Below are 57,531 nucleotides of genomic sequence, written 5' to 3' on the forward strand. Positions count from 1 at the left end.
AAGACCCGCTATCGAGGGATCGCCAAGAACGAGGCGCAATTGTTCTCACTGTTCGGCCTCGCCAACCTCGTGCTCGCGCATAAAAGGTTGATGGCGCTCGACAGGCAAGGTGCGTCCTGAAACGGGGCAAAGGCGATGAAATCGTGCGAATCCGGCCTTCCAGAGTGCCAATTCCGTATTCCGCGATTCAATTGCGAGCGATTCCACGCGATTGCGAACGATGATCTGCCTCCCGTTGCCGAAAATCGGATTTGTTCAGTACTTCCTTAGCGGATAAACGATATCCAACTCGGCGATCGAGTGTGGCGATGTCATGTCTGTGACGCCCAACGCCGCACAGCACGCGCGGCTTTGTAATGGAGGCGCAGCCGCAGTGGAAAGGCCGTCGCCGTGCCTGTGATTGTTAGGCTTGTAACTCAAATCTCGACTTTTCCGCTTGCTCAACATGGCTAGAAGTTCCCAGGCAACGACGCGTCGGCGCCCCACTGATACAGGTCTTTTCCTAAGATGCTTTCGAGAAAGCGGATGGTCGTGTGATATTTGATTGCCGCCGGACTTGTGAAGTCGTTCTTTGCTGCGTAGTCCATCGCTTGCTCGCGCAGAAACTTGAAACCCAGAATATCGTTGGGGAACTCTGGTGCGTTCCAATTGGAATAGGGCTTATCTACCTCTCCCATCAGATGAGACGAATACCAGCTACGCAACTTGATAAACGGGTTTAGAAGTAAAACCCCGTCCTCTCGTTTTGACCAAACTTTATCCATGGCGAATGAGTCAATGACGCCGGGCTGTTCTGCTTCATAGGGTTCCCATGCAGAAGGGAGGACGGTAATGCCAATCCACTTTTCATGCTGCTCGGCTCGATAAGCATCAATTAGAGCCTTACCGAAATAAACAGAGTGGCGGCCTGTTGAATCGAGCTGAACTTCGAACTCCCCGAACGAAATTGCTCCACGAGCAGGTATGCCAGCGGCTAGAAGTGCGGATAGCACCATGCCCCCAATAGCATAAACGTCCAAAAATGCCCAACTGCCATAACCTTTTGGTTCTTGGTAGAAAAGAAAGGTGTCGGAGAAGTAAATTGTTTTGAATAAACCATTCAGCTCCTCCCACCTACCAAATGCCTTCAGGGCACCATCGATGACCGCGTAAATCTCTTCTGTTCCTTTGGTCTCAACAAGTTCACTGAAACCTAGGATATCGAGGAACAGAAGGTAACGCCCTTGGCGGATATCTATGTTTTTCATCATTGAGCCTAACAGTTGTAGTAGACGGAATGGGGAGTAGACGGAATCGGCCTATTGTGATTCCACGGACTCCATGAATAGCACTCTGGCATACGCCTTCACCCGCATGAACTCGTCATTCGCGACGACATTAGCTCATGCCGTAATCGCTGTCAAAGGACTCTGCAACGGCTGCCCGTTTCTGGCTCAACTACCAGAATTTGCTGAAAAATATGGCGTCGAGGCGTCAGCGCGAAGGTGGTGCGTGCGCCATGCCGAGGCTTACGTGGACGCGTCTTCGGGGCGCAAGCTGTGTCGACGCAGGATGCGCGTGACATCGAAACCTAGCTGGATGAGCCGGCAGGATAGGCCGACTGCAGGCAGGGCAAATCAAGCATCTCAACACATGCCAGCCAACACCGCCCACCACGCACACTCCAAGAAAAACCCGCCACTAAGGCGGGTCGAATGATGCTCCGTCAGGGCGACAGCGAACCGTCGGAAACCACCTCCCCCTACCGCCTCGCATACCCCTCGCCATCTCCTCCATCGGCACCACCCGGATCCGGCTTGCATGCCCAGCCGTACCGAAGGCTTCGAAGCAAGCGCAGCCCGGAAAAGGCCCGCAGGGCCGCCTCCGGGATTCATCGGTTGATCGACCACTGGCCCCGGATTTCGCTTCGCTCTGTCCGGGCTACGAATCCAACGGCTACTGTTCGATAGCGCCACGGGCAGCTCCGGGTCGATCGCTGGAGTTCGGTCTCCACGCATCGAACGACAACTGGGGCCGAGTTGCTTAAGCAGATCATGCGGCACCTGTCAGCGCAATGCAGCCTCTCAGGTGTCCGTTTCGTAGCGAAGATGACTGGCCGCAAGTGGCCGATAGCGAAGACGAGCCTTCAATCGGCGCGAAAGCCTCACCCTGGGTGGCACGCTTTTCGGATCGACTCACCTTGGACGTCATTCGGCGCTGGACTCAGCGCCACAGCGGTTGAGAAAACCCCGGCGTCGCGCGCAGCCTGGTCGTATCTTTTGCGACATCCGACCATGTGGCCCGCGGCGCGCTGCGCAAGCGCACCCGCCGGGCCTCAGGTACGGAACGCGCCCACGGCGTCGGTCAATTGCTTCGACAGGTCCACCAGGGACTCGGAGGTGGCCTGGATCTGCTGGGCCATCTTGCCTACTTCGATGGTGTCACTATCGACAGCGGCCACGTGCTGGCTGATTTCTTCGGCCACGTGGCGCTGTTCCTCCGTCGCGGTGGCAATGTGCAGATTCATCTCCCGCACACTGTCGACCGATACCAGTACCTTCTCGAACGCGTCGCGCACCAGGGCGATGCTGGCGACCGTGCTCTGGGTGGCCGTGCTGCTGGCGGTGAGCCGCGCGCTGACGTCCTGGGTGCGGCTGTCCAGCTGCCTGAGCACGTCGGTGATTTCGGTGGTCGAGTCGGCGGTACGCTGGGCCAGCTTGCGTACCTCGTCCGCAACGACGGCAAAGCCGCGCCCTTGCTCGCCCGCTCGCGCCGCTTCGATCGCGGCGTTCAGGGCCAGCAGATTCGTCTGCTCGGCGATGGCGATGATGTTGGCGAGAATCTTGTCGATGTCTTTGGAGTCGGCTTCGAGTTGCCCCATGGCGGTCACGGAGTGCTGGATTTCGGTATCCAAGGCATTGACCGCCACCACCGCCTGATCGACCTTCACCTTGCCATCCTGCGCTTCGGCATACCCGCGGTCGGCCGCGTCGGCCGCCCGGCTGCACGAGTTGGCCACGTCGTTGGCGGCCGTCGCCATCTCGTTGAATGCGGACGACACCATGGACACCGCATGGCCCTGACGGGTCGATACCTCGTTCATCTTGTTGGCCAGGGCGGTTGCGTTGCCGCTGGACGATATCACCCCGGTGGCGGCAGATTTGATCTGCCCGACCAGCCCACGAATGGACGACAGGAACTGGTTGAACCAGGACGACAGGTCGGCCAGTTCGTCCTTCCCCTTGACCGGCAAGGTCGAGGTCAGGTCGCCGCCGCCCTCGGCGATCGCCTTCAGGCTTTGCGACACGGCGCCGATGGGCTGGACCATGTACCGCGCGCCGATGCCGCCCAGGATGGAGAACAAGGCGGCGGTGGCGACGATCACCACGATGAGCCAGGTGATGGTGCGATTGGCGGCCTGCATGACCTCGCCTTGTTCGATCAGGCCGATGAAGCGCCACCCGAGCGCCTTCGAGGTGTGCTGCACCACCATGTAGGGAGTGCCGTCGAGCACCACCCGGGTCGCATTGCCTCCGGCATCGGCCAACGGCTGATACTCGGCGTCGATCTCGCCGATGTTCTTGAAGTTGTGCTCGGGACGCTTGGCGTCCACCAGGATGTTTCCGCTGTCTTCGAGCAACATCAGGTAGCCGGTCGACCCAAAACGGATGTTGCGGACGATGTCGGTGAGCGCGCCGAGCGACACATCCATGCCGAGCACACCCCCTTGTTGGCCCAGGCGGTTGTCGACGGTCATGACCGTGCTCACGATCACTGCATCGTCCGGTTCCCAATAATAGGCGGCGGTCCGTGTCGGTTTGCCCGGGTTCTTGACGGCGGCCTGGTACCAGGGCCGCGTACGCGGATCGTAGGGCCCCTTGATCGTGCCTTCGGGCCATTGCACATAGCCGCCGTCCTTGGTGCCCAGGTAGACATAGGCATGGCCGCCCTGGGCCTTGGCGAACTGGTCGAAGAAGGCGAACAGCTCGGCTTCGATGCCACCGGCAGCACTGGGCTTCATGGCGACATCGCCGGGGGCGAGGTAGTTGGCGATGGAGTCATCCGAGGCCGTCGCCAACCCGCTGGTGGCCACGTAGCGCACGTTTCGGGCGATGCTGTCGAAGTAAGTGCTCAGCGTGTTGTCGATTTGAAGAATCTCGCGCTGGCTGCTTTCGCGAAAATTGTCTTCCGCCGACTCGCGCAGATTGCCCACGACAATCGCCGCGATCAACACCGCCGGCAGCGTGGCGACCCCCATGAACCACAAAACGAGCTTTGTTCGTATTCTCATGCTGCTTCCTTCGAATTCGTCGTCACTTGATCAACCGCGATTGAATCGGCAATGCCCTCGCGTCGACTCACACGCCGCTGACAAACCCCACATCAACACCACTTGCCGCGTCAGTCCGGGCCCAGCCCCCAAAACCGCCGCACAACCATCGAAGGGCGACGTTCCCCGACAATCCAGACCTGATATCGGCACTTTCCATGAGAAGTAAAGCGTTCGCCGCAGGTAATTCAAGCGCATCGCGGGGCGCTGTTCCAATGCGAATTTCTCGAGGACGATGACCCCGATCCTGCCGGTCGCACGCAGGCCAGCAGGTGCATTTCCAACTGCCGCATCTGCCGTGTCATGTGGCGAACGACGCCATATGGAACGCCTGCATGTCGGCCGGATAGCGATAGCTTGCGCCGTACGGACAGGCGTTTCGGTCGAGGCAGCCATGGCGCATGCAAGGCCGGCCGGCCTCAGCGCGCACATGGGCAAGACAGGCCGCGTGGTCGAACCCGGCGTCTGAATACGCACCGACCGGGCAGGATTTGAGGCATGGCTTTGCGACACAGGTATCGCAAGGATGAATCACCGCCGTGGCGGGGGCAGTATCGATGGCGGCATCGAACAGCAGTGCACCGCGATACGCGTGCCAAAGCCCGTACTGCGGATGCATGAGAATGCCCAGGGGGGATGCGCGCAGCCCCTCCGCACGCATTGCCCATCGCTGAAACGGCGCATGGGGCCTGTCCGAAGGCGACACCGCCCGCGCGCCAAGTCGCGCCGCCACCGCGCCGATCACCTCGCGCGACCAGGTGTCGAGCGGGTCAGGCAGCGCGTTGGGCTGACGTTGCCGCCAGGCCACGAAATGCGGCCAGGCGGACGCGCCGGCCTGGCCGACGAGCACGACCGCACGTGCCGGCATGGCGGACGGGCCCGGCGGCGCTGGCTCGGCGCCCTCGAAATTGAAGCCACCGCGCGCGATGAGTCCATGGGCCGAAAGCGCCTCGTCGATCACGGCGACCAAGTCGCCACTAGGCCGCGGTGTCAATCGACCTGCAGTCGCGCACGCGCACCGGATGGCGGATCGCCTTGCTGCCGACCTTGTCGATCGCCAGCCGGCGCTGGTCCTCGGCGTTTTGCACGTCGGCCAGTGCCGGCGCGTTCATGTCGGTGCGCCTTCGCCCTGTGCGCGTCCGCGTCGAGTGCGCCGCGACCGGCCGGCCGCGCCCGACCGTTCGCCGACCTTCGCTTCGGGCAGCTCGACGACCATGCGCAGATTGGGAAACGGATCGCATTTGTGCGGAATCGCCATCGCATCGACGAAGTACTGCTGGAAGGACGGCTCCACCGCGGTTTCGACCTTGTCCACCCGGCGCACGACGGTTTCGATCTCCTCGCGCCGCGCGCGGTTGAGCAGTGCGATGCGCGCGCCGGTGCCGGCGGCGTTGCCGACCGAGGCGACATGCTCGAGCGGGCAGTCGGGGATCAGGCCGAGGATCATGGCGTACTTGACGTCGATATGGCTGCCGAAGGCGCCGGCCAGGCTGATGCGCTCGATGCGCTCGACGCGAAGCTTGTCCATCAGCAGGCGAATGCCGGCATACAGCGCAGCCTTGGCGAGCTGGATCGCGCGCACGTCGTTCTGGGTGATCTGCAGCGTGCGCGCCTCGCTCTCGTGCAACACGTAGGAGAAGGTGCGCCCGTTGGCCTGGATGCGCGGGCTGCGCGCGGCCAACTCGCCGTCGACCACCCCGTCCTGGTCGATGATGCCGGCCAGATACAGCTCGGCCATGATCTCGACGATGCCCGAACCACAAACGCCGGTGACACCGGTGGCGACCGTGGCTTCGGCGAAGCCCGCTTCGTTCGACCACAGCTCGCAGCCGATGACCTTGAAGCGCGGCTCCAGCGTCGCCGGGTCGATGCGCACCCGCTCGATCGCGCCCGGCGCCGCACGCTGCCCGCAACTTATCTGCGCGCCCTCGAAGGCCGGGCCGGTCGGGCTGGAGGCGGCGAGCAGGCGCTCGCGGTTGCCCAGCACGATCTCGGCATTGGTGCCCACATCAACGATCAGCGTCATCGCGTCGGTCAGGTAAGGCGTTTCCGAGAGGATCGCCGCCGCGGTGTCGGCGCCGACATGGCCGGCGATGCACGGCAACGCGTAGATGCGGGCATTGGGGTGAATATGGAGGTCGATCTCGGTGGCCCACAGCCCGGTCACCGCCTCGTCGGTGGCCAGCGCAAACGGCGCCCCGCCCAGCTCGATCGGGTTAATCCCGAACAGCAGATGGTGCATGATCGGGTTGCCGACAAAGGTGGCTTCGAGGATCTCGATGATCTCGATCCCCGCCTCGGCCGCCAGTTCGGCCGCCAGCGCGTTGAGCGCACCGCGCACCTCGCGCGTCATCTCGGCATCGCCGCCCGGGTTCATCATGACGTAGGAGACCCGGCTCATCAGATCTTCACCGAAACGGATCTGCGGGTTCATCTTGCCGGCCGAGGCGACCACTTCACCGGTCTGCAGATCGCACAGGTGTGCGGCGATGGTGGTCGAGCCGACGTCCACCGCCATGCCGTAGATCTTTTCACGCAGGCCCGGCCACACGGCGGTGATGCGCTCGCCGTCGAGCACCGCGACCGTCACCTTCCAACCGCCCTTGCGCAGCGCGGCCTGCAGGTGCTGCATCACGCGCACGTCGGCATGCAGGTCGGTCAGGCGCCACTCGAAATCCAGCGCCTCCTTGAGCCGGCGCAGATCGGACGAGGGCACGTGCATGTCCGGCTCCTGCACCTCGACGTAGTACAGCCGCACCGAGGGGTCGAGCTCGATGTCGCGCACTTCGGCGCGCTTGCGCACGATCTGGCGGTGCACCTGGCTGTCGGCGGGCACGTCGATGACGACATCGCCGAGCACCTCGGTAGAGCAACTGAGGCGCCGCCCCTCGCCCAGCGCGCCATGGGTTTTCTCCCAGGCACGTTCGTTTTCGCCGCGCTCGCTCAGATTCGAGGCACACGAATGGACGCCGTGCTTGGCGAACTCGCCTTCGCTGAGCACGACCTGGCAACGGCCGCACAGGGCGCGGCCACCGCATACCGAATCGATGTCGACGCCAAGCGAGCGCGCGGCCTGCAGCACGGAGGTGCCGACCGGAAAACGGCCGCGCCGTCCGGACGGGGTGAATACAACAAGGGCGTCCTGGCTCACGCTACTCTCCTGTCGGGGTCGGGGTCATGTCGTACGCGCCCTTCCCCGTCAATGGGGAGGAGACCCTTGTGCTGAACTGAACGGCATTCCCGGGGTTGGGGGCGCGCTGGATGTACAGCGCCGGCGTGCACCGCGGCGCGCCCCTGTGTTCGAGGCGCTGCCCGGGCACACCGGCCGGACTCAGGTGGTGGCGCGACGGCGGCGCGTTTCGCGACGGCCCCGCGACTCGGCGCCGTCGGCGCCGGCGGGCGGTGCCTCGCGGAACTTGCTGATCCAGCGCATGCAGTCCGCGTCGTGGCCCATCAGCACGTCGGCGCCCATGATCGAGGTCATGATCTCGGCGTGCAGCGGGTTGGTGATCGCCGAGGTCATGCCCGAGGAAATCGCCATGGCCATGAAGGCCGCGTTGATGCCGTTGCGGTTGGGCAGGCCGAAGCTCACGTTCGAGGCGCCGCAGGTGGTGTTCACCTTGAGCTCCTTCTGCAGGCGGTGGCACAGCGCAAACACCTGGCGACCGGCGGTACGCACCGCGCCGATGGGCATCACCAGCGGGTCGACGACCACATCGCTGGCCGGGATGCCGTGGTCGGCCGCGCGCTCGACGATCTTCTTGGCGATCGCGAAACGCACCTCGGGATTCTCCGAAATACCGGTCTCGTCATTGCTGATCGCCACCACCGCGGCACCGTATTTCTTGACCAGCGGCAGCACCGCTTCAAGGCGATCCTCCTCGCCGGTGACCGAGTTGACCAGCGCCTTGCCTTTGTAGACCGCCAGCCCGGCTTCGAGCGCGGCGACGATCGAGGAGTCGATCGACAGCGGCACGTCGGTGAGCGACTGCACCAGCTTGATGGTCTCGGCGAGGATCGCGGGCTCGTCGGCCAGCGGGATGCCGGCATTGACGTCCAGCATGTGCGCACCGGCGGCCAGCTGCGCTTCGACGTCGGTGATCACGCGAGAGAAATCGCCGGCGGCCATCTCGGCGGCCAGCAGCTTGCGCCCGGTGGGGTTGATGCGCTCGCCGATGACGACAAAGGGGCGCTCGAAGCCGATCACGACTTCCTTCTTGTGCGAACTGATAACGGTATCGGTCATGCTTGTATCCTCTGCTGTTCCGACGGAGTGTCACGGCCCGGGTACCAGGGGACGCGCCCCTCGAGTACGCCGGAGGTTTGGATGATTTCGGCGACGGTCGTCTCCTGGCGGTATGCCATGACATGCACGCCGCTGACGCCTTCGATTTCGCGGATTTCCTGTATCAGGTCGATACAGAGTTTCTTGCCTTCTTCCTTCTGCTTCTCTGCGCCCGCCAGCCGCTTGATGACGCTGTCGGGAATATGCACGCCCGGCACGTTGTCGCGGATCCAGCTCGCGCTCTTGGCCGAGGCGAGCGGCCCGACGCCCGGCAGGATGAAGATCCGGTCCGGCCCTTCGAGCAGCCCCAGGTCGCGCACCTGTGCCATGAAAGTCTTGAGCCGCGGCACGTCGAAGCAGTACTGGGTCTGGATGAACTGCGCGCCGGCGGCCACCTTCTTGGCCAGGCGATACGCGCGCCACTCGAAGGGCGGCGCGAAGGGGTTTTCCGCGGCGCCGAGAAACACGCGCGGCGGCGACGCCAGCTTGCGGCCGCTCTGGAAGCGGGCCTCGTCGCGCATGGCGCGGGCGATTTCGAGCAGGGACATCGAATCGAGGTCGAACACCGGCTTGGCCTGCGGATGGTCGCCGGCCTGCACGCCGTCGCCGGTCAGGCACATGATGTTGCACACCCCCATCGCCGCGCCGCCGAGGATCTCACCCTGGATGGCGATGCGATTGCGGTCGCGGCAGGCGATCTGCATCACCATCGCATAGCCGCGGCGGGTCAGCAGCGAGCAGACGCCGACGCTCGACATGTGGCAGTTGGCGCCCGAGCCGTCCGTGGCGTTGATCGCGTCCACATAGCCATCGAAGATCGCAGCACGCTTGAAGACCTCGTCAGGATCGGCCGAATCGGGCGGGTCGATCTCCGAGGTCACGGCGAACTTGCCGGCGCGCAGCACGCGCTCCAGACGGCCGGGCGAGACGTGGCCGGGCAGGATCGGCAGCGAATAGCCCGGGACCGGTTCGTCTTCGAATTTCATTTCTGAGCTTCCTTCCGGGCTTGACGTTCTTCGGCAATCCGGCGCACCACGCGCAGCCAGGACGAGGTGTCGCGCAGCCGGAAGTCGACCGGCTTCTGGACAATGTGGATCTTGCTGCCGCCCTTCATCTGCTGGCTGCCGGCCCAGGCGTCGGCCCACACGCATTTCATCTCGGGTTTGACCTCGCAGTGCCCGTTGGCGCGCACGCCGCCGCAGGGACCGTTGCGCAGGTTCTTCGGACAATTCATCGGACAGGACATGCCGGTCGAACTGAGCGCGCACTGGCCACACATCTGGCAGTCGAACAGCAGGCCCTTGACGGCCCGCTCCACGGCGGCCACCGGACGCTCCACACGCGAGTAGCCGACGCCGCGCCATAGCGGGTCGAGTCGCGCGATGACCGGCTCGAACACGTTGTAGATGAACTCGAAGCTCCGCGAGTGGCGTACCACCCATCGCCGTACTGCATACATGAACCTGCCTCCTCCGACCTACCCGGCATGCTCGCGCGCCGAGTGTTTGTGGTGTGTCGCGCGTTAGCCGGCGATGCCCTTTGCGCGCACCAGCGACTCGAGCGCCTCGTCGCTGAAATCCGCCTCGATGCGGCCCGCTTCGGCGGCCGCTTCGGCCTCCAGATCATTGCCGCACTCGCGCGGCGGCAGTCGGCGCCAGTCTTCGAGATAGGCGTCGGAGCTGCCTTTGCCAGCGCGCATCGCGGCCCGGTCGATGGCGACCTGGAAGCGATCCGACAACTGCACCTTTGCGCTGCTCCGACCGTTCTTGACGATCACCTGCGCGGGGATGTCCCGCCACTGGACAACAATCAGCTTTGCCATACCCGCTACTCCGCACTGGGGTCGCTGAGCGCGCCCCGCTGAAATCTGATGACGCTCCGCTCGAGATCGCCGTAACCCGTGAATCGATACTCGAACGCCAGGCCGAGCCGCTCGGCGGCCTGCTCTGCCAGCGCGCGCAAGTGCGCGTCTTCGTGCTGGGCGAGGTAGACCAGGCGGCGATAGTTGCCGAAGTACTGGCTCGCCAGTTCCGGGTGACGCTCGATGCCCAGTTCCCGTATGACCAGACGGTCGAAATGGCGGACCAGGAAATCGGTCAAGTAGAAGCTGCCCGGCTCCGCGTCGGCGAGCGCCATGAAGGCCGGCGTGCCGGCGTAGAACTCGTAGCAGTGGGCCCCCGGCAGACGCTCGACGCTCTCGGCTTCGAGCACCCGGTCGAGCAGCCCGCCGGTGCCACAATCGGCATAGGCCACCAGGATGTGCGCGAAACGCCCCCGCGCCGCATGGATCTTGGCGCGCACCGCCTCCGGGATCTTCTCCGGACGGTTGTGCAACTCGGCCGGCAGACACTGCACCTGCACGTGCTGCCAGCCGTTGGCACCGATCACCGCGGTGAGCTCGCGCGCGAGCGCACCGCAGGCGATGATCAGTGCGGGCGCCATCCTCGAGCGCTCCGGCGACCCGTGCCGAATCAGGCCGCGCGACGCTGCTGGATCAGCGCCTTGGCGGTCTCGACCGCGACCCCGGCGTCACGACAGTACGCATCGGCGCCGACCGCAGTGCCGAAGGCCTCGTTCAGCGGCGCGCCACCGACCAGCACGATGTAGTCGTCGCGGATGCCTTTTTCGGTCATGGTGTCGATCACGACCTTCATATAGGGCATGGTCGTCGTCAGCAGCGCGGACATGCCGAGGATGTCGGGCTTGTGCTCCTCGAGGGCCTCGAGATATTGCTCGACCGGGATGTTGATGCCGATGTCGATGACCTCGAAACCTGCCCCTTCCATCATCATCGCCACCAGGTTCTTGCCGATGTCGTGGATGTCGCCCTTGACGGTACCGATGACGATCTTGCCGACCGTCTCCGCACCGGTGTCGGCGAGCAGCGGACGCAGAATCTCCATGCCGCCCTTCATGGCATTGGCGGCCATCAGCACTTCGGGCACGAACAGGATGCCGTCGCGGAAATCCACGCCCACGATGCGCATGCCTTCGACGAGCGCCTCGTCGAGCACGCGGCTCGCACTCCAGCCGCGCTCGAGCAGGATGTTGGTCGCCTCCGCGATCTCCTCACGCAGGCCGTTGTACAGGTCGTCGTACATCTGCTCGACGAGCTCGTCGTCAGGCAGGTCTGCGAGGTTGAAGTCGTCGTCGTCGATCTGGTCCGTCATGATCACTCTCTCCTTACCGGGGATTGCGGGTTCCGGCTCACGGACCCGATAGCCCGAAGATTAGGCGCAGCCCTTGCAGTTGACAGGCGCGCCAACGACTCGAACATGTCCAAATGCGACACAGCGATCCGCCGGCCACCCGGCGGCCCCGCCACGCCGACCGGGGACGTCGCACGCCGGCCGGCGACTGTCGCACTCAGGCAAGCCTCAATCACCCGGAAGACTAGATTCGACGCTGGCAGACAGCCATACGAGAGCGCCACCGGCAAGACTCGCGCCCGGTACGCCCCGGACCCCGGCCCCACCGGCCGGGCATATATATCGTTGGATTGAGGAGACGACGCGCTATGTCGGTGATGACGGAAGGCAAAAACATTTATGTGCTCAAGGCGAGCTGCAAGGGCGCGATCGGGACGGTCGCGCGCATTTCAAGCTTTCTCGCCGAGCGCCACTGCTACATCATGGAGATGGCGCAGTTCGACGACATTCTCACCGGGCAGTTCTTCGTGCGCACCGTGTTCTCGACGACCCCCGGCAAGACGCCCGCCCTCGAGGAACTGAAGCAGGCCTTCGACAAGGCACTGCCGAGCGCCGAGCAGGATTTCGAATGGGAGGTGCACGACACCCTGGTGCGCCCCAAGGTGCTGCTGATGGTATCGAAGTTCGATCACTGTCTGGACGACCTGCTCTATCGCCATCGCACCGGTGACCTGAAGATGGATGTCACGGCGATCGTGTCGAACCATCCGGATCTGAAGTCCCTCGCCGATTGGCACGGCATTCCCTACCATCACCTGCCGGTGACCGCCGAAACCAAGGCCGCCCAGGAAGAGCGCCTGATGGAACTCGTTGCCGAGACGGGCACCGATCTGATCGTGCTCGCACGCTACATGCAGGTCCTTTCGCAGGATCTTTGCCGGAAACTCTCCGGCCGTGCCATCAACATCCACCACTCCTTCCTGCCCGGCTTCAAGGGCGCCAAGCCCTATCACCAGGCTCACGAGCGCGGCGTGAAACTCATCGGCGCCACCGCCCACTACGTGACCTCCGATCTCGACGAAGGGCCGATCATCGAGCAGGCCGTCGAGCGTGTCGACCACACCTACCGCCCCGAGAATCTCGTCGCCGTGGGCCGCGATACCGAGTGCCTGGCCCTGGCGCGCGCGGTGCGCTACCACATCGAACACCGTGTCTTCCTGACCGGCAACAAAACCGTGGTGTTCCGCTGACCATGGCCACGATCATCGACGGAAAACACTATGCAGAGCGCCTGCGTGCCGAGATCGGCCGCCAGGTCGTGCAACTGCGCGAGGCGCACCTGGTCACGCCCGGCCTGGCCGTCATCCTCGTCGGCGAGGACCCGGCCAGCCAGGTCTATGTGCGCAACAAGGCACGGCAGGCGCGCGAGGCCACGATGGCCTCCTTCGAATACCGCCTGCCCCACGGTGTGCCGCAGGAGAAGCTGCTCGAGCTGATCGAGCGGCTCAATGCCGATCCAGCCGTCCACGGCATCCTGGTGCAACTGCCCTTGCCGCCGCAGGTTGACGCCGAGCGCGTCATCAACGCGATCCGGCCCGACAAGGACATCGACGGCTTCCACCCGGTCAATGTCGGCAGCCTGGCCACCGGCGGCGACGGCACCGTGCCGTGCACCCCGCTGGGCTGCATGATGCTGCTCAAGCACCACCTGGGCGACCTCAGCGGCCTGCGGGCGCTCGTGCTCGGCCGCTCGAACATCGTCGGCAAGCCGATGGCCACCTTGCTGCTGCGCGAAAACTGCACGGTCACCATCGCCCATTCGAAAACCGTCGGGCTGGACGAGGAATGCCGCCGTGCCGACATCCTCATCGCCGCCGTGGGCCGGCCGCGGATGGTCCCCGGCGACTGGATCAAACCCGGCGCAACGGTGATCGACGTGGGCATCAACCGCATCGAGGAAAACGGCAAGGCACGGCTGGTCGGAGACGTGGATTTCGACAGCGCGGTGGCAACAGCCGGCGCCATCACCCCGGTGCCCGGCGGCGTCGGCCCGATGACCATCGCCTGCCTGCTGCTCAACACCCTCGAAGCCGCCTGCCGCCAACATGGCCTGCCCGTGCCCGCTGGGGTCATGGAAGCCGCGTGGGGATGAATGCGGCAAGGCAAGACCCTGCGCCGGCGACCTGCCGATCGTTCGCCCTCAGGAGCACTCAGGTCGCGGGATGAAGGTTTTTTCCCCGGCGGTTCCAGGTGAATCGCTCCGGGTATCGCGAAGGCGCCGTGGTCGGCCGGCGCCCCCTGACAGCACGCCTGTGACGTGGCGACCGTCTAAGCAATCAACTCGCCCAGGCGAACCACCGTGACACCCGGACGCAGTTGCCGCAGCGACGGCATCACCAGCACGCAGTTCCGATACGGCGTGCGCACGGGTTCGCCGTCGCGCCAGGCGATGATGGTGCCCGCCTCCGCGAAGGTCTCGAGCCCGGTGTAGTCTCCCGCAAAGCGAAAATCGAGGCTCGCGGCCACCACCGGCTCGGTGACCCGCACCACGTTCTGCGCCGTCTCGGGCTGCGGCAGCCAGCCGCGCGGCAGGTCGGCGGCGGCGACGATGCCGTGCAGGACGAGAAAGCCGCCGGTCGTCTCGCGGCCCACGTCGACAGCGCCCGCCTCCCAGTGCTGCCCGCACTCGACGAGCAGCGCGTTCTTCGGGCTCGCCGGATCACCGAAGCCGGCATAGTCGCGCATGCGGCGCCCCTCGGGGTGGCCCTCGTCGCTGATCACCCATGCCGGGGTGCCGAGCGCGCGCGCAAGGGCGACGCCCTTGTCGAGCGGCCCGCACACCGACAGCGGCGCGCTGCGCTCATGCATCGAATGCAGGTCGAGGAGGAAGTCCACCTCATCGATCAGCGGGCGCATCTCCCGCGCCCGACGCAGCTCGACCGAGTCGCGCGACAGATCGTCCAGGATGGCCGCGGTCCACACCCGGTTGAGGTCCTGATCCACGAAGCGCGAGGCGTCGGGCTCGGCCGCATCGAAGCGCTCGTAAGCCGCGACATTGGCGAAGGCCAGCGTGAGGCGCCCCCGACGGGGGCGGACGCCGAGTTCCAGGAGCTCCTTCACCACGATGGCGCCGCACACCTCGTTACCGTGGGTGAGCGCGTTCACCATCACATGCGGGCCAGGCAGGCCGCTGTCGAAGGTGAATACATAGGGAATGCCGCGGTTGCCTTCGGCAAAGGCACGGATGTCCGGGAATTCGAGTTCGATCGGATAGTGCTCGCCGGGTGCGGCCGCGGCGGTCTGCTGGGTGGTATCCATGGTCGTGTTCCGCCTCGGGTCTGCCAGCAGGCTCAGTTGGCCTGCGCTTCCAGGGCGGCGGCGATCGCCTGCCCCATCTCGGTGGTCGAGGCCTTGCCGCCTAGATCGCCGGTGCGCGGTCCGTCCTTGAGCACTTTCTGGATGGCCACCAGGATCGCGTCATGGGCGCGCCGGCCCGCACCTTCGCCCTCGCCGAGGAAGTCGAGCATCAGCGCGCCCGACCAGATAGCACCGATCGGGTTGGCGATGTTCTTGCCGTAGATGTCGGGGGCGGAGCCATGCACCGGCTCGAACAGCGAGGGGAAGCGGCGCTCGGGGTTGAGGTTGGCCGACGGCGCAAGCCCCAGCGTGCCGGTGCAAGCCGGCCCGAGGTCGGAGATGATGTCGCCGAAGAGGTTGGACGCCACGACCACATCGAAGCGCTGCGGCTGCAGCACGAAGCGCGCGCACAGGGCATCGATGTGCTGCTTGTCCCAGGCCACCTCGGGGAACTGCTGCGCCATCTCGGCCGCGCGCCCGTCCCACCACGGCATGCTCACCGCCACGCCGTTGCTCTTGGTCGCCACGGTGACATGCTTGCGCGCACGCTGGCGGGCCTGCTCGAAGGCGAAACGCAGCACGCGGTCGGTGCCGTGCCGGGTGAACACCGACTGCTGCATCACCACCTCGCGCTCGGTGCCCTCGAACATGGTGCCGCCCACCGCGGTGTACTCGCCCTCGGTGTTCTCGCGCACGATCAGCATGTCGATGTCGCCGGCCGCTCGCCCGGCGAGTGGGCACGGCACGCCGTCGAAAAGGCGCGCCGGACGCAGGTTGATGTACTGGTCGAACTCACGCCGGAACTTGAGGAGCGAACCCCACAGGGAGATGTGGTCGGGCACCGTCTCGGGCCAGCCGACGGCGCCGAAGTAAATCGCATCCACGTCCGCGAGCTGGGCCTTCCAGTCGTCGGGCATCATCTTGCCGGTTTGCAGGTAGTAGTCGCAGCTGGCCCATTCGATGTGCTGGTACTCGAGCGTGATGCCGAACAGCTCGCCCGCGCGGTCGAGCACCCGCAGGCCTTCCGGAATCACTTCCTTGCCAATACCGTCGCCGGGGATGACGGCAATCTTGAATGAGGAATCCATGTGCGAAGCGCCTCGTTGTCGAAGTGAAAGAGACGGGATGCGGCGCTCCGGGAGGAGGCGCGCAAGCCCCGATTGGGCGCGGCCCGACAGCCGCGCGATGACCCCATCTTAGCCAGGGTGCGGCGGTACGGACTTTCGTATCGGGAGCGCTCGATCACATGATCGCGCGTTGTGGACGGCGACTTCGGAAGCTTGTGCCGCCGAGCGCCATTGCAGCTGAAGCGGCGCTCAGGCAGGCGGGGCGAACAACTTCTCGATCGGGTAGAAGCCCTTGACGATCGGGGACTTGATGACGATGAAGCTGAAGTACTTGTCGATCCCGATCCGCTGCTCGAGCAGATCCTCGACCACCGTCTGGTAGTGCACCACGCTATGGGTCACGAACTTCACCAAGTAATCGAAGCCACCACTGACCAGGTGACACTCGACGATCTCATCCACGTTGCGGATATGGGACTCGAACTTGACGAAGTCTTCGCGGCGATGGTCGGCCAAGGTGATCTGGGTGAATACCACCTGCACGGGCCCCAGCTTCTCGAGCTCGACATGTGCGCCGTAGCCGGTGATGTAGCCGGCCTTCTCCAGGCGCTTGACGCGGGTGAGGCACGGACTCGGCGACAGCCCCACGGCGTCCGCGAGGTCGACGTTGGGGATACGGCCGTTGCGTTGGAGATGACAGAGAATGCGCAGATCGATGCGATCCAGCTTGGGGGTTCCGTTCATCATCGTAGGCCATTCGCCATATAGTTTTTGTCGCTGGATCATACTGCAAACTGCGCTGCGACAGACAAGACGCCGCAGCGCAGTCGTTGCGCCTCAGCTCAGCGCGGCGCGCACGCTCGGGATGTCGAGCACTTCGTCGAGGGTGCGACGGAGACGCTCGAACATCAGATCGAAATCCGCGCCCGTGTAGCACAACGCCGGGGCGAAGCCGAGCACGTTGTCGCCAAAGGCGCGGAAGATGATCCCGTTGCGGTAGGCGGCGTCGAAGATGTGGTCGGCGAGCTTGAGCGCAGGATCGAAGCGCGCCTTGGTTTCCTTGTTGGCAACCAGTTCGAGCGCGCCCAACAGGCCGCGGCTGCGCGCATCGCCCACCAGCGGATGATCGAGGAGCGCCTGCAGGCCCTGCTCGAAGCGCGGCGCCTGGCGGATGCCGTTCGCCAGCAGGCCGCCCTCCTGGTAGAGGCGCAGCACCTCCAGCCCCACCGCCGCGCTCACCGGGTGCGCGGAGTAGGTATGGCCGTGCCCCACCGGCAGGTCGTTGCCGCCCGCCTCGGCGATGCCCTGGTAGATCGCCTCGCTCATCAACACCGCGCCCATCGGGGCGTAGCCGGCGGTCAGCCCCTTGGCCACGGTCATCACGTCCGGCGTGACGTCTTCCGCCTCGCACGCAAACAGCGGGCCGGTGCGCCCGAAGCCGGTGATGACCTCGTCCACCGCGAACAGGATGCCGAGCTCGCGGCAGGCATTCTGCATCGCCCTGAGCCAGCCTTTGGGCGGCACGATCACCCCGCCGGACCCCTGCACCGGCTCGCAGAAGAAGGCGGCGACGCGGTCGGGGCCGATCTCCTGCACTTTCTCCTTCAGCGCGTCCACCGAAGCGCGGATGATCGCCTCCGGATCCGAGCCCACCGGATTGCGGTAGGGATAGGGCGACGGAATGCGGTGCTGAGTGGGCAGCGGCACATCGAAGTTGCGGTGGAAGGCGGGAATGGCGGTCAGCCCGGAGCCCTGCGCCGACGAGCCATGGTAGCCGCGCTCGATGGTGATGAAGTGCTTCTTCTCCGGCTTGCCCACGGCATTGTAGTAATGGACGATGAAGCGGATCGCCGAATCCACGGCGTCGGACCCGCCCATCGTGAAGTACACCTTGCGCAGCGAGGGCGGCGCGAACTCCACCAGCTTTGCCGCCAACTGGATGGCGGGCTCCGAGCCGAAGTGGAAGTAGCCGGTGGCGTACGGCAGGCGGCGCATTTGCTCTTCGGCCGCGCGCACGATGCTCTCGTGGCCATAGCCCACGTTCACGCACCACAGGCCGGAGAAGGCGTCGAGCAGCTCCTTGCCGGTGTTGTCGGTGAGATAGGCGCCGCGACCGGACTCGAGCACGGCCACGCCGCGCCGCTCATGGGTCCGATAGTTGACGACGGGGTGAATCAGGTGGTCGCGGTCGAGGGCGACGAGGGTATCTCTTTGCATGATCTGTCTGCCGAGTGTTCGTTGAAGGGCGGTCTGAACGCGGCCAGGAGCGCTCTTTGGCCACCCGCCATTCGGCGGGCGAGGCAAGGCTCCTGGCGATGGGTTCATGTTAGCCATGGCCCCGCAGCGGTTGATTCCAACGAAGGGCAGCCCGGCGCGCAGTTATCGCGAAGACGCTTCGGATTCGGCATATCGTGCCGTTCCCCTGTCGCGCCGGAGGATCGAACGGGCGGGCACACCCCGGCCGCCGGTGCGGTCACGGATTTTCCAGTTCTTCATAGGGGTCTTGCTCTGAGTGGAAATCGTCTTGCCAGAGCGGATGGCGCGCAGCGCAAATCCGCAGGTTGGGAACCCCCGGCGGCCTTTTTGCGGGAAACGGGCCTCAATAGCCCCGGCTGCGGTCCACCTGGCCGATCAGCGGGAGCCCCGCGCGATGTCGACGGAGGTTTTCCAGCACCGCTTCCGCCGAACTCTCGGCCTGCGTCATGCTCGCGATATGCGGCGTGACCATGATGCGCGGATGGCGCCAGAACGGGTGCCCCGCCGGCAGGGGTTCGGTGTCGAAGACATCGAGGATCGCCGCAGACAGGCGTCCGCTGTCCAGCGCGTCCAGCAGGTCCTGCTCCACCAGGTGGCCGCCGCGCCCCACGTTCACCAGCACCGCGCCCGGCGCTAGGCGGTCGAACAAGGCCTTGGAAAGGATGCCCCGCGTCGCCTCCGTCAAGGGCAGCAGGCAGACAAGAATGTCGGTGCGCGCCAGAAAGGCATCCAGCCCTGCCTCGCCGGCGTAGGTCTCGATGGTCGGCAGCTCGTGGGCGCTCCGGCTCCAGCCCGCGCAGCGGAAGCCGAAGCCCTGCAGCTTCGCGAGTACCGCCTGGCCGAGCACGCCCAGGCCCAGCACACCGACCCGGCGCGAGCCCGCGGTGTGCGCCTTGATCGGGCGCCACACCTCGTCGCGTTGCTGCGCGGCATAGCTCAGCCAATCACGGTGGGCGGCCAACACCGCCAGTGTGGCGTACTCGACCATGCCGGCCACGAGCCCCGATTCGATCATGCGCACCACCGGCACCTCACGGGGGATGCGCGAGAAATCGAACTGGTCCACGCCGGCGCCCACCGAGAACACGAGTTCCAGGTTCGGGAAGGTCTCCGCCAGGTTCTCCGGCGGCTCCCAGGCGGCGAGGTACTGCACGGCAGACGGGTCGCCGACATCCGGCCAGATGCGGAAATCCATGTCGGGCATGCGCTCGGCGAACAGCCGCGCCCAGACCGCCCCGCGCTCCGGCTCGGACTTGTAGAGAAAGCTCATCGGACCGCTCCGCGCGCGTTCAGCACAGCGCCTGGTTGATGATGGCGAACTGCTGCACGCCCTCGTCAACATGGGGCGGCTCGCCCCGCACCATGATGATCCCGGAGTCGACCCGGTCGAGCCCCATCTCGACCAGCCAGGGGCTGAGCCCGCTGGCGTCATGCACATCGATGCGCACGAAGGAACCGGCGCGCACGCCGATCCAGTGGGCGATGAGGGCCTTGGCCCGCTCCGGGTCGGGGGCGACCACCGGCCCGATCGCATAGCCGCGGCCAAAGCGGCGGCAGAAGGCGAAGCCGACCGGCTCGCCACCGCTGTCGAGCACCACGCAATCCCCCACCTTGCGCAAGGCGTCGAGCACGGTGGCCCGCGGCATGCCGAGCCCCCGGCTCGCGAGACGGGCGAGCTTGGGGGCATCGCTCGCACCGACCGGGCGGATGCGCTCACCGGCGGGCGGCACGGCCGTGCCGACCTGGAACATCGTGCCCTGATGCTGGTGGATCTGGCCGGTCGCGACGAAGCCGAGGCTCTCGTACAGCGGCTGGCCGGCGAGCGTGGCGATGAGCATCGTGCTGCGCTCGCCCAACTCCCCCAGCACCCGGTTCATCAGCTCGCGCCCGATACCTTTGCCCTGCGCGTCGGGCGAAACGACCACCATGCCGAGCGAGCCGTGCTCGCTGCCGTAGGCCCAGCACGAGGCGGTGCCGACGATCGCGCCCTCGCTCTCGGCGACGAATCCGGTTCCGAGGCGATGGACGAACTGCCAGTCTTCGAGCCGATGGGGCCAGCGTACGGCCTGCGAAAGCGCATGGGTCGCGGGCAGGTCGGCCTCCGCCATGCGCCGGTATTCGATCTTGAGGTCAGTGCCTGGAGTTGTCATGAAAGCCTCCTTCAAGTGTCGGCTTACTCTCGCAGGCGGCCGGCGCGATTGATAGGACGTTCTTGCCGATTGGGTACTTTTCGCGCGCCATCGCCCAATTCGGCAGAACACACCGAAAGGCGGACGACAACGAAACATCCTGCCGGAGGCATGCAAAGGACCGACACATGCTGCTCGACCTCACCCCCTATGATCGATAGAAGACGGGCGCCCGACATCGCAGCGGCCGATTCACCCCTAACTATCCCGAGGAACAGCAATGGACCCATTCGATCCCGCGAAGATTGCCGTGCCGAACACGCACTTCATCGGCGGTCGCGCCGTCGGCGGCGCCCGCGAAACCCTGGACGTCCACCGCCCCTCCGACGGCAAGCTGTACGCGGCGCTGCCGTTGGCCGACGCGAACCTGGTGGACCACGCGGTCGAGGACGCCTGGCGCGCTTTCAAGGAAAGCGACTGGGCGACCCGCGCCCCACGCGATCGCGCCCGCGTCCTCCACCGCTGGGCAGACCTGATCGAGGCCGACGTGGCCACCCTCGCCCCCCTCGAGGCGCTGGGCTCCACCCGCCCGATCCACAATGCGGCCAACTGGGACGTGCCGTTCTGCGCCGAGGGCATCCGCTTCTTCGCCGAGTTTGCCGACAAGTGCGGCGGCGAGGTGGTCCCCACCCAGCGCGACCAGCTCGGCATGACCGTGACCGAGCCCTATGGCGTGATCGGCGCCATCGCACCATGGAACTTCCCGCTGGTGATGGCCTCGTGGAAGATCGCCCCGGCGCTGGCAGCCGGCAACGCCGTGGTGCTGAAGCCCTCGGAGATGACCCCGTTCTCGATCGTGCGCCTGGCCGAGCTCGCCATCGCGGCCGGCATCCCGCCGGGCATCTTCAACATCGTGCAGGGCGATGGCCGGGTCGGCGACGCCCTGTGCCGCGATCCGCGCATCGCCAAGGTCACCTTCACCGGATCGACCCGCACCGGCGCCGCGATCATGGCCGCCTGCGCCGAGAGCGGCACCAAGGCGGTGACGCTCGAACTCGGCGGCAAGAGCCCGCAGGTGGTGTTCGCCGACGTGGCCGATGTGGACAAGGTGGCGCGCCGGGTGGCGCAGGCCATCAGCACCAATGCCGGCCAGGTGTGCGTGGCCGGCTCGCGCCTGATCGTGCAGCGGGCCATCGCCGACCAACTCGTCGAGCGCATCGCCGCCGCCTTCGCCGAGCTGGTGGCCGGGCCGACCTGGGAGGCCACCACCACCCTGTCGCCCATCATCTCCGCCCGGGAAATGAAACGCATCGACGGCATCGTGCGCAAGACCGTGGAACAGGGCGGGCAGATCGTCACGGGCGGAGGCGCCACCGCCGAGGACAGCGGCGGCGCCTACTACCAGCCGACCATCCTCACCGGTGTCGACATGAACATGGACGCGGTGCGCGACGAAATCTTCGGGCCGGTGCTCACCGTGCAGACCTTCGAGGACGAGGCCGAAGCGATGCAACTCGCGGCCCACCCATCCTACGGCCTGGCCGCCGGTGTGCACACCGCCGACATCAACCGCGCGCTGCGCCTCGCGCGCGGCCTCGAGGCCGGCACCGTGTGGGTCAACCGCTACGGCCGCAGCTGGGACTTCGCGCTGCCCACCGGCGGCTACAAGCGCTCGGGCATCGGCAAGGACCTGGGGCGCGCCGCCTACGAGGCCAATCTGCGCACCAAGACCGTGCTGATCGACTTCGCGGACGACGCGGCCTGAGCCGCCCGCGACACCACCGCGCATCACGCCCCGCGCCACGGCGCGGGGCATATCGCCGCAGCCATCCCTGCTGCAGCGCCCCTCCCCCCAAATCTGCACACTCAGGCCTGCTTGGCCACTCACCGCCCTGAAACCCGCGCCGTTGTGGGGTGCGTCGGCCTAGCACCAGCGCGCCGCGAAGCGCGGCAAGACGTGCTGCGAGCCCCTTGCAATACCGACGATTGTGTGCCCTGAGAGGCCAAATACGGGACGACCGGGCAATCGCCGGGTGCTGTAATGGTTCCACGGAAACAACATGCACGGACGGCCCGGCTCATCGAGGCTTTCCGGCGAGGTGCGACCGGACCTGGTTTTTCAAGCCCCGACCTACAAGACCCCCTCGATGACAGGAGTAGACAAATGAGCAGCCTGCGGCCCAAGTACATCAGCTTCGATTGCTACGGCACCCTGATCAACTTCCAGATGGCCGAGCTGGCGCGCGAGCTGTTCGCCGACCGTATCGCGCCCGAAGACATGGCGCAATTCACCACCGACTTCGCCCGCTACCGCCTGGACGAAGTGATGGGCGACTGGCGGCCCTACGATGAGCTGCTGTGCAATTCGGTCGAGCGCACCTGCAAGCGCTGGGGCATCGAGTACCGCGACAACGAGGGCTTGCACTTCTACAAGGCCGTGCCCACCTGGCAGCCGCACCCCGATGTGCCCGCCGCCCTGGCGCGCCTGGCCACCGAATACAAGCTGGTGATCCTGTCCAACGCCATGGACGAGCAGATCATGGCCAGCGTCGACAAGCTCGGCGCGCCCTTCCACCGCGTCTACACCGCCCAGCAGGCCCAGGCCTACAAGCCGCGCCTGCAGGCCTTCGAGTACATGATCGAGCAGCTCGGCTGCAACCCCGAAGACATCCTGCACGTGTCCTCCAGCATGCGCTACGACCACCTCTCGGCCGACGACATGGGCATCAAGAACCGGGCCTTCATCGCCCGCGGCCACGAACCCAGCTGGCCGGTCTGGGGCGCCCATGAAATGAAGGACCTCGGCGGCCTGCCGGCGCTGGTCGGTCTCTGAGCGCGCCGGCTTGAGCGCTGCGCCGTCCCGAAAATGCTCTACGATAGCTCGATCCGAGGCTGACAGGACATCCCGATGAGCATTCTCTATCGATCCGATGCAGCACGGGCCGCCGCCTGGGCGAGCTACTTCGCCGAGCATGCCCCCGACCTGGACTTTCGCGTCTGGCCCGATGCCGGCAAGCTCGACGAGGTCGAATACCTCATCGCCTGGCAGGCCCCGGCCGAGTTCCTCGCCACCCTGCCCCGGCTGAAGGTGCTGTTCTCCTCGGGGGCGGGTGTCGACCATGTCGATTTCTCGGCCGTACCGGCGCACGTTCCCGTCGTCAGGATGGTCGAGCCGGGGATCATCAACGGCATGGTGGAGTATGTGAGCCTGTCCGTGCTGGCCCTGCACCGCGACTTCTTCGACTATGTCGCGGCGAAGGCGGCGCGGGTATGGAATCCCCTGGAGGTGCCGCCCGCCTCGGCGCGCAGCATCGGCGTCATGGGCATGGGCTCCCTCGGTCAGGCCGTTCTGGAGCGACTGGCCGCCTACGGCTTCCGCCTGCGCGGCTGGAACCGCTCTCTGCGCCGCATGGAAGGCGTGGAGAGCTTCGCCGGCCCCGATCAGTTGCAGCCTTTCCTCGCCGGCTGCGACATCCTGATCTGCCTGCTGCCCCTCACCCCGGCGACCCGCGGCATTCTCAACCGCGAGCTGTTTTCGGCGCTGCCGACCGGGGCGGCGCTGATCAACGTGGGGCGCGGGCCACATCTGGTGGATGCCGATCTCATCGAGGCACTGGAGTCGGGCCGGCTCTCCCGCGCCATCCTCGACGTGACCGAGCCAGAGCCCCTGCCGCCCGAGCATCCGTTCTGGACGCACCCGCGGGTGTTCGTGACACCCCACGTGGCGAGCATGACCCAGCCCGAGACCGCCGCCCCCATCCTGCTGGAAAACCTTCGCCGGCATCAACGCGGCGAGGCGCTCGTGGGCGTCATCGATCGGTCCCGCGGCTATTGAGGCGGGCAGCCGCCTCCAGCGCACAGCAAGACATGCTGTAGACCCGCCTGAATACGAATGATTGTGTGATGCACATGGGCGGATACGGAATGAAAACGCAGGTACCGAGTGCTGTAATTCAACTACGGAAGCAATACGCGCAGAGGGCCCGGCCAGATGCCGATCTTCCCTCGAACGTGCAAGCAACCCCCGGTCCAGCAAGACCCGATGCAGAAGAACCAATCGACAACAGGAGTAGACAAATGAGCAGCCTGCGGCCCAAGTACATCAGCTTCGATTGCTACGGCACCCTGATCAACTTCCAGATGGCCGAGCTGGCGCGCGAGCTGTTCGCCGACCGCATCGCGCCCGAAGACATGGCGCAATTCACCACCGATTTCGCCCGCTACCGCCTGGACGAAGTGATGGACGACTGGCGGCCCTACGATGAGCTGCTGTGCAACTCGGTCGAGCGCACCTGCAAGCGCTGGGGCATCGAGTACCGCGACAACGAGGGCTTGCACTTCTACAAGGCCGTGCCCACCTGGCAGCCGCACCCCGATGTGCCCGCCGCCCTGGCGCGCCTGGCCACCGAATACAAGCTGGTGATCCTGTCCAACGCCATGGACGAGCAGATCATGGCCAGCGTCGACAAGCTCGGCGCGCCCTTCCACCGCGTCTACACCGCCCAGCAGGCCCAGGCCTACAAGCCGCGCCTGCAGGCCTTCGAGTACATGATCGAGCAGCTCGGCTGCAACCCGGAAGACGTCCTGCACGTGTCCTCCAGCATGCGCTACGACCACCTCTCGGCCGACGACATGGGCATCAAGAACCGGGCCTTCATCGCCCGCGGCCACGAACCCAGCTGGCCGGTATGGGGCGCCCACGAAATGAAGGACCTCGGCGGCCTGCCGGCGCTGGTCGGTCTCTGACAGCGGCGCGCGCGACACGGACCGGACACGAGGTAAAACGATGAAACTCCAATCCTACTGGCTCGACACGGCCCCCCTCTTCACCGGCGGCGAGCAGGAGCCGGTGTCCGGGAATGTCGACGTCGCCGTGGTCGGTGGCGGCTTCACCGGTCTGGCGTCCGCGCTGGCGCTCGCCCGACGCGGCGCCTCGGTGGCGGTCTTCGAGGCCGGCCGCGTGGTCGGCGAGGCGTCGGGGCGCAACGGCGGCCACTGCAACAGCGGTCTGGCCCACGATTTCGGCGCGCTCGCCGCGAAGATCGGCACCGAACGCGCCCGCGCCTACTACCGCGCCTACGATGCCGCCGTGCAGAGCGTCGAGGATATCGTCGTCCGGGAAGGTATCGACTGCGATTTCGTCCGCTGCGGCAAGCTCAAGCTCGCGGCCAAACCCGAGCACTACAGCAAGCTCGCCCGGGCCTGTGAGCGGCTCGCCCGCGAGGTCGACCCCGCGGTGGAGATGATCCCGGCCGAGCGCATCCGCGACGAGGTCGGTTCCGACGCGTTCTTCGGCGGGCTGCTACAGAAGACGAGCGCCCAGATGCACATGGGCAAGTTCGGCGTGGGACTCGCCGAGGCAGCGGCGCGGCACGGAGCGCGGATCCTGGAGCGCGCCCCGGTGACCGCCATCGAGCGGCGCGGCGACGGCAGCTACGAGGTGGTGTCGGCCCGCGGCAGCGTGCGTGCCAGGCAAGTCCTGCTGGCAAGCGGCAACTCCACGGTCGGGCCGTTCGGCTGGTTCCGCCGCCGCATGGTGTCGGTGGGGAGCTTCATCATCACCACCGAGCCGCTCGACCCCGCCCTGCTCGACCGCCTGGTGCCCCATCGACGCGGCTACGTCACGTCCAAGAACGTGGGCAACTACTTCCGCACCACCGCCGACAACCGCCTCGTCTTCGGCGGCCGGGCGCGCTTCGCGATGTCGAACCCGCGCTCGGACGAGAAGAGCGGCCAGATTCTGCGTGCGACGCTGGGCACGGTCTTCCCGGAGCTTGCCGATGCACGCATCGACTACTGCTGGGGCGGGCTGGTGGACATGACGGCAGACCGCCTGCCGCGCGCCGGTCAGCACGGCGGGATGTTCTATTCCATGGGCTACAGCGGCCACGGCGTGCAGATGTCGGTCCACATGGGCGAGATCATGGCCGATGTCATGGCCGGCAAGGCGGAGGCGAACCCGTGGCGCGAGCTCGAGTGGCCAGCGATTCCCGGACATTTCGGCAAGCCCTGGTTCCTCCCCTTCGTGGGGGCCTACTACCGGTTCCAGGACCTGATCCACTGATCACACGACTCAAGGAGACAACACAAGAAACGAACGGCACAACACGCGTTCAACAACGGCGGCACGACCGTCGGCAGAACAAGCAAGCGCTGCATAACGTTCCTGGGCCTCGTGTGCCCACGAGACAGAGACCTATCCACGGAGGAGATCAATCATGCAAGACAAGAACGAGAAATTCGGTGCCCACCAGGACCTGGTGGAGGGCATCGCCGAAGACCTGGGCCGCGGTGTGTCGCGCCGCAGTGTACTGCAGGCGATGCTGGCGAGCGGCATCCTCGCCACCACCGCGGGCGGTCTGCTGACCACCGCGTCCAACGCCTATGCGCAGACGCCGCGCCGTGGCGGTCGCATCAAGGTGGCGGTCCAGTCCGGCTCGAACGCCGACACCCTGGATCCGGCCAAGGGCGCCACAACCGTTGACTACATGCGCGCCTACACCTTCTACAACGGCCTCACCACCCTCGACACCAAGCTCGCGCCGCAAATGTCGCTGGCCGCATCCTTTGCCAGCGAGGACGCAAAGCTGTGGATCGTGAAGCTGCGCAAGGACGTGCGTTTCCACGACGGCAAGCCCTTCACCTCGGCCGACGTGGTCTACTCCCTGCTGCGCCACAAGAAACCGGAGACCGCCTCCAAGGTGCGCGCGGTCGCGGAACAATTCGAAGAGGTCAAGGCCAACGGGCCTGACGAAGTGCAGATCCGGCTCGTCGCCCCGAACGCCGACCTGCCGGCGATCCTCGGCACCTACCATTTCTGCATCGTCCGCGACGGCACCACCGATTTCAGCACGGCCAACGGCACCGGCCCGTTCAAGTGCAAGGAGTTCCGTCCCGGTGTGCGGACCATCGCCGTGCGCAACGAGGAATACTGGAAGCCGGGCCTGCCCTATCTGGACGAGATCGAGTCCTTCTCGATCCCGGACGAAGGTGCCCGCATCAACGCCCTGCTCTCCGGCGACGTCGATCTCATCAACCCGGTCAATCCGCGTTCCGCGGCCCGCATCACCGAAGCCTCCGGCGTCAACCTGATGGCATCGAATACGGGCAACTACACCAACCTCATCCTGCGCGATGACCTGGGCCCGGTGCAGAATCCCGACTTCGTGCTCGCCATGAAGTACCTCCTCGACCGGCAGCAGATCAACAAGGTGGCCTACCGGGGTTACGGCACCATCGGCAACGACCAGCCGATCGCCCCCAACCATCGCTACTACTTCGACGGCCTGCCCCAGCGTCCCCACGATCCGGACAAGGCGAAGTTCCACCTGCAGAAGTCGGGCATGGCCGGCAAGACGGTCCCGATCGTCGCCTCGATCGCCGCGACGGGCTCCGTCGATGTCGCCCAGCTGATGCAGCTGTCGGCCCAGCAGATCGGCCTCAAGCTCGACATCAAGCAGATGCCCGCGGACGGATACTGGTCCAACCACTGGTTCAAGCATCCGATCAGCTTCGGCAACATCAACCCGCGCCCCACCGCCGACCTGATGTTCACCCTGTTCTTCAAGTCGGACGCCAACTGGAACGAATCCGGCTGGAAGAACGAGCAGTTCGACCAGCTCCTGCTCGCCGCCCGCGGCGAAACGGACGATGCCAAGCGCAAGAAGCTCTATGGGGACATGCAGGTGCTGGTCCACGAGAAGGGCGGCATCGGCATCCCGCAGTTCAATGTCAGCCTCGACGGCTATAGCAGCCGCCTGAAGGGCTACAGCGAGCACCCGCTCGGCGGCCTCATGGGCTACATGTACGCCGAGCAGGTCTGGCTGGACGCCTGAGCGACGTCTCGCTCGAGGCCTTCGACGACGAAGGCCTCGTCCGTGCCGCGCGCCGACACCGCGCGCGGCACGGCCATCGCCAGGCTTCGCGCGGGACGTCTCGAATCACCGCTGCAATGCGGTTTTGAGACGCGCTCCCGCCGGGCGTCCCAGCACACCGCGCCCGCGGAGCCTTGAAGACATTGGGGGAACCATGAACAGCACACTTGCACGACTCGTCGTGAAGCGGCTTGGATCGGGAGCACTGACGCTTCTGATCGTGTCGCTGGTGGTCTTCACGATCACCGCTCTCTTGCCGGGCGACGCCGCCCAGGCGCTCCTCGGCCAGGAGGCCACGCCGGAGACCGTGGCGGCCCTGCGCGCCCAGTTCGGGCTCGACCAGCCGGCCTACTTCCGCTACTTCCAGTGGCTGGGCGGGCTGCTGATCGGCGACCCGGGAACCTCACTCGCAAACGGCATGGCCGTCGCCGATCTCATCGGCGGTCGACTGCCCAATACCCTGAAGCTCGCGGCGATCGCGGCGCTGGTCGCCGTCCCCCTGGCGCTGACCATCGGCATTCTGTCGGCGATGTTCCGCGGCTCGCTTTTCGATCGCACCATGAACACGGCTGCGGTCGCCGCGGTGTCGGTGCCGGAGTTCCTGATCGCCTCGCTCGCGGTGCTGCTCTTCGCGGTCCACCTGCAATGGCTGCCGGCCCTGTCGCATGTTTCGGAGATCAACTCCTTCTCCGACTTTCTGCGTGCCTACACCATGCCGGTGCTGACCTTGTGCTGTGGGCTGGTGGCCCAGATGGCGCGCATGACGCGGGCGGCGGTGATCGATCAGTTGAGCTCGCCCTATGTCGAGATGGCGATGCTCAAGGGCGCGCGGCCGATCCGCGTGGTGCTGACCCATGCGCTGCCGAACGCGGTCGGACCGATCGCCAATGCGGTCGCACTGAGCCTCTCCTACCTGCTGGGCGGGGTGATCATCGTCGAATCGATCTTCCACTATCCGGGCATCGCGACCCTGATGCTCGACGCCGTGGCCACCCGCGACATGCCCCTGGTGCAGGCCTGCGCGATGCTGTTCTGCCTGGGCTACATGATGCTGGTCCTCGTGGCCGATGTGAGTGCAATCGTTTCGAATCCGAGGCTACGCAAATGACTTCTTCCATCACGCCCGCGGCGCCCGAAGGCGGCCGCCCCATCGCTCCTTCCATGAACGTGCAGCCGCCGAAGCAACGACGCCGGCCGCGCATGTTGTCCATCACCGGTCTGATCGGCCTGGCCATCGTCGGGTTCTGGCTGGTCATGGCGGTCGCTGGCCCCTCGGTGGCGCCCCACCCGGCCAACGCGCTGGTCAGCGACGATTCCTTCGGCCCCATGAGTAGCGCCTTCCCGTTGGGAAGCGACTATCTCGGGCGCGACATCCTCAGCCGCATCCTCCACGGCGCCCCCTACACCATCGGCGTGGCGCTGGCCGGCACCGTGTGCGCCTGCCTGCTCGGCACCGTGCTGGGCCTCACCGGGGCCGCGGCCGGTACCGGCGGCAAGGCGGGACACTGGGTCGACGAGGTCTTGAGCCGCGCCATGGACGCCCTGATCTCGATCCCGAACAAGCTGTTCGCGCTGATCATGGTCGCCTCCTTCGGCTCCTCGGTGCCGCTCTTGATCCTCACTGCCGCGCTGGCCTACATGCCGGGCTCCTACCGGATCGTACGCTCGCTGGCCGTCAATGTGATGACGCTCGACTTCATCCAGGCGGCGCGCGCCCGCGGCGAAGGCATGGCCTACATCATCTTCATCGAGGTCCTGCCCAACATGTTCCGCCCGGCACTCACCGACTTCGGCATGCGCTTCGTGTACGTGGTGCTGCTGCTCGCCGCGATGAGCTTCCTCGGGCTGGGCGTGCAGCCGCCCGACGCAGACTGGGGCTCGCTGGTGCGCGAGAACATCCTGGCGCTGGGCGAAGGCGCCCCGGCGGTGCTGGCCCCCGCGGTCGCGATCGCGACCCTCACCATCGGCGTGACCCTGCTCATCGATAGTCTCGGCGGGCGTGGCAAGCGCGAAAAGGACGGTGTCTGAGATGAAACGACCCCCACGCTCACTTTGTTCGCTGCCCCCCGAGGGGGCGCAGGCCTCCCTTGGGGCGGCCCGGCGGGAGACCTGAGATGAACCAGATCGTGAAAGTCAGCGGCCTGCGAGTGGCCGCCCGCAACGCCCAGGGTGACGATGTCACCATCGTGCACGGTGCGGACTTCGCGTTGGAGAAGGGCGAGGTGCTCGCCCTGATCGGCGAGTCCGGCTCGGGCAAGACCACCATTGCGCTGTCGCTGCTGGGCTATGCCCGCAAGGGCTGCCATATCGTGGGCGGATCGGTGCAGATCGGCGACGTGGACGTGCTCAAGCTCAGTCCGGAGGCGTTGGCCCGACTGCGCGGGCGCACCGTCTCCTACATTGCCCAGAGCGCCGCGGCGGCCTTCAACCCGTCCAAGACCATCATGGACCAGGTGATCGAAAGCGCGCTGATCCACAAGACGATGTCGCGCCGCGAGGCCGAGGCCAAGGCGGTCGGCCTCTTCCGTGAGCTGGCGCTGCCCGATCCGGAAGGCATCGGCTCGCGCTATCCGCACCAGGTCTCCGGCGGCCAGCTGCAGCGCCTGATGGCGGCGATGGCGCTGATTACCGATCCGGCCCTGGTGGTGCTCGACGAGCCCACCACGGCGCTGGACGTCACCACCCAGATCGAGGTGCTGCTGGCGTTCAAGAAAGTGGTGCGCGAGCGCGGCACCACCGCGGTCTACGTGTCCCACGACCTCGCGGTGGTCGCCCAGATGGCCGACCGCATCGTGGTGCTGCAGAACGGCCAGATCCAGGAGGTGGGGCGCACCGAGCAGATCCTCTCCGCGCCGACCCACCCCTACACCCGCAGTCTGCTCGCCGCCATGGACCCCGCCGCGCGAACCGCCTCGGCCGGGCGCACCGCGCAGGAGCGCGACGACGTCATCCTCTCGGTGCGCGACCTCGAAGTGCGCTTCGGCAACGGCAAGGCCGGCGGCGGCAAGGTGGTCCTGCAGGACATCAACCTCGACATCCGGCGCGGCGCGACCGTCGGCGTGATCGGCGAGTCGGGCTCCGGCAAGACCACCCTGGCGCGCGCCATCGCGGGCATGGTGGCCCCCTCCGCGGGCCAGGTCCTGCTCGACGGCAAGGCCCTCTCGCCCACGCTGGAAGGGCGCACGCGCGACGAGTTCCGCCGCGTCCAGTACGTGTTCCAGAACGCGGATACCGCACTCAACCCGCAGCACACGATCGAAGCCATCCTGTCGCGCCCGCTCAAGTTCTATCACGGGATGAGCGGCGAGCGGCGAAAGAAGCGCGTGGCCGAGCTCCTGGAACTGGTGCGCCTGCCCACGAGCATCGCAAAACGCCGCCCCGGCGAACTCTCCGGCGGGCAGAAGCAGCGTATCAACCTCGCCCGCGCGCTGGCCGCCGAGCCCGAGCTGCTGCTGTGCGACGAGGTCACCTCGGCCCTGGACACGGTGGTCGGCGCAGCGATCCTGGAGCTGATGGCCGAGCTGCGCCGCGAACTCAACGTGTCCTACATGTTCATCAGCCACGACCTGGGCACGGTGCGCTCGATCTGCGACGAGATCGTGGTGCTGTACGCGGGCCGCAAGGTCGAGGTGCGCCAGCGCGAAGCCCAGAACGCGCCCCCCTTCCACCCCTACTCCCACCTCCTGGGCACCTCCATTCCCCTGCTGCGTCCCGGCTGGCTGGAAGAGGTGACCGGGCACACGGCCGTGGCGCTGCCGTCGCTTGCCGCCGGGCTTGGTTCGCAGCCGGGACTGTGTCCCTTCATCGACCGCTGCCCCCAGCGGGTCGACGGCCTGTGCAACACCACCCCCCCGCCCCTGCGCCAGCTCGACGGCGGCGGCAGCATCCTCTGCCACCGCTCCGAGGAAGAGCTGGTCCGCGCCCAGGGCGCCCTGAAACTCGTCACGGGAGAAGCCGCATGACTGGACGATTCGTGAGACTCGCCGAGACCGGCCGCGCGCCGGTGCGCTTCGAGCTCGACGGCGCGCCCGCCGAAGCGCTCGCCGGCGACACCCTGCTCGTCGCCGTCCTGAGCAACGCCAGGAGCGTGCGCAGCTCCGAGTTCGGCGATGACCGGCGCGCCGGCTTCTGCCTGATGGGCGCCTGCCAGGACTGCTGGGTGTGGACCGCCGCCGGCGAACGGCTGCGTTCATGCACCACCGTGGTCGAGGAAGGCATGCAGATCGTCACCACACAACCGGAGGGATCATGGGCCAAAGTCGCGTGATTGTCGTCGGCGCGGGTCCGGCGGGCGTGCGTTGCGCCGAGGTCCTCGTCGCGGCGGGGATCAAGCCCATCCTGGTGGACGAGAGCCGCCGCGACGGCGGCCAGATCTACCGCCGCCAGCCGGAGGGCTTCACCCGCTCCTACCCCAGCCTGTACGGGACGGAGGCCGAGCGCGCACGCGCGCTGCACCAGAGCTTCGAGTCCCTGCGCAGCAGGGTCGACTACCGGCCCGAGACGCTTGCCTGGAACATCTACGACCGGCAGCTGCATACCGTCTCGGCCGGGGTGACCAAGGCACTGCCCTTCGACGCCCTGGTGGTGTGCTCGGGCGCGACCGACCGCCTCATGCCGGTGAAGGGCTGGCACTACGCCGGCACCTACAGCATGGGCGCGGCGCAGATCGCGCTGAAGTCCCAGGCCTGCGCCATCGGCCGTCAGGTGGTGTTCGCCGGCACCGGTCCGCTGCTCTACCTGGTGGCCGCCCAGTACGTGAAGGCCGGCGCCAAGGTGGCGGCAGTACTCGACACCTCCAGCCTGTGGAAGCGCGTGCGCGCCCTGCCCAAGCTCGCTGCCCGCCCGCGGGTGCTACTGAACGGGGTCTCCCTCATGCGCACCTTGCGCGGTGCCGGCGTGAAAGTGGTGACCGGCATCGAACCGGTGGAAATCCACGGCTCGGACGAGGACGGCGTGCGCGGCATCACCTACCGCAGCCAGGACGGCGCGACCCACCGGGTGGAATGCGATGCGGTGGCCCTGGGCTACCACGTGCGGCCGGAGACCCAGCTCGCCGACCTGGCGCGCTGCGAGTTCCGCTTCGACGCCGAGACCCGCCAGTGGCTACCCACCGTGGACCAGGACGGACGGAGCACCACACCCGGCGTCTATCTGGCCGGTGACGGCGCCCGTGTGCTCGGCGCCGACGGCGCGGAGATCGCCGGCAAGCTCGCCGCCTGGGCGCTACTCGAGGACATGGGCCACCCCGTGCCCGACGCCGAGCGCGCGGCGCTGCGCCGTGAGCGCGAGGCGATGGACCGCTTCCGCCAGGGCCTCGTCGAGGCCTTCCCCTGGCCCGCCGAGCAGGCGGCACGCCTGCCCGACGAGGCCATCGTGTGCCGCTGCGAGGCGATCACCGCCGGCGAGCTGCGCCGCGTGGTGAACCAGATGGGCGCCTGCGAGGCCAACCGCGCCAAGGCCTTCAGCCGCGTCGGCATGGGCCGCTGCCAGGGTCGCTACTGCGGCCACGCCGGCGCCGAGGTGGTCGCCGCGGCGGCCGGCATTGCGCTGGAGAAGGTCGGTCGCCTGCGCGGCCAGGCGCCGGTGAAGCCGCTCTCCATGGCGGTGCGGGAGGAGCAGGAATGAATTCGCATAGAGCAGATGTCGTCATTGTCGGCGGCGGGATCATGGGCGCCGCCACCGCCTTCTTTTTGCGCAAGCGCGGGGCGTCGGTGATCCTGCTCGAGCGGGGATTGATCGGCCAGCAGGCCAGCGGCACCAACTTCGGCAACGTGCGCCGGATGGGCCGCCCCGTGGAGCAACTGCCGCTGTCGAACCGCTCGCGCGAGAGCTGGCTGAAGTTCAAGGAATTGTTCGGTGAGGATGTCGAGCTGTTGCTGAATGGCCAGCTGCGCGTCGGCTTCACGCCGGAGCACGAAGAACGGATGGCAACCTATGCGCAGGATGCGAAGGACTTCGGCATGGGCATGCAGATGATGGGCGGGAAAGCGCTGCGCGAACGCTTTCCGTACCTTGGGCCGGACATCACTGCGGGCTGCTATGCCCCTTTCGAGGGGCATGCGAATCCCCGCCTGGCGGCGCCGATCATCGGCCGGGCCGCGGTGCGCGAAGGCGCGCAAGTGTTCGAAAACACCGAAATCGTGAGTGTCGAAAAGGAAGGCGAGGACTTCCGCGTGAACGCCGCCGACGGCCGCACCTTTCGTGCGCCCGTGGCGCTGATCACCGCTGGCGCATGGGGAAATCTCATCAGCACCAGCTTCGGCGAACCTGTGCCGATGATCGCCAAAGCGCCGCAGATGTGCGTCACCGAACCAGTGCCTTACGTCATCGGGCCGTCCATTGGTGCCTTGATCGACGATCCCGATCAACTCGTCTACTTCCGCCAGGTTGCGCGCGGCAATATCGTCGTCGGCGGCGGCGGCCATGAGCTGGCGGACATCGAGAATCGGCGCGCCTACGTGAACCCGCGCAGAACGCTGTTGAAGCTGAAGAATGCGCCGCGCGTGATGCCGGCATTCAATCGCCTGAGCATCATCCGCGTGTGGAGTGGCATCGAGGGCTACATGGAAGATAGCCGGGCGGTCATGGGGCCGAGCGCACGCGTGCCCGGCCTGTACTACGCGTTCGGCTTCTCCGGTCACGGTTTCCAGCTGGGACCGGGCGTGGGCGACGTGATGGCGGAGCTGATCCATACCGGCGCCACGACTACCCCGATCGAGCACTACCACATCAGCCGCTTTGCCAAGCAAGCGATGCAGGCAGCCTGACATTCATTCATTTCCCCAACGAATCGAGAACAGACCATGTCGAATTTGCATGATGCCGCGGCCGTTCAGTCCACGCCGCGAACCTTCATCGATCTGCGCGCGTTTGCGCGCGACAAGCGCCAGGGCGTCACCCTGACGGCGTCGGCGGGGGAAGACCCCTTCCTGGCCAACCGCCGCCTGTTGGACTTCCCGCCCGGGCCCGTCACTGCAGGCGCCATCGCACTCGAAGCCGGCAACGGCGCGGTGCCGTGCCAGCCGGTGGATGAGTTCATCATCGTCTGCGAAGGCACGCTGACCCTGACCCAGCAAGGCCGCACCGTGGTGTTGGCGCCGGAAATGAGCGCGGTCATCCAGCACGGCGCCGAGTTCACCTGGTCGACCCAAGGGCCGGTATCGGTGATCTTCATGCGCTACTACGGCAGCGAGCCGGGCGACCGCGCCATCGTGCCGATCGCGCAGAACCCCGAGTTCGGACCGTCGGGCGGACCCGCGGCCGAGCTGCTGCTCACGCCGGCCCCGACATGCCGCAACCACACCGACCATGCGTCAAGCGACGGCGTGTTCCTCTGCGGCACCTGGGACTCGACCCCCTACCACCGTCGTCCGATGACCTACCGCATCTACGAGCTCATGTATCTGCTCGAAGGCAGCGTGACCTTCGTGGATGAAACGGGACGCAGCGGCACCTTCTCGCGCGGCGACATCTTCATCGTCGAACAGGGCGCCCAGTGCAGCTGGGAGAGCCGCGAGAACGTGGCGAAGGTGTACGCGATTTATCGCCCGGCGTGAATCTGAAGAAGGTGGAGGAGACAACAATGAAGACGCTGCTGCTCAAAAAAGAAGAAGTCAGCCGCTTGATCTCCATGAAGGAAGTCATCGGCACGGTCGAAGAGGCATACAGGGCGTTCAGCAGCGGCCAGGTGGCTCAGCCACCGTATATCGGGATTCATCTGCCGAACGGGGGCGAAATCGATTTCAAGCTCGGTTATTTCACGGGCAACGAAATCATCTCCATGAAGGCGTCTTCCGGCGCCCTGCCCGACAACCCGCGGCTCTACGGAGTGCCCAGCGGCATGGGAACCGTCCTGCTGTTCGACGCCCGGAACTGCTTCCTGATCTGCGTGATGGACGGCAGCCTGCTCACCGGCCTGCGCACCGGGGCATGTGGTGCCGTTTCGGCAAAGGTGCTGGCGCGGAAGAATGCCAGGACGGTTACGTCGATCGGCACCGGGAACCAGGCCAGGATGCAGATCCGGGCCATGACCGAGGTCATGAAGATCGAGCAGATCCATGCCTGGGACCACCACCCGGAAACGCTGGCCAAGTACAAGGCGGATATCGAGGCCGAGTTCGACATCCCCGTGATCATGGCGGGCTCCGCGAAGGACGCCGTCGAGCAGGCCGACATCCTGATCACCACGACCCGCGGAAAAGGGTCGCTGGTGGACGCGAGCTGGGTAAAGCCCGGCACGCACATCGTGGCGATCGGCACCGACATGAAGGGCAAGCAGGAATTCGATCCCGAGATCTTCCGGAACGCGAAGATCGTCAATGACTCGATCGCGCAGTGCATCGACAAGGGCGAGACCTTTCATCCGCTGAATCGCGGAATCATCACCCGAGACGATATTCACGCAGAGATCGGCGAGATCCTGCTGGGCAAAAAGCCGGGAAGAGAAAACGATGAGGAGATCACCATTTTCGATTCCACCGGAATGGCCATCCAGGACAACACCACCGCGAACAAGATTTACCAGAATGCTATCGAGAACAAGGTCGGCACCTTCTTCGAGTTCATTGCATGACTTCGATCGAAACGCTCTTCGTTTCTTTGAAGCATTCAAATATGAAATCCGAACGGAAATAGACACCATGCGCAACTACCCCACCATCCAGGACATCCGCGAAGCCCGGGAACGGCTGAGGCCCCACATCAAGCACACCCCCTTGCTGCGCGGCGAAAAGATCGAGAAGGCCGTTGCTTGTCAGCTCTACCTGAAACCTGAAACCCTGCAGATTACCGGGGCCTTCAAGATCCGCGGCGCGCTCAACAAGACCCTTTCGCTTCCGCGCGAAGCGATCGCCAACGGCATCATCGCTACCTCCTCCGGCAATCACGCCCAGGGCCTTGCTTACGCCGCCAGGATGCTGGGCGTGAAGGCGATCCTGGTGCTCCCGGTCACCACGCCGAAAATCAAGATCGCCAATACGGAAGCCCTCGGGGCGGAAGTCGTCCTGTTCGATGGGGATACGGCGGCCCGGTGGAAAAGGGTGTACGAAATCGCCGAAGAGATGAACTACGCCACGGTCCACGCGTTCGAGGATCCCATGGTCATGGCCGGTCAGGGAACGATCGGCCTGGAGATCCTGGAAGACCTGGAAGACGTGGACACGGTGATCATTCCCATGGGCGGCGGCGGCCTGATTTCGGGCATCGCCACTGCCCTCAAGGAAACGAAACCGTCGGTGCGTGTCATCGGCGCCGAGCCGGCCTTGACGCCCAAGTACTTCCACAGCCGCAAGAATGGGGAACGCACCTCGCTTCCCTTGCAGAACACGATTGCGGACGGTTTGCGGATCAGTGTCCCGGGCCAGAACCCGTATCCCATCATCGAAAAGTACGTGGATGAGATCGTTCTCGTCGACGACGAGCACATCATCGCGGGCATGCGCGCGCTTGCCAAGGACGCGAAATTGATCGCGGAGCCCGCCGCCTCGATCGGCATCGGCGCCTTGCTGGCCGGCGCCATCAAGGTCAAGCCGGACGAGAAAGTCTGCGCGGTATTGACCGGCGGAAACTGGGATCTGTGCGACCTTGCCGAAATTTACGCACGTAGTGAGTAGAGGCTGAGGAGGTCTCCATGGACGCCCAACCGATCGCCTATGGCGTTACCCATCGCCTCCCGGCGCGCGCCCGCGCCGCGGACGGCGAGGCCCGAGCGGCGGCCGGCGCCGTCGCTCGGGTCAAGCAGTTCATCGAGGACAACTTCCGCGAGCCGATCAGCCTCGACGGGCTCGCCGCCCTCGTCGGCCTCACCCGCTTCAGCCTGGCCAAGCATTTCCGCCAGCGGGTCGGCGTGTCGCCCTATCGCTACGTCTGCGAGGTGCGGGTGCGTCATGCGAAACGGATGATGACCCAGGGCTGCCGCCCGACCGATGTGGCCAGCGCGGTCGGTTTCTTCGACCAGAGCCACCTCGCCCGGCACTTCAAGCGGGCCTGCGGCATGACCCCCCGCGAATACATGTCGCGACAAGTGCGCCCCCGGCCCAAATCCAGCCACGCGCCCATGGACTGACGGACGTCTCCAGAGAGAAAACGGCTCCCTTTTCCTTGGGGCGGCCCCTTCGACCCCCCAAGGACTTTTCATCTCTGGAGGCCGTCGTTCCCTGCGGAACGGCAGCCTCCTTTTTTCTTCGCCAGCACGCGGGCCGGCGCGGCGGCCCCATCGCATACGCCGGTGAGCTCGATGGCGAGGTATGACTCTGGGGTTCCGTGGCGTGGCTGAGAATCGGCAAAACATGGACCGAACAACTCGCTCGCGACAGACCCCGCAGAAAGTGTCACGCATGTTCCAGATCGAAAAGGAATCTGCTCGCATCTCCTGGCAATAAGGCATCTGCGCAGGGTTGATCTCCATAGACTTGAATCCACCAACCCACCCACCTGCAGGAGATCAAGCAAATGCCATTCAAACCGAAATTCATCAGCTTCGATTGCTACGGGACGCTCATCAACTTCGAAATGGGGCCGACCGCAAAGAAACTCTTCGACGATCGCGTGCCGGCCGATCGGATGCCGGCTTTCCTGGAAAGCTTCCGCTACTACCGTCTCGATGAAGTGCTGGGTGAGTGGAAACCCTTCTTCAACGTGGTGGAAAATTCCATTCAACGGGCGTGCAAGGCCCACGGCGTCGAGTACCGTCCGTCCGATGCGATCGCCCTGTACGACGCCGTCCCGACCTGGCAGCCCCATCCGAACGTCGTCGAGACGCTCGAGGCCATCGCGCCCCATGTGCCGCTGGTGATCCTGTCGAACTCGATGGTCGATCTGATCCCGGCCAGCGTCGCCCACCTCAAGGCCCCCTTCCACGCCGTGTACACCGCCGAGGAAGCACGCGCCTACAAGCCGCGGGCCCAGATCTTCGAATACATGTTCGATCAACTCGGCTGCGGGCCGGAGCAGATGGTGCACGTCTCGTCGAGCTTCCGTTACGACCTGATGACCGCGTGCGATCTGGGATTCATGGGCCGAGCCTTCATCGACCGCGCCCACGAGCCCGCCTGCGACGGCTATGGTGCCAAGCGCTTGACCGACATTCGCCAACTCCCCGGTCTGCTCGGGCTCGATTTTCCGGCCCAGACCGCCACGACGAAACGAGTCGCATGATGGCCGACGATCATCCGATCGCGGCAGCGGCGCTGAGCACGGCAGCCCCCAGCCTCACCCCGGACGCGGTGGGGGCCCTGGCCCGCCGTCTCTACGACATCGAAGGGAGCGTCAAGTCACTGGCCGGCGAGCGCGACCAGAACTGCTGCATCGAGACCGCGGACGGCAGCCGCTACGTGTTCAAGATCAGCAACCCCTCCGAGTCGGTCTCGGTGGTCGACTTCCAGATCGGTGCGCTCGAGCACATCGCCCGCGTCTCGCCCGATCTGCCGGTACCCCGGGTCGTGCGAACGCTCGGCGGCCGGACGCGCGACACGGTGACCTTGCCCGGCGGCGTGCCGACCACGGTACGGATGCTGACCTATCTCGACGGCATCCAGATCCGTGAGACGCCGCGCACCGCCGGGCAGCGCCGGGCCATGGGGGCATTCCTGGCCCGATTGAACCTCGCGCTGCGCGATTTCTCGCATCCTGCGGCAACGCACGACCTGCTCTGGAATGTCTCCGCAGCGCACCGGCTCACCGCCAAGTTCGATGCCATCGACCCGGGCCCGCGTCGCGCGCTCGTCGAGTCGTTCATGAAGCGCTTCACCGATCATGTCCTGCCGCGCCTCAGCTCGGTGAGGGCGCAGGTGATCCACAACGACTACCACCTCTACAACGTGCTGGTCGCGCCCGACGATCATGAGCGCATCCAGGGGGTCATCGACTTCGGCGACATGCTGCATGCGCCGCTGGTCGGCGAACTCGGCACCGCGGCGGCCTTTCACATGACCGGTTGCGACGACCCGTTCGAGGGGCCGGCGCAGTTCGTCGGCGCCTATCACGCGATTCTGCCGCTGGTCGAGGTGGAGCAGGAGATCGTCGCCGACCTCATGGCCACCCGCCACCTCATCACCGCGCTGATCTCGGAATGGCGCGCCAAGCGCTACCCCGAGAACCGCGCCTACATCATGCGCCACAACCCCGCCGCCTGGGAGGCGCTGTCCCAGTTGGCCGACCTGTCGCGCAACGAGATACGCGACCGGCTGCTGGCCGAAGCGCGCGAAATACACATTGGATAAGGAAGAGACGATGAAAAGCACCACCGACCTCAACATGGTCAACGCCTACATCCCCGGGCGCGTCGACGTGGGTCCCGCCACTGCGGCGATGATCGAGCGACGCGACGCCCTGCTCGGCCCGGCCTATCGGCTGATGTACGAGCATCCGCTGCACATCGTGCGCGGCGAAGGCGTGTGGCTGATCGATCCGCAAGGCCGCCGTTACCTCGACATCTACAACAACGTGGCCTCCCTCGGGCACTGCCATCCGGCCGTGACCGAAGCGATCTGCACGCAGGTAAAAACGCTCGCGACCAACACCCGCTATCTGCACGACACCATCCTCGAGCTGGCCGAACGCCTGCTCGCGACCGTGCCCGAGACCGACTTGGCCCATCTCATGCTGACCTGCACCGGCAGCGAGGCCAACGACGTCGCCTATCGTATCGCCCAGGTCCGCACCGGCGGCACCGGTGTGATCGTGACCGACACCGCCTATCACGGCTTCACCGACGCCGTGTCGAAATTCTCGCCGTCGCTGGGCGTGACGGTCGATCTCGGCGCCCACGTTCGCACGGTCCCGGCACCGCGCCTCTATCATGCCGAGGGAGCCGACCTCTCCGAACGCTTCACGCGGGATGTCGAGGCGGCGATCGCCGACCTGAAGCGTCACGGCATCAAGCCGGCGATGCTCCTTGTCGACTCGGTGTTCACCAGCGATGGCATCCTCCCCGAACCGGCGGGCTTCCTGAAGGGCGCGGTCGACGCGATCAAGCGCGCCGGCGGCCTCTTCATCGCCGACGAGGTCCAACCCGGCTTCGGCCGCACCGGCGAGCACATGTGGGGTTTCCAGCGTCATGGTGTCATCCCGGACATCGTCACCATGGGCAAGCCGATGGGCAATGGACAACCCGTCGCGGGACTGCTGGCCACCGCCGACGCGCTGGCGGAGTTCGGCAAGAACTCGCGCTACTTCAACACCTTCGCCGGCAACACCGTGTCCTGCGCGGCGGCACTCGCGGTGCTGGATACGATCGAAAAGGAAGGCCTGGTGCAGCATGCGGCCCGGGTCGGGACCATCCTGCGCGAGGGCATCGCCGAGCTTGCCAGCCGGCACGAGGCGATCGGCGACGTGCGCGGCGTGGGCATGTTCGTCGGCGTGGAACTGGTCGCCGACCGCGCATCGCGCGCGCCCGACCGCGAGCTCACCACCCGGGTGGTCAATCGCATGCGCGACAAAGGCGTGCTGCTCAGCGCCTGCGCGATGGGGCACAATGTGCTCAAGATTCGACCGCCGCTGGTGCTGTCGGCGGAACAAGCCGGCATGGTGATCGAAGTGCTCGACGAGGCCTTGAGCTCAGCACGTTCGACCAGACCGGGGTAAGCGCAACCCACACTGATGCGAGTATCGACGCATGCGATCTTCAGCATCCCTGGACCCGTTCGACATCAAGATCCTCGTGCATCTCCAGCGCGAGGGACGCTGTTCGAATGTCGAACTGGCCTCGGCCATCGGCCTGAGCGAAAGCCCGTGCCTGTCCCGGACCAAACGGCTCCAGGAGATCGGCGTGATCCGGGGCTACGGCGCGGATGTCGCGCTGGAGAAGCTGGGCAGCTACGTGATCGTGTTTTCCGAGGTGACCCTCGGCAGCCATCACGTCCCGGATTTCCGCAAGTTCGACGCCGGGGTGAGCAAGTACCCCGAAATCGTCGAGTGCTACAACGTCAGCGGCGGCTACGATTTTCTGCTGAAGATCGTGGCGCCGAGCATTGCCTACTTTCAGGCGCTGATGGACCGACTGTTGGAGGACGATATCGGCATCGTGAAGTTCTCCAGCCGGATCGTATTGCGTCAGCCGATCGACCGACGCGAGTATCCGCTCAGCATTCTGTTGACTGGGGCGCCAAGCTGGGAGGAGTGAGGCGACGCTGCGGCGCATGACAGCGAGCGTCGCAGCATCGCCATGGCGTCCGTGCTGTCGCGGCCGGTGCTGGCAGCCCACCGCTGTCCGGCTGACCGCCACATCGATGTTGCGCTGCGCGTCGGCAGCAACGGCAGGTCGTGCGATGGCATCCGCCTGAAGCCTTCCCCACCCGGCGCCACCTTGTGTTGCGTAGTACCGCAATGTCTTCCGCAACCCGATGAAGCCGGTTGTGGATAAGAGCCCCCAATAGAATGCCCCCAACGCGGGGGCATTCTATTGGGGGCTCCAAGGCGCCGCGTCGACCGCGACTACGATCGACGCGGCCAGAAGATCAGCGCTTCAGGTTGCCCTGGCACAGATATTTGGTATGCATGTACTCGTCGAGGCCGTAGCGCGAGCCCTCGCGGCCATAGCCGGAATCCTTGATGCCACCGAAGGGCGCGGCCTCGGACGCGAACGCGCCCTCGTTGATCGCGACGATGCCCGACTCCAACGCAGCGGCGACGCGCCACACCCGGTCCATGTCGTTGGAGTAGAAGTAGGCGGCGAGGCCGTAGGGGGTGGCGTTGGCGATCTCGACCACCTCCGCTTCGCTGGCAAAGCGGAACACCGGCACCACCGGGCCGAAGGTCTCCTCGTGCGCGAGCGCCATGTCGGTGGTCGCCCCGGTGATGAGGGCGGGCATCACGTAGTTGGGGCCGAGCTGCTCGAGGGCCTGCGTATTGCCGAGCACCAGCCGCGCGCCTTTGTCCAGCGCGTCCTGGATGTGGCGCAGGATCTTCTCCACCGCGCGCGCGTTAATCATCGGGCCGATGAGCGCATCGGGACGGGTGGCCGGTCCCACGGTGAGCTTGCTCATGCGCTCGGCGAGCTTGGCCACGAAGGCGTCATGGACGGCGTCATGCACGAACACCCGGTTGGGGCTCACGCAGGTCTGCCCACCGTTGCGGAACTTGCCGGCCATCAGGCCTTCCACGGCGGCATCGAGATCGGCGTCCTCGAACACGATGTAGGGGGCGTTGCCGCCCAGCTCGAGCGAAAGCTTCTTGAGCGTCGCCGCCGATTCGCGGGCCAGGTGCTTGCCCACCGGGGTCGACCCGGTGAAGGTGATCTTGCGCACCCGCGCATCCGCCAGCCACTGGCCGACCACGGTCGGCGTGGTGTCGCGCGATGCGGTGACGATGTTGAGGGTGCCGGCGGGCAGGCCGGCCTCTTCGGCGAGCCGCACCAGCGCCAGCGAGGTGAGCGGGGTGTCTTCGGCGGGCTTGCACACCACCGTGCAGCCGGCGGCCAGCGCGGGCGCAATCTTGCGGGCGATCATCGCCGCGGGGAAGTTCCACGGCGTCACCGCCGCCACCACGCCGACCGGCTCCTTGACCACCGACATGCGACGCCCGCCCACCGCAGCCGGGATGAGATCGCCGTAGGCGCGAACCGCCTCCCCGGCGAACCACTCGACATAGCTCGCCGCATACAGCACCTCGCCGCGCCCTTCCGCGAGCGGCTTGCCCTGCTCACGCGAGATCAATCGCGCCAGATCCTCCTGGTTCGCGATGATCGCCGCATGCCAGCGCTTGAGCAGCTGCGCGCGCTGGCGTGCCGGGGTGTCCCGCCAGGCGGGGAAGGCGGCGCTGGCGGCATCGACCGCCGCCTTGGCATCGGCCTCGCCACTATCGACCACCTGGACGACAAGACTGTCGTCGGCCGGGTCGAGGACGTCGAAGCGTCGGCCGTCGGCGCCCTCGCACCACGTGCCGCCAATGAAGTTACGGGATTGGATCAGGTCCTCACGTGCCGGCGTGAGAGTCAGGGTCGAAGTCATCGCTCATCCTCTGCATTCAGGTTAGTCAATGCGGACGTCGCCGCCGCCGGAGCGGACACGAATCCGATGTACACAGCTTAGGGATGGGCGAAGGAACGATGAGCGCGTCGGCGGGGAGCTCAGCAGCAGCAAATGGCGAATTCGCCGGGCAGACGGAACATTCTGCGGAACCCCGGCAACCGACAGTGCGGACGGACCAGGACAACCGCGCGCTTGCTCCGCCGATACCTTACGCCGCGCGCCGGAGGTACGCTTGAACGCATCGAGAACCGTTTGGAAGGGCGGCACTCGCGGAGTGACGGATGAAAAGGCGCGGCGTCCCGGGAAGAGACGAAACACCTCACTCTCTTGCACCACATCCCAGGACACGCCCAAAAAAACGCCCGGAACCGTCCGGGCGAAAAGGTGCGACTGAGGAGAGAGAAAGGGAAACCGTTCGCCGGCCGATCGCCGAGCGTGTTGCGCCACCCCTTTGCCGCTACGGTCTACCCGCAGGGGTTCGGGAAGCTTGAGGCAGTAAGTCGTCGACGACCCCGCGCTTGGAGAAACCGACGGTCCGGCCGCTCTCACTGGTCAGCACGGCCGTGAGCGCGGCGCGGTCGTCGCGCTGCGCAACGCTGAAACGCACGCCGCCATCCGTACTTCGCAACACGACGCCGTCGAGTGCGACCGCAACGACACCTTGCGCAGAGTCGGCGAAATCGGTGATCGAACTCGTGGTCCCGACGTCGATCGCCTGCCAGGTATCGCCGCGATCTTCGCTGCGATAGACGCTCCCACGCAGGCCGCCGACCAGCAGCACGCCGTCGTCGAGGGCGATACCGGCCCACAACGAACCCCGGTAGCCGGTGTCGAGGTAGCGCCAAGTGTTTCCGCCGTCGGCCGACGTGAGCACCAGCCCTCGCTCGGCGGGCACATAAATGTCGTCGCCATGCGCGAACATTCCGAGCAGGTTGCGGTCCGCCCTGCCCCCGTCCGGCGGCGCAGGCGGCTGGCGGGCCTGCCAGGTCTGTCCGCCGTCGCCGGTCACGAGAACCAGGGACCATAGGCCAACCGCCACCGCACGCTGCCGATCGATGGCATGGATCGCGAACAAGGGCCGATCCGTGCTGGTGTCGGTACGCTGCAGGCGCCAGTTTTCGCCGCCGTCTTCGGTCACCAGGATCGTCCCCCACTGCCCCACCGCCCAACCATGCTTCGGGTCGGCAAAGGAGACGCTGGTCAGGGTGACGCGCGTCGGAACGGACGATGCCTGACGGAAACTGCGACCGTCGTCGTCGGAGAGCAGCACGGTGCCCTGGTCGCCCACGGCCACCTGTCTCGCCCCGGCCGAGGTGGCCGCGAGTATCGAGGCAGCGCTGGCGAACGGACTGGTGCGTGCCGGCTGTTGCGTGAGCGCGGCGGGCTCCTGGATGGCGGCGACGATCCCGGAAAGGCTCGTCAGCACGACCCAACATATCAGTTGAACGAATCGTTTCATGGGCTCGGTCTCAGTGGTTCAGAATGCCCGGCACACGCACGGGCCCCTTGCGGGGGAAGAGTTTTTCCAGCCACACCGCCAGGGCCGGCAGTGCCGTCATGGACATCACCAGGTTGATCATGAACATGAAGGCCAGCAGCTTGCCCATGTCGGCCTGGAATTTCAGGGCCGAGAACGACCACGTGGCCACACCGACGGCCAGCGTGATGGCCGTGAAGATGGTCGCCATGCCAACTTCGAGAATGGAGTGTTCGAGCGCCTTCACGATCGGCTCGCCGCCGGCCAGGTGCAACTGCAGGCGGTTGTAGATATAGAAGGCGTAGTCGACCCCCACGCCCACGGCGAGCACCATGACCGGCAAGGTGGCGACGGTCAGGCCGATCTGCAGTTCCTTCATGAACCAGTAGCCGATGAAGGTACCGACCGTCAGCGGCAGGCAGCAGGCGATGACGGCCCGAAAGTCCTGATACACCAGGAAAACCAGCGCGACGATGGCGGCGTAGACATAGAGCATCATCGGCAACTCGCTCTTTTCCACCTCTTCGTTCACCGCCGCCAGAATCCCGGCATTGCCCGAAGCGAGCGCAATATGCACGCCCGGCATCGGGTTGTCGTCCCGATAGGCCTTCACGGCCGCGACGACACGGTTGATGGTCGACGCCTTGTGGTCGGCCAAAAAGAGATGCGCCGCGACCATGCTGCAATCTTTCTTCATGTAGCCGGGAATACGCGCGATCTCCACCGACAGGCCCGCGTAGTTGCCCGGGTCGATCGGCACCACCGCCATCTTCGGGTAGCCCTCGTTGTAGCCCTCGTTGTAGGTGCGCAGGATATCGGCATAGCTGCTCACCGACACCACCCCCTCGACATGGCGCATCTGGGCGACGAAGTCATCCTGATAGACGCCGACTGCGACCTTGTCGCACGAGCCCGACGCCGCTTCGAACATGACGGTGAACCAGTCCAGCCCGGTATCGTAGGATTTGGCGATGGACACCGCGTCGAGATTGAAGCGGGCGTCAGGCCTCAGTTCCGGAGCCCCCGGCTCCACGGTCCCGACCAAGCGCCCATGGCTCTGCCAGACGGCCAGGGCGAACACCACCGCGACAACGCCGAGGACGGCGGCGGCATTTTTCGGCTCTGCCACGCGCGCGAGCGAGCGCAACCAGCGCGCCCGTTTCTCGCGCTTGAGCATGGCCTTGGTGGCAAAGTCCTCGGAGAAGTTGAAGAAGGATGCGGTCACCGGCAGCATCACGAGATTGGTGATGATCTTGAATCCGACACCGATCGACGCGGTCACCGCCAGTTCGCGCACCATGGGAATCGGAATCAGCGCCAGGGTGATGAAGGAAACGAACGCGGTCACGAGGGCCAGCACGCCCGGAATCAGCAGACCGCTGAAGCTGGCACGCGCGGCTTGCTCGGTCGTCTTGCCATGAGAAATCTCGCGCACGATGTAGTTGATCTGCTGCACGCCATGTGACACCCCGATGGCGAACACGAGGAAGGGCACCAGCACCGCCAGCGGATCCAGACCGTATCCGAGCAGCCGCAAGGTTCCGAACTGCCACACCAGGGATGCCAGAGAACAGACGATCGGCAGCAGCGTCAGGCGCACCGACTGGCAGTACCAATAGACGGCGACCCCGGTCAGCAGCAGGGCGATGAGGCAGAACTCGAGAACGCCCTGAGCGCCGTCGGCAACATCGCCGATCTGCTTGGCAAAACCGATGATCTGGATCTCGTAGTCGTCGTTCTCGAACTTTGCCCGCAGTTGGGTCTCGAGCAGGTGGTTGTAGTCGATGTAATCGATCTTCTCGCCGTCGGCACCGGTCTCGGTGATGTCTGCCGTGATCATGGCACTGGTTTGGTCGTGCGCCACCAGCGTGCCGAGGAATCCCCCCTGGACGGTTCGGCGCTGGATACCTGCGATGACGTCATCGCCCAGCGCCTTGACGGTCACCGTTCCGGGAATCAGCGGTTCGGCGCGAAAGCCCTCTTCGGTGATTTCATTGACGAAGGCGTTCGGGGTCCACAAGGACTGCACACCGAGGCGGGACACGTTGGGCAGGAACATCACGGCCTGGGTCACGTCGTACAGCCGCGAGAGCGCTTCCTTGGTCCAGATCGATCCATGCCGGGACTTCACGACCACCGTCAGTCGGTTGGCCCCGAGGACGTCGCTGCGGTACTTCTGAAAGGTCTGGATGTACTCGTGACCGATCGGCATCTGCTTCTCGAAACCCGCATCCATGTGCAGATTGTTCGCAAAGAAGGCCATGAGGATCGTAAACAGGCCGAGGCAGATCAGAACGGCTCGGCGAAAGCGGAAAATGAACTTCTCCGCCGCCATGATCGTGCTCGTCAGCCAGCGATCGATTATGTCAACGTTCAATGGGTTGGGCATGGGCGTAGCGCTCATCGACGCCGGCGAAGCCTGTGGAGGCCCCGCCGGCAGGCATCGTTAGAAGTTGCGGGAAACGTACGCACCGACAAAGTCGCGGTCACGCAGGGGCTGGTCGAACACGTTCTCGCCGCCCCAGAACTTCGCGTAGTTCACGCCGACCACCCAGGACGCGGGATTCTTGGTGAATGTCACGACGAAGTTGGCGGCCTTTGCCCCTTCCATGAACAGCGCGGAAGCGTTGGGGGTCCTTCCCTTCACAGCGTGGAAGAAGAAGATCTCCGGCGTCACCTGCCAGCCGGGAATCAAGCTGCCGTCGTAGGTCCAGCTGAAGTCGACGTTGTACCCCCACGAGGTACGAGTTCCCTCCGACGGAACCGATCCGGCGAACGGTGCAGGCGTGAAGAAGGAATCGTTTGCCGTCAGAGCGCCCCAGAACCAGGCACCGGAGGCGATCGGCCAGGAACCGGCGCCCGTCACATAGTTCTTCGGCAGGTTGGGATACTTGACGACCGCGGCCTCCGCGAGCAGCAGCCCGCTATCGGCGCCGAGGAAATCGAGAATGGCGCCATGATCGCCCGGCGACAACTGCAGCAGGCCAGTGAGGTGGAACTGATACTTCTCCTCCTCGATGTAGCACTTGTTGTCGGGGCAGGTGAAGAAGTTGGCCGACGAGTTCAGCGGCACCGCATCCTTGGGTCGATACGACAGCTCGGTTCCGATCGCCCAGTTCCCCAGTGGGAAGTTCGCACTCACGCCGAAGACCTTGCGATCCTCCAGGTAAGTGAACTCCGGGAACCCGTTCTCGATGACCGCGACCGGCGCCTTGTCATGGTAGTTGATGAAATAGAAGCCGAGGTTGAGCTGCGTGTCCTCAGGTTCGTAGTGCACCGACACGCCGTACTGACCACCGTTTCGCGGCGTATCCCGGGTCGGCATCGCCACCCCGGGCGTGCCGTTGGCGAACTGGTCCGCCCCCTTGCCGATCGTCGAGGTCGACCAGTAGCTGCCCACCGGCGGAAAGTAGTTGCGCTCCCAGCCATGCTGCACATAGGCCTCGACGTTGACCCCGTGGCCGAGTCCGGCGGCGAGGCTGGCAATCGGCGCAGGCAGGAAGGCTTCCTTCAGCTGGGTGCCCGGCTGCGACAAGCGCATCAAGTCCACCGCATTGGTCTGGTTGACACCGCCGGGGAGGAACAGACTTTCGCCCCAGCTGATGACCTGATTGCCGACGCGCAGCCGCGCCAGGCGCTCGTTGATGTCGAACTCCTTGCTGACCCAAAGATCCAGCAGTCGCGCTTTGAAGTTCAACTCCTCCTTGGCATCCGACGTCAGGGACTGGCCACCATAGCCGCTGACGTAGCCCGAGGTATCGGTAGCGGCAAAGTCCTTGACCCAGTTGACCCGCGCCAGGAACTTGATGCGCTCCGGAAAACGCAGAAACAGCTCGTGCGTCCCTTTCAGATACTGCGTGAATGCCTCGCCCTTCTTGTAGTTGAGGTTGCCCTGATCGTTGTATCCGGAGAGGGCATCCAGACACCCGGGCGAGGTACCGCTGGGGGTGCCACCGCCCGGCGTGAATGCCAAGGTGTCGGTACCCACGTAGGTGTCGCAGCCTGGCGCCCGGGTCCGAACCCCGACGCCCGCGGTGATCGTCGAATCGAAGTTCCCGCGGATGGCGCCATCGCTCAGCGTAAAGCCCACCGCCCAGACCCCGCTCGCAGCGGTGGCAGCCGCGACCGCCAATGCCGATTGAATCGCTCTGTGCTTATTCATTTGTGCCTCCTGATCCCAATTGGCGCTGCATTAGCGATCGCTGATCGCACGCAGGTTCTCCGCGCGGTAGAAACTGCCTCGATGTCGCGGGCCGGTCGCCTCGACCGTCCATTGCGGTCCGACGCCCGTACCGATAGTGTGGAAATCAATCAGGTAACGGCCTTCGGGCAGGTTGTACTGGGAGAAGGCCGCCACATCGCAGCTACCGGTCTCGAACACCGGAATCAGATAGCCCTCACGTACCTTCCATAGATTGCCTTGCGCGTCGTAGTCTTCCGCCAACACCGCGTTCCAACTGTCTTCGTCCAGGTACAAGACCCGCTTCGGAGAGGTGTGACGAACCCCGTCCTTGACCGTCCCCTCGACCACCCAGACACGATGCAGCTCATAGCGACGGTGCGACGGGGCAATGAAGTCCCGCAACAGCACCTCATCCGCCTTGGCCTTGAAGTCATAGGCGCCGAACGAGTTGTAAGGCACATAGATTTCCTTCTTGCCCACCAACTTCCAGTCGAAACGGTCCGGCGCCCCCATGAACACCTGGGTCTCGTCGAGCGCATACTGGTTTTCGAACCCGAGCGTGGGCGAGTCGTACGCGTACGACGGCAACCGGCGAACCCGGCGCTGCCCCGGGAAGTAGAGATAACTCTCGGTGCCCGGCTGGTTGACGTAGTCGGTAATCGATGCGGCCTGCCCGGCGAGCGCCACCGGACTGAGGAAAGTGAAGTAGACGTGCGAATAGATCGAGTTCGTCTCGCTCAACTTCGTCGCCCCCTCGGCTGCCCACGGCCAGAACATGGTCTCGTCGTAGCCCGCCGTGATCCACTCGTCGCCGCCTCTGCGAGGTGACACGTTGGCAGTGGCGTTCGGCCAGGTCGCCGACAAGCCGCGGTAACGCATCTTCTGGTTCCAGATCGCCTCGATGCCGGAACTCGGAATCGGGAAAGGCGTACCGGGAAGCATGGCCTCCTTGAGCGTCCAGCCGTCCTCGGCGATCTTCGCAAAGCCGACATTCTTCTTCGTGTTCTCGGCCACGAAGTCGGGCACGCCGCAGGAGCGGTGCGTCGGATAGACATCGGCACGATAGCCCTGAACCTGCTTGATCAGTGCGATCTGCCCGGGGGACAAGCGTTCCGCATGCTGATCCACGTTGCTGGCGTCAATGGAGAACTTCGGCTTCTCTCCCTTGTACTTCCAGAACTCACCGCGCAGCTTCTTCGCATCCCACCCGGGCAGCACCGGGTTCTCTCCGCTCCAGGCGGGAATATTCCCGTCCGCATTGGCGGCGCGCTCTCCTCCCACGGGCGTGAGCGGCCCGCCGAGCGACGCAGCATCCGCCGCATGAACCGCCGATCCGGCGAAGCTCAGCGCCATCGCGAGCGCCAAGTGCGCCAGATGCGCAGTGCGCCGGCATGCGCCGACGGCACCACCCCGCAGCACCAAGGGTGCCCCAAGGGGCATGAAGCGGGTTTGTTTTTCCCCGAGGGGGACGTCCGAACGATGCATCTTAGTGTCTCCTAACAATGACGGACCCGGAATTGGCAAACAGCCAAGCCAACGTCCCATCTGCAGTAACCGTGCCACGGTTTTCCTGGGGTCTTTTTCCGTCTCCAGCGAGGCAATTTCTGCCTGCTGCGAGCCCCTTCAATCCCAGTATAAGTCGAACAAAAGTTCGGTTTCAAGGATTTCCGTGAGCAAAGAGGAGGGCCATGGGCGACTGCACGTCGAACGCACCGCAACAATGCGCCACTCAAAATCCGCGCCCCAACTTGGCGCAGCGCCATTGCGCACCGAAGCAAAAAATGAACACACCATGCCCAGAAACATCGAAGACGAACCGGGCAAACCAGGCCCAAGAAGCACCACCCCATCCATCCGCCAGCGGACGCACCCCTGGTGACGGCGAGACGAACACCGAGCAAAACGAGTCGGGACGCAAGTCCAGACCAACACGAGAAATGGAACGAAGAGACCCTTCGGCGAGCGCCGAGGGGTGGGGTGCGACCACCCGACGGCCGCGAACCGCCAGCGTGGCGGCAAACACTCAGGACGCTGGCGGACGTGAAGCCGATCCGCTGCGCCAGCTGGGGACATGAGCAGCAAGCACCCGCCCGGTCCTCGCACGGGCAAGCAGCGCGCCACGAGAACCACCGCATCCGCTCGCCGCGTGCGCGCGCCTAGCACCCTGGGCGCACAACCCCCAGGGGAAGGTCGTCAACCTTGAGAAAAGGGAACGAGGCGCGGCGGCATTGCACCTTCAGCCCGCACGACAGGTGAGCCCGACCGAATCACCCGCCAGTCAGCTAGCGCGGCAGCAGAAGGCGAGTACCAAGCGCAAACACGCAGATCTTCAGGTTCCGCATGAGCCGGTCGGCATCGGGCGCGTTGCGGGCAACCGCCTCGCACAGAATTTCGTGCGCAATGATGGCGATCGTCCTGGCGGCAGAATGGACGTCCTGCGCGTCGGCCTCGGGCGCAAAGTATTGCAGCGCACTGGCCACCGACGCCTCGCACCGCTCGTCATGCTTCTGGACCGCATCGCGCAACTCGGCCACCGAGGTCACCATCGTGATGAGCGCCCCCAAACCCGGCTGCGCCCGGTACAGATCGGCCATCTGATCGATCTGCTTTCCCAGGTAGGACAGAATGTCCTCCGCCCCGCCGCGCACCGGATGGAGGCCGTCGAGCAAGCTGAATACACGCTCCATCCAGTCGGTGACCAGGGCATAGACCACCGCTTGCTTGTTGGGAAAGTACTCATACAAGGCCCCAACGGAAATCCCCGCCAGCGCCGCAATGCGCCGAGTCGTCAACCGATCCAGGCCATCGCGCTCAATCGCGTCGCCCGCTGCGCGCAACACCGCCTGCACAGTATCCCGGCTACGCGCCTGGTTCGGCGTTCGACGCGGATGCAGGCGACGCAACTTGACGGTGGCATCGGGACGACCCTTCACTTCCGCGCCCGCCGGCTTGCTTCGAGGCATGTCTTCAAATCTCACTGATAGCCGGACATCGCCGGCCAATTTTCGGTGACGCATTGTAGCCGACCGGCCCATCGACATCAAAACAGCAACCCATCTTGTTTCCGACCTTTTGTTCGGTTTATACTCGGTTCAACACACTAGCGCAGATCCATCCAATGAACTCAAAATCAGATTCGGAGCTTTGCTATCTCAGCGCGACCCGAGCCCTCCATATGTTTCGGTCTCGCCAGCTTTCTCCGGTGGAATTGTTGAACGCCCACTTGGCTCGCATCGAGCGACTCGAGCCCACGATCAACGCCCTGAGCTACCGCCGCATCGAAGACGCCCTGCAACAGGCCAAGGCAGCAGAGCATCGCTACATGACGGCGCCCGAATCGGCCCGCGCACTCGAGGGCATTCCGACGCTGCTCAAGAACGAGCACATGTTGAAGGGGCTTCACACGACCCAGGGCTCGTGGCTGTGTGGCGATGAGGCGGATGACCGCAATGCCCCGATCGTCGATCGCCTTCTCGACGCAGGCGCGGTCATTCATGGCCAGACCAACGTTCCCGAGTTCTATCTGGCGGGATTTACCCGCTCACGTCGGCATGGCGTCACGCGCAATCCCTGGAACACCGACGTGACCTGCGGGGGTTCCTCCGGCGGGAGCGCGGCAGCATTGGCTGCCGGCATGACCACGCTGGCGACAGCCTCGGACATCGGCGGTTCGATCCGCATTCCCGCGGCCTATTGCGGCGTCTACGGATTGAAACCCTCCTATGGTCGCGTGCCGGAGGCGAGCTTCTCCTACGCAATGAACCCCTGCAACCACAACGGCGTCATGGGCCGCTCCGTAGGCGATTGCGCGCTGATGTTCAACGTCGTCAACGGCCCGCACGCCGCCGATCCGGCAACCATCAAACCGAAGCTGACCCTCCCCGCCGACTTCGAATCGGTCCATGGCCTCAGGATCGCGCTCTCTCTCGATCTGGGCTACGTCGACGTATCGGACGAAGTGCGTGCCAACACGCACAAAGTTGCCCAGGCCCTCCGCGACCAGGGCGCCACGGTCGACGAGGTCGACATCCCCTGGGGCCCCTGGGTCAGGGACACTTTTACCCACTATCTGGGGTTCATGCTGGGGCTCCCCCTCGTCGATGCGATCCGCGACCATCGCGAAAAAGTGAGCGACTACGTTGTCCATTTCGCCGATGCCGCCACCGGCATTACCCCGGGCATGTTCCATGCAGCCAACGCCGCCATCGAGACCATGCACACCGGACTACGGCAGGTGCTCGACCGCTACGATGCGCTGATCTGCCCGACCCTGGCCGACACCAGCACCCCCGCCGAAGGCATGAAGGATGCGCATACCAACCTGATGAGCAAGGGCCTCACCTATCCGTTCAACCTACTCAGTCGACATCCGATCCTTGCCGCCCCCTCGGGACTCGCGTCCAACGGCGTGCCAACAGGCGTACAGATCGTGGGCCCCACCTTCGACGAGCTCATGGTCCTGAGGATTGGCGCCGCCATCGAACGTCAGCTGCCTTGGACCTTCCCGAGCCTGTAGCGGTTGATCCAACGCTTGAAAAAAACTCCAAGGAGAGAGGCATGAAGACGACCACCGCGCAATCCCCTGCCCCGAAAGCCGGCGCTGAAACCCTCACCCGCAGCCTCGAGTACCGCGATCTGCTCGCCTATGGGCTCGCCTACATCGCACCGGTGGCGCCGTTGGCAACGCTCGGCTTCGTGTGGAATGCCTCGGCCGGTCTGGTGGCGCTCGCCTACCTGCTCGGCGCGCTGTGCATGTATTTCACTGCCAAGAGCTACGCGGTGATGACCGAAGAAGTCCCCAACGCGGGTTCCGTATATGGCTTCGCGCGCCACTGTCTGGGCGGGCTCGCCGGGTTCGTCGCCGGATGGCTGATCCTGCTCGACTACCTGCTGATTCCGGCACTGGTGTTTCTGTTGATGTCGGTCGGCATGGGGACTCTGATTCCCGAAATTCCCCGGGCGGCATGGCTGGTCATCCTGATCTCCTCCGCGGTCGGCATCAACTGGTTTGGCGTGACCGTCACCTCACGGGTCAACGTCTTCTCCGTCAAGGCCCAAATCCTCATGGTGCTCACCCTGATGGCGCTCTGCATCTACGCGCTCTACCAGGGAAAAGGCAGCGGCGGCCTCACGCTGGCGCCGTTCTACTCGGCCGAAGGGTTCTCTGCCACCCATGTCTTCGCAGGCACATCGATCTGCGTACTGTCCTTCCTCGGATTCGACGCCATCTCCACCCTGGCCGAAGAAGTCAAGGGCGGGGACCGAAAAGTGGTGGGCCGGGCGATCATGCACGTCCTGTTGATCGCCGGCGCGTTCTTCGTGCTGCTCACCTGGGTGCTCGGCAACCTGATGATCGGACTCGACGTCCAAGATCCTGCCACGGCGATCTTCGAACTGACCGCCGATCGCATCGGACCGTGGGCCTCGACAGCCCTGGCCTGGCTGCTGGCGCTGATCGTGGGCTTCACCAATGCGTTGCCGATGCAGATCGGCGTTGCTCGGGTGCTCTTCGCGATGGGGCGCGACCGCCAGCTACCCCACGCCTTTGCGCGTCTGCACAAGAAGCATGGCACCCCGCACATCGCCCTGCTCTTTGCCAGCGCGTTCTCCTTGATCGTCGCCATCGTGCTGCGCAACGACATCGATCTGATGGCCTCGTTCGTGAATTTCGGCGCGCTGTCCGCCTTCCTGCTGCTGCATCTCTCTGTCCTCGTACATTTCGCCTGGCGCAAGCGCAGCAAGAATTATCTGGCCCATTGGTGCGTCCCGATTCTCGGCATCGCCGTGGTTCTCGCGGTGTTCTCGGGCATGGCAGCTACGGCCCTGTTCATGGGCGCGATGTGGCTTGTGCTCGGCCTGGGCTACTGGCGCTTTCTCAGTGCGCGCCATCGCGTCGAACTGGCCGTCTAGACCAACTCCGGAATCACCACCATGCGCTCAACATTGCCTCGCGATACCACCGAGACGACACGCCCGCTGATCCTGCTCCCCGCATGCCGCAAGAGCATCGACGGAACGACCTCGTTCTCGGTCGGCGAGAAATACATCGACGCCGTGCGGCTCGCGGGCGGCCAGCCGCTCTTGGTGCCGTACGCGACGGATGACGAACTCGACGCCCTGCTCGGCCTCGCCGACGGCGTATTGCTGACCGGATCGCCATCCAACGTACATCCGGCGCACTACGGCAAATCGCTTCAAGACCCACCCGGCGCACTCGACACCGTGCGCGACGACTGGGTCCTGCCATTCATTCCGCGGCTGTTGGACAAGGGCATACCGCTCTTTGCCATCTGCCGCGGCTTGCAGGAGTTGAACGTTGCGCTCGGCGGCAGCCTGCACCACGCGGTGCACACGCTGCCGGGAAAGAACGACCACCGCACGCGCGACGACCTGCCCGAGCACACCAAGTATGGGCCGGCGCATGTGGTCGACATCGTCCCCGGCGCGCTGCTCGAACAACTCCTGGATGCGACTCAGATCGAGGTCAACTCGCTCCATGGTCAAGCCATCGACCGTCTGGCGCCATCGCTCGCCGTCGAAGCAAACGCGCCGGACGGCGTCATCGAAGCCGTTTCCTGCCCCGGCGCTCGGGGCTTTTCCCTGGCCGTCCAGTGGCATCCCGAGTGGCGAGCGCATGACAACCCCCACTCCCGAAAACTGTTCGATGCGTTCGGCCAGGCCTGCCGCGACTATCAACGGACTAAAACGCAGACCGGCATCAACGGCTAGCAAAAAACATGGCATCCCCACCCAACATCACAGCAGGTATCTGACATGCACAGTTCCGACAGCACGTTCCCCCAGCTCGAGCAATGGCTCGATGAAAAGCACGTCACCGAAATCGAATGTCTGGTCCCCGACCTGACCGGTGTCGCCCGTGGCAAGATCCTGCCGCGCGAAAAGTTTACCGAAGACCGCGGCATGCGCCTGCCCGAGCTGGTGGTGGCCATGGGTGTCACCGGCGAGGTGCCCTACGAGGGCGCGTATCAGAACATCATTCCGCCGACCGACCAGGACATGCACCTGCGGCCCGATCCGGACTCGGCATGCATCGTCCCCTGGGCCTCGGATCCGACCGCCCAGGTCATCCATGATTGCTACGACCGCAACGGCAAACTCGTACCGTTCGCGCCGCGTTCCGTGCTGCGGCGGGTGTGCGACCTGTATGCCGCCGAGGGCTGGCGGCCGGTATTGGCGCCCGAGCTCGAATTCTATCTGGTGGCCCGCAATCCGGATCCGGACGTCCCGCTGACGCCGCCAGTCGGCCGTAGCGGTCGCGCCGAAAGCTCGCGCCAGGCCTACTCGATCGACGCGGTGAACGAATTCGACCCCTTGTTCGAGGAGGTGTATGCCTTCTGCGAACAGATGGAACTCAACGTCGATACGCTGATCCACGAAGCCGGCGCCGGGCAGATGGAAATCAATTTTTTCCACGGAGATCCGCTCGCCCTGGCCGACGAGGTGTTCTACTTCAAGCGCA

Annotated in this window: 49 protein-coding genes and 1 pseudogene (1 of these 50 only partly in view); 27 read left to right on the forward strand and 23 right to left on the reverse strand. The window is 65.3% G+C overall.

Features of this window, described 5'->3' with window-relative positions; genetic code table 11:
• A pseudogene (locus I8J34_RS10395) lies at positions 1-120 on the forward strand (IS5/IS1182 family transposase); the annotation flags it as partial.
• A gap of 329 nt (positions 121-449) precedes the next feature.
• On the opposite strand, the gene I8J34_RS10400 reads toward I8J34_RS10395, so the two are convergent.
• The 11 genes from I8J34_RS10400 to I8J34_RS10450 all read right to left on the reverse strand — a co-directional run bounded on the left by I8J34_RS10400 (position 450) and on the right by I8J34_RS10450 (position 11,764).
• Positions 450-1,250, reverse strand: a complete 801-nt coding sequence (locus I8J34_RS10400) for a hypothetical protein (RefSeq protein ID WP_214361336.1) — start codon at positions 1,248-1,250, stop codon at positions 450-452.
• A gap of 1,064 nt (positions 1,251-2,314) precedes the next feature.
• Positions 2,315-4,270: a methyl-accepting chemotaxis protein gene (locus I8J34_RS10405; protein WP_214361337.1), complete on the reverse strand. Its 1,956-nt coding sequence runs from the start codon at positions 4,268-4,270 to the stop codon at positions 2,315-2,317.
• A 340-nt stretch (positions 4,271-4,610) separates the two neighbouring features.
• Positions 4,611-5,270 carry a hypothetical protein gene (locus I8J34_RS10410; protein ID WP_214361338.1) on the reverse strand — a complete coding sequence of 220 codons (660 nt, stop codon included), beginning with the start codon at positions 5,268-5,270 and terminating at the stop codon, positions 4,611-4,613.
• 16 nt (positions 5,271-5,286) lie between these two features.
• Positions 5,287-5,421 (reverse strand): GTP cyclohydrolase, FolE2/MptA family, encoded by a 135-nt coding sequence (locus I8J34_RS10415; protein ID WP_370661886.1) that lies wholly within the window; start codon positions 5,419-5,421, stop codon positions 5,287-5,289.
• Entirely contained in the window at positions 5,418-7,460 is a 2,043-nt protein-coding gene (locus tag I8J34_RS10420; protein ID WP_214361339.1) for an ASKHA domain-containing protein, read from the reverse strand. Before I8J34_RS10420 ends, I8J34_RS10415 begins: the two co-directional genes overlap by 4 nt.
• Positions 7,461-7,640: 180 nt before the next feature.
• Entirely contained in the window at positions 7,641-8,555 is a 915-nt protein-coding gene (locus tag I8J34_RS10425; RefSeq protein WP_214361340.1) for a dihydropteroate synthase, read from the reverse strand.
• On the reverse strand, positions 8,552-9,580 hold the full coding sequence (locus I8J34_RS10430) for a methylenetetrahydrofolate reductase (protein WP_214361341.1): 1,029 nt from the start codon (positions 9,578-9,580) through the stop codon (positions 8,552-8,554). The genes I8J34_RS10425 and I8J34_RS10430 overlap by 4 nt, the downstream gene beginning before the upstream one ends.
• A complete protein-coding gene (locus I8J34_RS10435; protein WP_214361342.1) occupies positions 9,577-10,053 on the reverse strand; it encodes a methylenetetrahydrofolate reductase C-terminal domain-containing protein in 477 nt (158 codons plus the stop codon). Before I8J34_RS10435 ends, I8J34_RS10430 begins: the two co-directional genes overlap by 4 nt.
• A 63-nt stretch (positions 10,054-10,116) precedes the next feature.
• A complete protein-coding gene (locus I8J34_RS10440; protein WP_214361343.1) occupies positions 10,117-10,416 on the reverse strand; it encodes a virulence factor in 300 nt (99 codons plus the stop codon).
• Positions 10,417-10,421: 5 nt separating this feature from the next.
• Entirely contained in the window at positions 10,422-11,036 is a 615-nt protein-coding gene (locus I8J34_RS10445; RefSeq protein WP_214361344.1) for a DUF1638 domain-containing protein, read from the reverse strand.
• Between the two features lie 29 nt (positions 11,037-11,065).
• Positions 11,066-11,764 (reverse strand): cobalamin B12-binding domain-containing protein, encoded by a 699-nt coding sequence (locus I8J34_RS10450; RefSeq protein WP_214361345.1) that lies wholly within the window; start codon positions 11,762-11,764, stop codon positions 11,066-11,068.
• 347 nt (positions 11,765-12,111) lie between these two features.
• On the opposite strand from I8J34_RS10450, the gene purU reads away from it, so the two are divergent.
• Together purU and folD are read left to right on the forward strand one after the other, a co-directional pair.
• Positions 12,112-12,993, forward strand: coding sequence for a formyltetrahydrofolate deformylase (purU, locus tag I8J34_RS10455; protein ID WP_214361346.1), 882 nt, complete (start codon positions 12,112-12,114; stop codon positions 12,991-12,993).
• A gap of 2 nt (positions 12,994-12,995) precedes the next feature.
• Positions 12,996-13,895, forward strand: a complete 900-nt coding sequence (folD, locus tag I8J34_RS10460) for a bifunctional methylenetetrahydrofolate dehydrogenase/methenyltetrahydrofolate cyclohydrolase FolD (RefSeq protein WP_214361347.1) — start codon at positions 12,996-12,998, stop codon at positions 13,893-13,895.
• Between the two features lie 176 nt (positions 13,896-14,071).
• Here folD and I8J34_RS10465 read toward each other — a convergent pair whose 3' ends face one another.
• The 6 genes from I8J34_RS10465 to I8J34_RS10490 all read right to left on the reverse strand — a co-directional run bounded on the left by I8J34_RS10465 (position 14,072) and on the right by I8J34_RS10490 (position 20,573).
• Positions 14,072-15,061, reverse strand: a complete 990-nt coding sequence (locus I8J34_RS10465) for a M14 family metallopeptidase (protein ID WP_214361348.1) — start codon at positions 15,059-15,061, stop codon at positions 14,072-14,074.
• Between the two features lie 32 nt (positions 15,062-15,093).
• Positions 15,094-16,188, reverse strand: a complete 1,095-nt coding sequence (locus I8J34_RS10470; RefSeq protein ID WP_214361349.1) for a tartrate dehydrogenase — start codon at positions 16,186-16,188, stop codon at positions 15,094-15,096.
• Positions 16,189-16,416: 228 nt separating this feature from the next.
• A complete protein-coding gene (locus tag I8J34_RS10475; RefSeq protein ID WP_214361350.1) occupies positions 16,417-16,914 on the reverse strand; it encodes an Lrp/AsnC family transcriptional regulator in 498 nt (165 codons plus the stop codon).
• Between the two features lie 90 nt (positions 16,915-17,004).
• A complete protein-coding gene (locus tag I8J34_RS10480) occupies positions 17,005-18,384 on the reverse strand; it encodes an aspartate aminotransferase family protein (protein ID WP_214361351.1) in 1,380 nt (459 codons plus the stop codon).
• A gap of 382 nt (positions 18,385-18,766) precedes the next feature.
• Positions 18,767-19,693, reverse strand: coding sequence for a 2-hydroxyacid dehydrogenase (locus I8J34_RS10485; RefSeq protein WP_214361352.1), 927 nt, complete (start codon positions 19,691-19,693; stop codon positions 18,767-18,769).
• A gap of 19 nt (positions 19,694-19,712) precedes the next feature.
• Positions 19,713-20,573, reverse strand: coding sequence for a GNAT family N-acetyltransferase (locus tag I8J34_RS10490; RefSeq protein ID WP_214361353.1), 861 nt, complete (start codon positions 20,571-20,573; stop codon positions 19,713-19,715).
• A 259-nt stretch (positions 20,574-20,832) separates the two neighbouring features.
• Here I8J34_RS10490 and I8J34_RS10495 point away from each other — a divergent pair, with 259 nt between their 5' ends.
• From I8J34_RS10495 to I8J34_RS10590, 20 genes are all read left to right on the forward strand, one after another.
• Positions 20,833-22,317, forward strand: a complete 1,485-nt coding sequence (locus I8J34_RS10495; RefSeq protein WP_214361354.1) for an aldehyde dehydrogenase family protein — start codon at positions 20,833-20,835, stop codon at positions 22,315-22,317.
• A gap of 399 nt (positions 22,318-22,716) precedes the next feature.
• A complete protein-coding gene (locus I8J34_RS10500) occupies positions 22,717-23,385 on the forward strand; it encodes a haloacid dehalogenase type II (RefSeq protein WP_214361355.1) in 669 nt (222 codons plus the stop codon).
• 75 nt (positions 23,386-23,460) lie between these two features.
• Positions 23,461-24,387: a 2-hydroxyacid dehydrogenase gene (locus I8J34_RS10505; protein ID WP_214361356.1), complete on the forward strand. Its 927-nt coding sequence runs from the start codon at positions 23,461-23,463 to the stop codon at positions 24,385-24,387.
• A 242-nt stretch (positions 24,388-24,629) separates the two neighbouring features.
• Positions 24,630-25,298, forward strand: coding sequence for a haloacid dehalogenase type II (locus I8J34_RS10510; RefSeq protein ID WP_214361357.1), 669 nt, complete (start codon positions 24,630-24,632; stop codon positions 25,296-25,298).
• A 40-nt stretch (positions 25,299-25,338) separates the two neighbouring features.
• Entirely contained in the window at positions 25,339-26,616 is a 1,278-nt protein-coding gene (locus I8J34_RS10515; RefSeq protein ID WP_214361358.1) for an NAD(P)/FAD-dependent oxidoreductase, read from the forward strand.
• A gap of 154 nt (positions 26,617-26,770) precedes the next feature.
• On the forward strand, positions 26,771-28,387 hold the full coding sequence (locus I8J34_RS10520) for an ABC transporter substrate-binding protein (protein ID WP_214361359.1): 1,617 nt from the start codon (positions 26,771-26,773) through the stop codon (positions 28,385-28,387).
• A 193-nt stretch (positions 28,388-28,580) separates the two neighbouring features.
• Positions 28,581-29,534, forward strand: coding sequence for an ABC transporter permease (locus tag I8J34_RS10525; protein ID WP_214361360.1), 954 nt, complete (start codon positions 28,581-28,583; stop codon positions 29,532-29,534).
• Complete coding sequence (locus I8J34_RS10530) at positions 29,531-30,454, forward strand: ABC transporter permease (RefSeq protein ID WP_214361361.1); 924 nt, start codon at positions 29,531-29,533, stop codon at positions 30,452-30,454. The genes I8J34_RS10525 and I8J34_RS10530 overlap by 4 nt, the downstream gene beginning before the upstream one ends.
• A gap of 86 nt (positions 30,455-30,540) precedes the next feature.
• Entirely contained in the window at positions 30,541-32,388 is a 1,848-nt protein-coding gene (locus I8J34_RS10535; RefSeq protein ID WP_214361362.1) for an ABC transporter ATP-binding protein, read from the forward strand.
• A complete protein-coding gene (locus I8J34_RS10540) occupies positions 32,385-32,693 on the forward strand; it encodes a (2Fe-2S)-binding protein (protein ID WP_214361363.1) in 309 nt (102 codons plus the stop codon). Before I8J34_RS10535 ends, I8J34_RS10540 begins: the two co-directional genes overlap by 4 nt.
• Positions 32,675-34,051: an FAD/NAD(P)-dependent oxidoreductase gene (locus I8J34_RS10545; protein ID WP_214361364.1), complete on the forward strand. Its 1,377-nt coding sequence runs from the start codon at positions 32,675-32,677 to the stop codon at positions 34,049-34,051. The genes I8J34_RS10540 and I8J34_RS10545 overlap by 19 nt, the downstream gene beginning before the upstream one ends.
• Entirely contained in the window at positions 34,048-35,193 is a 1,146-nt protein-coding gene (locus I8J34_RS10550) for an NAD(P)/FAD-dependent oxidoreductase (RefSeq protein ID WP_214361365.1), read from the forward strand. The genes I8J34_RS10545 and I8J34_RS10550 overlap by 4 nt, the downstream gene beginning before the upstream one ends.
• Before the next feature lie 36 nt (positions 35,194-35,229).
• Positions 35,230-35,982 carry a cupin domain-containing protein gene (locus I8J34_RS10555; RefSeq protein WP_214361366.1) on the forward strand — a complete coding sequence of 251 codons (753 nt, stop codon included), beginning with the start codon at positions 35,230-35,232 and terminating at the stop codon, positions 35,980-35,982.
• Between the two features lie 26 nt (positions 35,983-36,008).
• Entirely contained in the window at positions 36,009-36,998 is a 990-nt protein-coding gene (locus I8J34_RS10560; protein WP_214361367.1) for an ornithine cyclodeaminase family protein, read from the forward strand.
• Between the two features lie 67 nt (positions 36,999-37,065).
• Positions 37,066-38,037 carry a threonine/serine dehydratase family protein gene (locus tag I8J34_RS10565; protein ID WP_214361368.1) on the forward strand — a complete coding sequence of 324 codons (972 nt, stop codon included), beginning with the start codon at positions 37,066-37,068 and terminating at the stop codon, positions 38,035-38,037.
• 17 nt (positions 38,038-38,054) lie between these two features.
• A complete protein-coding gene (locus tag I8J34_RS10570; protein ID WP_214361369.1) occupies positions 38,055-38,489 on the forward strand; it encodes a helix-turn-helix domain-containing protein in 435 nt (144 codons plus the stop codon).
• A 386-nt stretch (positions 38,490-38,875) separates the two neighbouring features.
• The gene (locus I8J34_RS10575) at positions 38,876-39,580 is read left to right on the forward strand and encodes a haloacid dehalogenase type II (protein ID WP_214361370.1); all 705 of its coding nucleotides are present in this window, start codon (positions 38,876-38,878) and stop codon (positions 39,578-39,580) included.
• Positions 39,577-40,644 carry a phosphotransferase gene (locus I8J34_RS10580; protein ID WP_214361371.1) on the forward strand — a complete coding sequence of 356 codons (1,068 nt, stop codon included), beginning with the start codon at positions 39,577-39,579 and terminating at the stop codon, positions 40,642-40,644. Before I8J34_RS10575 ends, I8J34_RS10580 begins: the two co-directional genes overlap by 4 nt.
• Positions 40,645-40,654: 10 nt before the next feature.
• Complete coding sequence (locus I8J34_RS10585; protein ID WP_214361372.1) at positions 40,655-42,007, forward strand: aspartate aminotransferase family protein; 1,353 nt, start codon at positions 40,655-40,657, stop codon at positions 42,005-42,007.
• A 31-nt stretch (positions 42,008-42,038) separates the two neighbouring features.
• Positions 42,039-42,545, forward strand: coding sequence for an Lrp/AsnC family transcriptional regulator (locus I8J34_RS10590; RefSeq protein ID WP_214361373.1), 507 nt, complete (start codon positions 42,039-42,041; stop codon positions 42,543-42,545).
• 334 nt (positions 42,546-42,879) lie between these two features.
• On the opposite strand, the gene I8J34_RS10595 is transcribed toward I8J34_RS10590, so the two are convergent.
• The 6 genes from I8J34_RS10595 to I8J34_RS10620 all read right to left on the reverse strand — a co-directional run bounded on the left by I8J34_RS10595 (position 42,880) and on the right by I8J34_RS10620 (position 53,014).
• A complete protein-coding gene (locus tag I8J34_RS10595) occupies positions 42,880-44,370 on the reverse strand; it encodes an NAD-dependent succinate-semialdehyde dehydrogenase (RefSeq protein WP_214361374.1) in 1,491 nt (496 codons plus the stop codon).
• A gap of 478 nt (positions 44,371-44,848) precedes the next feature.
• The gene (locus I8J34_RS10600; protein WP_214361375.1) at positions 44,849-45,850 is read right to left on the reverse strand and encodes a WD40/YVTN/BNR-like repeat-containing protein; all 1,002 of its coding nucleotides are present in this window, start codon (positions 45,848-45,850) and stop codon (positions 44,849-44,851) included.
• A 10-nt stretch (positions 45,851-45,860) separates the two neighbouring features.
• On the reverse strand, positions 45,861-48,203 hold the full coding sequence (locus I8J34_RS10605) for an efflux RND transporter permease subunit (RefSeq protein ID WP_230411790.1): 2,343 nt from the start codon (positions 48,201-48,203) through the stop codon (positions 45,861-45,863).
• Between the two features lie 111 nt (positions 48,204-48,314).
• Complete coding sequence (locus I8J34_RS10610; RefSeq protein ID WP_214361377.1) at positions 48,315-50,030, reverse strand: DUF1302 domain-containing protein; 1,716 nt, start codon at positions 50,028-50,030, stop codon at positions 48,315-48,317.
• A 30-nt stretch (positions 50,031-50,060) separates the two neighbouring features.
• Positions 50,061-51,536 (reverse strand): DUF1329 domain-containing protein, encoded by a 1,476-nt coding sequence (locus tag I8J34_RS10615; protein WP_230411791.1) that lies wholly within the window; start codon positions 51,534-51,536, stop codon positions 50,061-50,063.
• 797 nt (positions 51,537-52,333) lie between these two features.
• Positions 52,334-53,014, reverse strand: a complete 681-nt coding sequence (locus I8J34_RS10620; protein WP_214361378.1) for a TetR/AcrR family transcriptional regulator — start codon at positions 53,012-53,014, stop codon at positions 52,334-52,336.
• 212 nt (positions 53,015-53,226) lie between these two features.
• Between I8J34_RS10620 and I8J34_RS10625 the strand changes: the two genes are divergently transcribed.
• The 4 genes in view from I8J34_RS10625 to I8J34_RS10640 are tightly spaced (at most 45 nt apart) and all read left to right on the forward strand, a layout consistent with a single transcriptional unit that may run on beyond the window.
• The gene (locus tag I8J34_RS10625) at positions 53,227-54,567 is read left to right on the forward strand and encodes an amidase (protein WP_214361379.1); all 1,341 of its coding nucleotides are present in this window, start codon (positions 53,227-53,229) and stop codon (positions 54,565-54,567) included.
• Positions 54,546-55,961, forward strand: coding sequence for an APC family permease (locus I8J34_RS10630; protein ID WP_214361380.1), 1,416 nt, complete (start codon positions 54,546-54,548; stop codon positions 55,959-55,961). The genes I8J34_RS10625 and I8J34_RS10630 overlap by 22 nt, the downstream gene beginning before the upstream one ends.
• Positions 55,962-55,982: 21 nt before the next feature.
• A complete protein-coding gene (locus tag I8J34_RS10635) occupies positions 55,983-56,780 on the forward strand; it encodes a gamma-glutamyl-gamma-aminobutyrate hydrolase family protein (protein ID WP_214361381.1) in 798 nt (265 codons plus the stop codon).
• Between the two features lie 45 nt (positions 56,781-56,825).
• Positions 56,826-57,531: the 5' portion of a glutamine synthetase family protein gene (locus tag I8J34_RS10640; protein ID WP_214361382.1), read on the forward strand. 659 nt of this gene lie beyond the right edge of the window; 706 of the gene's 1,365 nt are visible here — the first part of the coding sequence; its start codon is at positions 56,826-56,828; its stop codon lies off the right edge, out of view.

Origin of the sequence: Denitromonas iodatirespirans (genome assembly GCF_018524365.1) — a bacterium.
GTDB lineage: Bacteria > Pseudomonadota > Gammaproteobacteria > Burkholderiales > Rhodocyclaceae > Nitrogeniibacter > Nitrogeniibacter iodatirespirans.

What these genes read in the sequence shown, in the direction of transcription:
- I8J34_RS10570 (WP_214361369.1), top strand. Translation starts at nt 38,055, where the DNA reads ATGGACGCCCAACCGATCGCCTATGGCGTTACCCATCGCCTCCCGGCG.
- I8J34_RS10550 (WP_214361365.1), top strand. Translation starts at nt 34,048, where the DNA reads ATGAATTCGCATAGAGCAGATGTCGTCATTGTCGGCGGCGGGATCATG.
- I8J34_RS10500 (WP_214361355.1), top strand. Translation starts at nt 22,717, where the DNA reads ATGAGCAGCCTGCGGCCCAAGTACATCAGCTTCGATTGCTACGGCACC.
- I8J34_RS10625 (WP_214361379.1), top strand. Translation starts at nt 53,227, where the DNA reads ATGTTTCGGTCTCGCCAGCTTTCTCCGGTGGAATTGTTGAACGCCCAC.
- I8J34_RS10440 (WP_214361343.1), bottom strand. Translation starts at nt 10,416, where the DNA reads ATGGCAAAGCTGATTGTTGTCCAGTGGCGGGACATCCCCGCGCAGGTG.
- I8J34_RS10615 (WP_230411791.1), bottom strand. Translation starts at nt 51,536, where the DNA reads ATGCATCGTTCGGACGTCCCCCTCGGGGAAAAACAAACCCGCTTCATG.
- I8J34_RS10450 (WP_214361345.1), bottom strand. Translation starts at nt 11,764, where the DNA reads ATGACGGACCAGATCGACGACGACGACTTCAACCTCGCAGACCTGCCT.
- I8J34_RS10510 (WP_214361357.1), top strand. Translation starts at nt 24,630, where the DNA reads ATGAGCAGCCTGCGGCCCAAGTACATCAGCTTCGATTGCTACGGCACC.
- I8J34_RS10610 (WP_214361377.1), bottom strand. Translation starts at nt 50,030, where the DNA reads ATGAATAAGCACAGAGCGATTCAATCGGCATTGGCGGTCGCGGCTGCC.
- I8J34_RS10635 (WP_214361381.1), top strand. Translation starts at nt 55,983, where the DNA reads ATGCGCTCAACATTGCCTCGCGATACCACCGAGACGACACGCCCGCTG.
- I8J34_RS10415 (WP_370661886.1), bottom strand. Translation starts at nt 5,421, where the DNA reads ATGAACGCGCCGGCACTGGCCGACGTGCAAAACGCCGAGGACCAGCGC.
- I8J34_RS10470 (WP_214361349.1), bottom strand. Translation starts at nt 16,188, where the DNA reads ATGGATTCCTCATTCAAGATTGCCGTCATCCCCGGCGACGGTATTGGC.
- I8J34_RS10595 (WP_214361374.1), bottom strand. Translation starts at nt 44,370, where the DNA reads ATGACTTCGACCCTGACTCTCACGCCGGCACGTGAGGACCTGATCCAA.
- I8J34_RS10580 (WP_214361371.1), top strand. Translation starts at nt 39,577, where the DNA reads ATGATGGCCGACGATCATCCGATCGCGGCAGCGGCGCTGAGCACGGCA.
- I8J34_RS10400 (WP_214361336.1), bottom strand. Translation starts at nt 1,250, where the DNA reads ATGATGAAAAACATAGATATCCGCCAAGGGCGTTACCTTCTGTTCCTC.
- I8J34_RS10620 (WP_214361378.1), bottom strand. Translation starts at nt 53,014, where the DNA reads ATGCCTCGAAGCAAGCCGGCGGGCGCGGAAGTGAAGGGTCGTCCCGAT.
- I8J34_RS10565 (WP_214361368.1), top strand. Translation starts at nt 37,066, where the DNA reads ATGCGCAACTACCCCACCATCCAGGACATCCGCGAAGCCCGGGAACGG.
- I8J34_RS10590 (WP_214361373.1), top strand. Translation starts at nt 42,039, where the DNA reads ATGCGATCTTCAGCATCCCTGGACCCGTTCGACATCAAGATCCTCGTG.
- I8J34_RS10495 (WP_214361354.1), top strand. Translation starts at nt 20,833, where the DNA reads ATGGACCCATTCGATCCCGCGAAGATTGCCGTGCCGAACACGCACTTC.
- I8J34_RS10540 (WP_214361363.1), top strand. Translation starts at nt 32,385, where the DNA reads ATGACTGGACGATTCGTGAGACTCGCCGAGACCGGCCGCGCGCCGGTG.
- I8J34_RS10525 (WP_214361360.1), top strand. Translation starts at nt 28,581, where the DNA reads ATGAACAGCACACTTGCACGACTCGTCGTGAAGCGGCTTGGATCGGGA.
- I8J34_RS10490 (WP_214361353.1), bottom strand. Translation starts at nt 20,573, where the DNA reads ATGACAACTCCAGGCACTGACCTCAAGATCGAATACCGGCGCATGGCG.
- I8J34_RS10435 (WP_214361342.1), bottom strand. Translation starts at nt 10,053, where the DNA reads ATGTATGCAGTACGGCGATGGGTGGTACGCCACTCGCGGAGCTTCGAG.
- I8J34_RS10560 (WP_214361367.1), top strand. Translation starts at nt 36,009, where the DNA reads ATGAAGACGCTGCTGCTCAAAAAAGAAGAAGTCAGCCGCTTGATCTCC.
- I8J34_RS10535 (WP_214361362.1), top strand. Translation starts at nt 30,541, where the DNA reads ATGAACCAGATCGTGAAAGTCAGCGGCCTGCGAGTGGCCGCCCGCAAC.
- folD (WP_214361347.1), top strand. Translation starts at nt 12,996, where the DNA reads ATGGCCACGATCATCGACGGAAAACACTATGCAGAGCGCCTGCGTGCC.
- I8J34_RS10465 (WP_214361348.1), bottom strand. Translation starts at nt 15,061, where the DNA reads ATGGATACCACCCAGCAGACCGCCGCGGCCGCACCCGGCGAGCACTAT.
- I8J34_RS10445 (WP_214361344.1), bottom strand. Translation starts at nt 11,036, where the DNA reads ATGGCGCCCGCACTGATCATCGCCTGCGGTGCGCTCGCGCGCGAGCTC.
- I8J34_RS10405 (WP_214361337.1), bottom strand. Translation starts at nt 4,270, where the DNA reads ATGAGAATACGAACAAAGCTCGTTTTGTGGTTCATGGGGGTCGCCACG.
- I8J34_RS10430 (WP_214361341.1), bottom strand. Translation starts at nt 9,580, where the DNA reads ATGAAATTCGAAGACGAACCGGTCCCGGGCTATTCGCTGCCGATCCTG.
- I8J34_RS10425 (WP_214361340.1), bottom strand. Translation starts at nt 8,555, where the DNA reads ATGACCGATACCGTTATCAGTTCGCACAAGAAGGAAGTCGTGATCGGC.
- I8J34_RS10520 (WP_214361359.1), top strand. Translation starts at nt 26,771, where the DNA reads ATGCAAGACAAGAACGAGAAATTCGGTGCCCACCAGGACCTGGTGGAG.
- I8J34_RS10555 (WP_214361366.1), top strand. Translation starts at nt 35,230, where the DNA reads ATGTCGAATTTGCATGATGCCGCGGCCGTTCAGTCCACGCCGCGAACC.
- I8J34_RS10545 (WP_214361364.1), top strand. Translation starts at nt 32,675, where the DNA reads ATGGGCCAAAGTCGCGTGATTGTCGTCGGCGCGGGTCCGGCGGGCGTG.
- I8J34_RS10475 (WP_214361350.1), bottom strand. Translation starts at nt 16,914, where the DNA reads ATGATGAACGGAACCCCCAAGCTGGATCGCATCGATCTGCGCATTCTC.
- I8J34_RS10505 (WP_214361356.1), top strand. Translation starts at nt 23,461, where the DNA reads ATGAGCATTCTCTATCGATCCGATGCAGCACGGGCCGCCGCCTGGGCG.
- I8J34_RS10485 (WP_214361352.1), bottom strand. Translation starts at nt 19,693, where the DNA reads ATGAGCTTTCTCTACAAGTCCGAGCCGGAGCGCGGGGCGGTCTGGGCG.
- I8J34_RS10585 (WP_214361372.1), top strand. Translation starts at nt 40,655, where the DNA reads ATGAAAAGCACCACCGACCTCAACATGGTCAACGCCTACATCCCCGGG.
- I8J34_RS10600 (WP_214361375.1), bottom strand. Translation starts at nt 45,850, where the DNA reads ATGAAACGATTCGTTCAACTGATATGTTGGGTCGTGCTGACGAGCCTT.
- I8J34_RS10605 (WP_230411790.1), bottom strand. Translation starts at nt 48,203, where the DNA reads ATGGCGGCGGAGAAGTTCATTTTCCGCTTTCGCCGAGCCGTTCTGATC.
- I8J34_RS10515 (WP_214361358.1), top strand. Translation starts at nt 25,339, where the DNA reads ATGAAACTCCAATCCTACTGGCTCGACACGGCCCCCCTCTTCACCGGC.
- I8J34_RS10530 (WP_214361361.1), top strand. Translation starts at nt 29,531, where the DNA reads ATGACTTCTTCCATCACGCCCGCGGCGCCCGAAGGCGGCCGCCCCATC.
- I8J34_RS10480 (WP_214361351.1), bottom strand. Translation starts at nt 18,384, where the DNA reads ATGCAAAGAGATACCCTCGTCGCCCTCGACCGCGACCACCTGATTCAC.
- I8J34_RS10575 (WP_214361370.1), top strand. Translation starts at nt 38,876, where the DNA reads ATGCCATTCAAACCGAAATTCATCAGCTTCGATTGCTACGGGACGCTC.
- purU (WP_214361346.1), top strand. Translation starts at nt 12,112, where the DNA reads ATGTCGGTGATGACGGAAGGCAAAAACATTTATGTGCTCAAGGCGAGC.